This is a genomic window from Hymenobacter puniceus (assembly GCF_014333525.1).
Taxonomy (GTDB): domain Bacteria; phylum Bacteroidota; class Bacteroidia; order Cytophagales; family Hymenobacteraceae; genus Hymenobacter.
Genome location: NZ_JACSCX010000007.1, coordinates 1 through 57,671 on the forward strand (window position 1 = coordinate 1; position 57,671 = coordinate 57,671).

The 57,671-nt window shown below is 60.0% G+C and carries 50 protein-coding genes, 1 tRNA gene and 1 riboswitch (1 of these 52 running past the window's edge); of the genes, 23 read left to right on the forward strand and 28 right to left on the reverse strand.

Annotated elements, in window-relative coordinates:
• A partial coding sequence (locus H8B14_RS20910) for a hypothetical protein (protein ID WP_222840638.1) occupies positions 1-207 on the forward strand: 207 nt, incomplete at its 5' end.
• A gap of 221 nt (positions 208-428) precedes the next feature.
• Here the strand turns inward: H8B14_RS20910 and H8B14_RS17135 are convergent.
• The 3 genes from H8B14_RS17135 to fdhD are packed head-to-tail and all read right to left on the reverse strand — an operon-like array spanning position 429 to position 4,337.
• A complete protein-coding gene (locus H8B14_RS17135) occupies positions 429-3,014 on the reverse strand; it encodes an FdhF/YdeP family oxidoreductase (protein WP_187316893.1) in 2,586 nt (861 codons plus the stop codon).
• Between the two features lie 54 nt (positions 3,015-3,068).
• Positions 3,069-3,395, reverse strand: coding sequence for a DUF7009 family protein (locus H8B14_RS17140; RefSeq protein ID WP_187316894.1), 327 nt, complete (start codon positions 3,393-3,395; stop codon positions 3,069-3,071).
• Positions 3,396-3,452: 57 nt separating this feature from the next.
• Entirely contained in the window at positions 3,453-4,337 is an 885-nt protein-coding gene (gene fdhD, locus H8B14_RS17145; RefSeq protein ID WP_187316895.1) for a formate dehydrogenase accessory sulfurtransferase FdhD, read from the reverse strand.
• A gap of 358 nt (positions 4,338-4,695) precedes the next feature.
• Here fdhD and moeB point away from each other — a divergent pair, with 358 nt between their 5' ends.
• The 3 genes from moeB to H8B14_RS17160 all read left to right on the forward strand — a co-directional run bounded on the left by moeB (position 4,696) and on the right by H8B14_RS17160 (position 7,219).
• Positions 4,696-5,805, forward strand: a complete 1,110-nt coding sequence (moeB, locus tag H8B14_RS17150; protein ID WP_187316896.1) for a molybdopterin-synthase adenylyltransferase MoeB — start codon at positions 4,696-4,698, stop codon at positions 5,803-5,805.
• A 75-nt stretch (positions 5,806-5,880) separates the two neighbouring features.
• A complete protein-coding gene (locus H8B14_RS17155; RefSeq protein WP_187316897.1) occupies positions 5,881-6,108 on the forward strand; it encodes a hypothetical protein in 228 nt (75 codons plus the stop codon).
• Positions 6,056-7,219: a putative sulfate/molybdate transporter gene (locus tag H8B14_RS17160; protein ID WP_187316898.1), complete on the forward strand. Its 1,164-nt coding sequence runs from the start codon at positions 6,056-6,058 to the stop codon at positions 7,217-7,219. The genes H8B14_RS17155 and H8B14_RS17160 overlap by 53 nt, the downstream gene beginning before the upstream one ends.
• A gap of 131 nt (positions 7,220-7,350) precedes the next feature.
• On the opposite strand, the gene H8B14_RS17165 is transcribed toward H8B14_RS17160, so the two are convergent.
• On the reverse strand, positions 7,351-7,629 hold the full coding sequence (locus H8B14_RS17165; protein ID WP_187316899.1) for a DUF1294 domain-containing protein: 279 nt from the start codon (positions 7,627-7,629) through the stop codon (positions 7,351-7,353).
• 185 nt (positions 7,630-7,814) lie between these two features.
• Here H8B14_RS17165 and H8B14_RS17170 point away from each other — a divergent pair, with 185 nt between their 5' ends.
• The gene (locus H8B14_RS17170; RefSeq protein ID WP_187316900.1) at positions 7,815-8,615 is read left to right on the forward strand and encodes a hypothetical protein; all 801 of its coding nucleotides are present in this window, start codon (positions 7,815-7,817) and stop codon (positions 8,613-8,615) included.
• Between the two features lie 47 nt (positions 8,616-8,662).
• On the opposite strand, the gene moaA is transcribed toward H8B14_RS17170, so the two are convergent.
• A complete protein-coding gene (gene moaA / locus H8B14_RS17175; RefSeq protein ID WP_187316901.1) occupies positions 8,663-9,673 on the reverse strand; it encodes a GTP 3',8-cyclase MoaA in 1,011 nt (336 codons plus the stop codon).
• Between the two features lie 181 nt (positions 9,674-9,854).
• Between moaA and H8B14_RS17180 the strand changes: the two genes are divergently transcribed.
• Positions 9,855-10,097 (forward strand): MoaD/ThiS family protein, encoded by a 243-nt coding sequence (locus H8B14_RS17180; protein ID WP_187316902.1) that lies wholly within the window; start codon positions 9,855-9,857, stop codon positions 10,095-10,097.
• 211 nt (positions 10,098-10,308) lie between these two features.
• Positions 10,309-10,728: a molybdenum cofactor biosynthesis protein MoaE gene (locus H8B14_RS17185; RefSeq protein ID WP_187316903.1), complete on the forward strand. Its 420-nt coding sequence runs from the start codon at positions 10,309-10,311 to the stop codon at positions 10,726-10,728.
• 202 nt (positions 10,729-10,930) lie between these two features.
• Here H8B14_RS17185 and H8B14_RS20915 read toward each other — a convergent pair whose 3' ends face one another.
• Both H8B14_RS20915 and moaC read right to left on the reverse strand, forming a co-directional pair.
• Entirely contained in the window at positions 10,931-12,109 is a 1,179-nt protein-coding gene (locus H8B14_RS20915) for an NTP transferase domain-containing protein (RefSeq protein ID WP_222840639.1), read from the reverse strand.
• The gene (gene moaC, locus H8B14_RS17195; protein WP_187316904.1) at positions 12,099-12,587 is read right to left on the reverse strand and encodes a cyclic pyranopterin monophosphate synthase MoaC; all 489 of its coding nucleotides are present in this window, start codon (positions 12,585-12,587) and stop codon (positions 12,099-12,101) included. Before moaC ends, H8B14_RS20915 begins: the two co-directional genes overlap by 11 nt.
• 327 nt (positions 12,588-12,914) lie before the next feature.
• On the opposite strand from moaC, the gene H8B14_RS17200 reads away from it, so the two are divergent.
• Complete coding sequence (locus H8B14_RS17200; protein WP_187316905.1) at positions 12,915-13,955, forward strand: RtcB family protein; 1,041 nt, start codon at positions 12,915-12,917, stop codon at positions 13,953-13,955.
• A gap of 301 nt (positions 13,956-14,256) precedes the next feature.
• Positions 14,257-15,483 carry a molybdopterin molybdotransferase MoeA gene (locus tag H8B14_RS17205; protein WP_187316906.1) on the forward strand — a complete coding sequence of 409 codons (1,227 nt, stop codon included), beginning with the start codon at positions 14,257-14,259 and terminating at the stop codon, positions 15,481-15,483.
• 20 nt (positions 15,484-15,503) lie between these two features.
• On the opposite strand, the gene H8B14_RS17210 is transcribed toward H8B14_RS17205, so the two are convergent.
• The 10 genes from H8B14_RS17210 to metH form a co-directional block, all read right to left on the reverse strand.
• A complete protein-coding gene (locus H8B14_RS17210; protein ID WP_187316907.1) occupies positions 15,504-16,226 on the reverse strand; it encodes a tetratricopeptide repeat protein in 723 nt (240 codons plus the stop codon).
• 84 nt (positions 16,227-16,310) lie between these two features.
• Positions 16,311-16,727 carry a putative signal transducing protein gene (locus H8B14_RS17215; RefSeq protein WP_187316908.1) on the reverse strand — a complete coding sequence of 139 codons (417 nt, stop codon included), beginning with the start codon at positions 16,725-16,727 and terminating at the stop codon, positions 16,311-16,313.
• A 173-nt stretch (positions 16,728-16,900) separates the two neighbouring features.
• Positions 16,901-17,044: an MFS transporter small subunit gene (locus H8B14_RS17220; protein ID WP_187316909.1), complete on the reverse strand. Its 144-nt coding sequence runs from the start codon at positions 17,042-17,044 to the stop codon at positions 16,901-16,903.
• 35 nt (positions 17,045-17,079) lie between these two features.
• Positions 17,080-18,483: an OFA family MFS transporter gene (locus tag H8B14_RS17225; RefSeq protein ID WP_187316910.1), complete on the reverse strand. Its 1,404-nt coding sequence runs from the start codon at positions 18,481-18,483 to the stop codon at positions 17,080-17,082.
• A 201-nt stretch (positions 18,484-18,684) separates the two neighbouring features.
• Complete coding sequence (locus H8B14_RS17230) at positions 18,685-20,205, reverse strand: N-acetylmuramoyl-L-alanine amidase (RefSeq protein ID WP_187316911.1); 1,521 nt, start codon at positions 20,203-20,205, stop codon at positions 18,685-18,687.
• Between the two features lie 84 nt (positions 20,206-20,289).
• Positions 20,290-20,838 carry a hypothetical protein gene (locus tag H8B14_RS17235; protein ID WP_187316912.1) on the reverse strand — a complete coding sequence of 183 codons (549 nt, stop codon included), beginning with the start codon at positions 20,836-20,838 and terminating at the stop codon, positions 20,290-20,292.
• 185 nt (positions 20,839-21,023) lie between these two features.
• Positions 21,024-21,611: an energy transducer TonB gene (locus tag H8B14_RS17240; RefSeq protein WP_187316913.1), complete on the reverse strand. Its 588-nt coding sequence runs from the start codon at positions 21,609-21,611 to the stop codon at positions 21,024-21,026.
• 249 nt (positions 21,612-21,860) lie between these two features.
• The gene (locus H8B14_RS17245; protein ID WP_187316914.1) at positions 21,861-22,337 is read right to left on the reverse strand and encodes a tetratricopeptide repeat protein; all 477 of its coding nucleotides are present in this window, start codon (positions 22,335-22,337) and stop codon (positions 21,861-21,863) included.
• A 94-nt stretch (positions 22,338-22,431) separates the two neighbouring features.
• Positions 22,432-23,388 (reverse strand): methylenetetrahydrofolate reductase [NAD(P)H], encoded by a 957-nt coding sequence (metF, locus tag H8B14_RS17250; RefSeq protein ID WP_187316915.1) that lies wholly within the window; start codon positions 23,386-23,388, stop codon positions 22,432-22,434.
• A gap of 142 nt (positions 23,389-23,530) precedes the next feature.
• The gene (gene metH, locus H8B14_RS17255; protein ID WP_187316916.1) at positions 23,531-27,256 is read right to left on the reverse strand and encodes a methionine synthase; all 3,726 of its coding nucleotides are present in this window, start codon (positions 27,254-27,256) and stop codon (positions 23,531-23,533) included.
• Between the two features lie 73 nt (positions 27,257-27,329).
• Positions 27,330-27,443, reverse strand: a riboswitch (SAM riboswitch).
• Positions 27,444-27,624: 181 nt separating this feature from the next.
• Between metH and H8B14_RS17260 the strand changes: the two genes are divergently transcribed.
• The 4 genes from H8B14_RS17260 to H8B14_RS17275 all read left to right on the forward strand — a co-directional run bounded on the left by H8B14_RS17260 (position 27,625) and on the right by H8B14_RS17275 (position 35,368).
• Positions 27,625-28,770: an OmpA family protein gene (locus tag H8B14_RS17260; RefSeq protein WP_187316917.1), complete on the forward strand. Its 1,146-nt coding sequence runs from the start codon at positions 27,625-27,627 to the stop codon at positions 28,768-28,770.
• Between the two features lie 176 nt (positions 28,771-28,946).
• A complete protein-coding gene (locus H8B14_RS17265) occupies positions 28,947-31,478 on the forward strand; it encodes a DUF5686 and carboxypeptidase-like regulatory domain-containing protein (protein WP_187316918.1) in 2,532 nt (843 codons plus the stop codon).
• Positions 31,479-31,681: 203 nt separating this feature from the next.
• Entirely contained in the window at positions 31,682-31,954 is a 273-nt protein-coding gene (locus H8B14_RS17270) for a hypothetical protein (protein ID WP_187316919.1), read from the forward strand.
• Between the two features lie 192 nt (positions 31,955-32,146).
• Entirely contained in the window at positions 32,147-35,368 is a 3,222-nt protein-coding gene (locus H8B14_RS17275) for a cyclic nucleotide-binding domain-containing protein (protein ID WP_187316920.1), read from the forward strand.
• A gap of 211 nt (positions 35,369-35,579) precedes the next feature.
• Here H8B14_RS17275 and H8B14_RS17280 read toward each other — a convergent pair whose 3' ends face one another.
• The 6 genes from H8B14_RS17280 to H8B14_RS17305 form a co-directional block, all read right to left on the reverse strand.
• Complete coding sequence (locus H8B14_RS17280) at positions 35,580-36,626, reverse strand: adenylate/guanylate cyclase domain-containing protein (RefSeq protein WP_187316921.1); 1,047 nt, start codon at positions 36,624-36,626, stop codon at positions 35,580-35,582.
• A complete protein-coding gene (locus H8B14_RS17285) occupies positions 36,623-37,006 on the reverse strand; it encodes a response regulator (RefSeq protein WP_410054463.1) in 384 nt (127 codons plus the stop codon). The genes H8B14_RS17280 and H8B14_RS17285 overlap by 4 nt, the downstream gene beginning before the upstream one ends.
• Before the next feature lie 79 nt (positions 37,007-37,085).
• On the reverse strand, positions 37,086-39,272 hold the full coding sequence (locus H8B14_RS17290; protein ID WP_187316922.1) for a tetratricopeptide repeat protein: 2,187 nt from the start codon (positions 39,270-39,272) through the stop codon (positions 37,086-37,088).
• Positions 39,273-39,360: 88 nt separating this feature from the next.
• Positions 39,361-39,861 (reverse strand): hypothetical protein, encoded by a 501-nt coding sequence (locus tag H8B14_RS17295; protein ID WP_187316923.1) that lies wholly within the window; start codon positions 39,859-39,861, stop codon positions 39,361-39,363.
• Positions 39,862-39,923: 62 nt separating this feature from the next.
• Positions 39,924-40,355, reverse strand: coding sequence for a hypothetical protein (locus H8B14_RS17300; protein ID WP_187316924.1), 432 nt, complete (start codon positions 40,353-40,355; stop codon positions 39,924-39,926).
• A 93-nt stretch (positions 40,356-40,448) separates the two neighbouring features.
• Positions 40,449-40,859, reverse strand: coding sequence for a hypothetical protein (locus H8B14_RS17305; protein WP_187316925.1), 411 nt, complete (start codon positions 40,857-40,859; stop codon positions 40,449-40,451).
• Between the two features lie 722 nt (positions 40,860-41,581).
• Between H8B14_RS17305 and H8B14_RS17310 the strand changes: the two genes are divergently transcribed.
• Complete coding sequence (locus tag H8B14_RS17310) at positions 41,582-42,277, forward strand: TIGR04282 family arsenosugar biosynthesis glycosyltransferase (protein WP_187316926.1); 696 nt, start codon at positions 41,582-41,584, stop codon at positions 42,275-42,277.
• 102 nt (positions 42,278-42,379) lie between these two features.
• Positions 42,380-45,547 (forward strand): TonB-dependent receptor, encoded by a 3,168-nt coding sequence (locus H8B14_RS17315; protein WP_187316927.1) that lies wholly within the window; start codon positions 42,380-42,382, stop codon positions 45,545-45,547.
• 209 nt (positions 45,548-45,756) lie between these two features.
• Here H8B14_RS17315 and H8B14_RS17320 read toward each other — a convergent pair.
• Positions 45,757-45,829 (reverse strand) — tRNA-Met (locus H8B14_RS17320).
• A gap of 228 nt (positions 45,830-46,057) precedes the next feature.
• On the opposite strand from H8B14_RS17320, the gene H8B14_RS17325 reads away from it, so the two are divergent.
• Positions 46,058-47,209, forward strand: a complete 1,152-nt coding sequence (locus tag H8B14_RS17325) for an alpha/beta hydrolase (RefSeq protein WP_187316928.1) — start codon at positions 46,058-46,060, stop codon at positions 47,207-47,209.
• A 156-nt stretch (positions 47,210-47,365) separates the two neighbouring features.
• On the opposite strand, the gene H8B14_RS17330 is transcribed toward H8B14_RS17325, so the two are convergent.
• Positions 47,366-49,279: a BamA/TamA family outer membrane protein gene (locus H8B14_RS17330; RefSeq protein WP_187316929.1), complete on the reverse strand. Its 1,914-nt coding sequence runs from the start codon at positions 49,277-49,279 to the stop codon at positions 47,366-47,368.
• Positions 49,280-49,831: 552 nt separating this feature from the next.
• Here H8B14_RS17330 and H8B14_RS17335 point away from each other — a divergent pair.
• The 5 genes from H8B14_RS17335 to H8B14_RS17355 all read left to right on the forward strand — a co-directional run bounded on the left by H8B14_RS17335 (position 49,832) and on the right by H8B14_RS17355 (position 53,949).
• Complete coding sequence (locus H8B14_RS17335) at positions 49,832-50,170, forward strand: DUF4288 domain-containing protein (RefSeq protein WP_187316930.1); 339 nt, start codon at positions 49,832-49,834, stop codon at positions 50,168-50,170.
• A gap of 95 nt (positions 50,171-50,265) precedes the next feature.
• Positions 50,266-51,411 (forward strand): radical SAM family heme chaperone HemW, encoded by a 1,146-nt coding sequence (hemW, locus tag H8B14_RS17340; RefSeq protein WP_187316931.1) that lies wholly within the window; start codon positions 50,266-50,268, stop codon positions 51,409-51,411.
• A 303-nt stretch (positions 51,412-51,714) separates the two neighbouring features.
• Positions 51,715-52,227, forward strand: coding sequence for a hypothetical protein (locus tag H8B14_RS17345; RefSeq protein WP_187316932.1), 513 nt, complete (start codon positions 51,715-51,717; stop codon positions 52,225-52,227).
• Positions 52,228-52,337: 110 nt separating this feature from the next.
• Complete coding sequence (locus tag H8B14_RS17350) at positions 52,338-53,000, forward strand: alpha/beta fold hydrolase (protein WP_187316933.1); 663 nt, start codon at positions 52,338-52,340, stop codon at positions 52,998-53,000.
• Between the two features lie 178 nt (positions 53,001-53,178).
• On the forward strand, positions 53,179-53,949 hold the full coding sequence (locus H8B14_RS17355; protein ID WP_187316934.1) for a cyclase family protein: 771 nt from the start codon (positions 53,179-53,181) through the stop codon (positions 53,947-53,949).
• 178 nt (positions 53,950-54,127) lie between these two features.
• On the opposite strand, the gene rpmA is transcribed toward H8B14_RS17355, so the two are convergent.
• From rpmA to H8B14_RS17370, 3 genes are all read right to left on the reverse strand, one after another.
• On the reverse strand, positions 54,128-54,433 hold the full coding sequence (gene rpmA, locus H8B14_RS17360) for a 50S ribosomal protein L27 (protein ID WP_187316935.1): 306 nt from the start codon (positions 54,431-54,433) through the stop codon (positions 54,128-54,130).
• A 98-nt stretch (positions 54,434-54,531) separates the two neighbouring features.
• The gene (gene rplU, locus H8B14_RS17365; protein WP_044015375.1) at positions 54,532-54,837 is read right to left on the reverse strand and encodes a 50S ribosomal protein L21; all 306 of its coding nucleotides are present in this window, start codon (positions 54,835-54,837) and stop codon (positions 54,532-54,534) included.
• A complete protein-coding gene (locus H8B14_RS17370; protein ID WP_187317120.1) occupies positions 54,800-55,099 on the reverse strand; it encodes a hypothetical protein in 300 nt (99 codons plus the stop codon). The genes rplU and H8B14_RS17370 overlap by 38 nt, the downstream gene beginning before the upstream one ends.
• 208 nt (positions 55,100-55,307) lie before the next feature.
• Between H8B14_RS17370 and H8B14_RS17375 the strand changes: the two genes are divergently transcribed.
• On the forward strand, positions 55,308-56,270 hold the full coding sequence (locus H8B14_RS17375; RefSeq protein ID WP_187316936.1) for a ribonucleoside-diphosphate reductase small subunit: 963 nt from the start codon (positions 55,308-55,310) through the stop codon (positions 56,268-56,270).
• Between the two features lie 652 nt (positions 56,271-56,922).
• A protein-coding gene (locus H8B14_RS17380) for a ribonucleoside-diphosphate reductase subunit alpha (protein WP_187316937.1) crosses the window boundary here: on the forward strand, positions 56,923-57,671 show its start. The gene runs 1,633 nt beyond the window's last position; only the first 749 of its 2,382 coding nucleotides appear in the window; it begins with the start codon at positions 56,923-56,925; the stop codon falls past the right edge of the window.

Genomic DNA, 57,671 nt, shown 5'->3' on the forward strand with positions numbered 1-57,671 from the left:
CGGGCTGCAAAGGTAAGTGAACTTCCCCGGGATTTGCAACCGCAAAAAAACATTCTTTCAGCGCTGGCCGTAGGGCCTTTTCCCGTACCGCGTTTCGGATTGGGAGTGCAAAAGTACATACTCAGTTTTCCCTGTGCAAGCAGGTTGCAAAGAAAATACGTAGGACAATTAAGTGGCGCTTGGTACCGGATTTTAGCAGTGCGCTGAGGAGTAACTATTTGAGACCAAAGAAAAGTTCGCTCTGGCTCGAGAATTTCTGGTGGCGCCGGCGGATCAGTCATGTTTAAAATTAAAACACCTCTTTTTCCTACCTGATTGGCAGGGAAAAGAGGTGTTTGAACGGTTAGCCGTTTACGTTGACTGTTGCCTGGTAGAATGGGCCACCATATCCTTCGAAACCAGAGCTACTGACCTGCACCGAGGCTAGATCAGGCTGTGGTTTCTGCTGCCATACGCAGCTCTACGGGTGCCCCTACTGTTTTATGGGCCGGCACCACTGTTACGATGACGTACTTCGAGGTAGGCGTGTTGCTTACTTTGGCCACGCTTGAAATCGGTACCAGGGGGTTAGCCTCCGGGAAGTAGGCGGCCACATTGCCCTTCGGGATATCATAGGGTATGGCCAAGAACTTTTCCACTGTGCGCTGCTCGCCTTCAAAGTGGCTGGTGATGTCAATTAGATCTTGGGCCTTGAGGCCACGGTCGGTCATGTCCTGCTGGTTCATGAACAATACGCGCCGTTCGTTATGGATGCCCCGGTAACGGTCATGGTACTCGTATATAGTAGTGTTGAATTGGTCGTGGCTGCGTACGGTCATCAGCACCAGTTGGTCGGGTTGCAGGACATGCCGGGGCAGCTCCGTGGTGGTGAAATTGGCCTTGCCGTTTTTCGTGGTGAACTTCCGCTCACGGGGGCCGTTGGGCAGGTAGAACCCGCCGGGGCGACGCAGCTTTTCGTTGAAATTTTCGAATCCCGGAATCACGCGGCTGATATGGTCGCGGATGACGTCGTAGTTTTCCGTCATAGCCACCCAGTCGTTGATATTGGTTTTCTGGCCGAGCGTGGCAATGGCAACGCCACTGATAATGGCTACCTCGCTCATCATCTGCCCCGCTAACGGCACCAAGATTCCCTTATTCTGGCTAACAACCCCCATGGAGTTCTCGCAAGAGGTCATTTGCTGGCCTGAGCGTTGCATGTCGATGTCAGCGTGGGTGAAGCATGGCAGCAGCAAGCTGGTTTTGCCCGTGACTAGGTGGCCGCGGTTGAGCTTGGTGCCCACGAACACAGTCAAGTTTTGCTTGCGCATGCCGTCGGCAATCAGCTCGGTATCGGGGCCAGCGGCCAGCAGGTTGCCGCCGAGGCTGAAGTAGACCTTGATACGGCCATCAACCATGCCCTTGATGGTTTCCACTACGTCGAGGCCATCTTCGCGGGGGGCAGTGAAGGTGAATTCCTTTTCCAGGGCATCGATGAAGCCGGAGTGCACCCGCTCCCAGATGCCCATGGTCCGGTCGCCTTGCACGTTGGAGTGGCCACGGACGGGGCAGGTGCCGGCACCGGGCTTACCGATGGCACCTTTCATGAGCTGCAGATTCACGATTTCCTGGATGGTCTGCACGCCGTTGCGCTGCTGCGTGACGCCCATTGCCCAGCAGGTAATGATTTTCTGCTTGGTAGCTATAATGTTGGCGGCTTCCAGCAACTGGGCCCGCGAAACGCCGCTCTGCTCCTCGATGTCTTCCCAGGAAGTGTTGCGGATGTTCTGCTCGAAAGACTCGAAGCCCGTGGTGTGCTCGGCCACGAAGGCGCGGTCGACTACCTGACCTGGGTTGCGGTCTTCTGCCTCAAACAGGTGCTTCATGATGCCGCGCAGCAAAGCCATGTCGCCATTTACGCGCACCTGCAGATACAGGTCGGTGATTTGAGTACCGTCGCCCATGAGCGCGCCCAAGGCGCGCAGCGGGTTCATGAAATCCTGCGGATTCTTGAAAGCTACCAGTCCAGCTTCAATCAGCGGGTTGATGCTGATGATTTTGGCACCGTTGCGCTTGGCCTTTTGCAGCGCCGTGAGCATGCGCGGATGGTTGGTGCCCGGATTCTGGCCGATGATAAGAATGACCTCGGCTTCGTGGATGTCATTGAGCGTGACGGAGCCTTTGCCCAAGCCCAGTGTGGGGCTCAACGCCGAGCCGCTGCTCTCGTGGCACATGTTGGAGCAGTCGGGCAGGTTGTTGGTGCCAAACTGGCGCACAAACAACTGGAACAGGAAAGCCGGCTCGTTGGGCACTTTGCCTGAAGTGTAGAACGCAGCCTCATCAGGCGACTTCAGGGCATTAAGCTCATCGGCAATTATCTGGAACGCGGCAGGCCACTCGATGGGCGAGTAATGATTGTCGCCGGGGCGCTTCACCATTGGGTGCGTGAGGCGGCCGGCGTTGTTCTGGTCGCGGTCAGTCATGCGTGAGAGTTGAGCCAAACTGTGCTTAGCAAAAAACTCGGGACCGGCAGCTTTATCGTCGGCGTCGGAGGCAGTGGCTTTGGCGCCGTTTTCGCAGAACTCAGCCACGGAACGGTGCTCGTCGGGGTCGGGCCAGGCGCAGCTGGAGCAGTCGAAGCCATCCTTTTGGTTCATCCCCAGCAATGCCTTGGAGCCCCGGCCTACGCCGCCTTCGCTCCAACTGAACTGCATGGACTTAATAACGGCCGTAACGCCGGCAGCGACCTTGGCACGCTCTTCCAGCCGCAGGCCAGTTAGTGCCTCGGGGGGCTGTGCCAGAACAGGAAACAGGTACTTGGCGTTGGCCGTTTCGGGGGCGGGAATATGCTGCTGAGGCATGTCGGCGCTGGCTTCGTGGCTGGCTTTGGTGGGCTTGTCGGCGTTGGGAATCTCATAGTCGGCTACGGGCGCCTCGCCCTGGTCGGGCCGCTCACCGCTTTTAGGGGAGTTGCTGGCGGCCTGCTCGTGCTGTTTGCCAGCTTTGCTGGGGTCCGTGACGGGGGAATCTTCCATGAGTAGAAAAAATAGCGGTGGAAAGAGGAGTACGTGAAGAAAGGAACCGACAGCTTAGTGTTTACAGCCAAGGTCTTTTTCTACCAAAATATACAACACTTGGTTGTCAGTGACATTCAATGAGCCGCGCAAACTCACTTGGCTGGTAGAAGTCCAGGCATCAGCCAGATCAGCGGGCAGCAGCACCCGAATATGGCCGGCCTGGTGTTGCAGGGTGAGGGCCGAAGCATCGGCAGTGCGCTCCAAGCTGTAGCGCAATTGCTCACTGGCCAGCAACCCCAACGGCACTACGGTTTCGAGACGGCCATGCTGCGCAAAATCCACTATTTCGGGTGGGTCGAGGCGCAGGCGCAGGGTGTTGTCTTCGAGGCGGAGTTTCATGTAGTATCTGGTGATGGGAAGCAGGTATAATGGAGGAACGGCAATAACAGGAAGGAGTTATCCTGCCTCGTCACTAACTCCCACAATCCGCCATTCGTGGCAATAGATGTTGTAACGGCTCTGGCGCACAAAGCCACAAAGGGTCATGCCGAAATTGCGGGCTGCAGATACAGCCAGGGAACTGGGCGCTCCTACGGCAGCAAGTACCGGTATGCCAGCAACAGCCGCTTTTTGCACCAACTCGAACGAGGCCCGGCCGCTCACCAGCAGAATGGCGTTGTGCAGCGGCAGTAGCTCCTGAAACAGCGCCGCACCAATTACTTTATCGAGGGCGTTGTGGCGGCCGACATCCTCGCGCAGCAGCAGCAGGTCGCCTTCAGGCGAGAACAGGGCGGCCGCATGCAAGCCGCCGGTTTGCTCGAACAGCTCCTGCGCTGCACGTTGCCGCTCCGGCAACTGGTGAATAACAGCGGCGGCAACGTGGGGACCGTGCGCCGGCAGTACCGGACAGGCAGCGGCGTGTACTGCTTCGATGCTGGTTTTGCCGCATACTCCGCAACTGCTGCTGGTGTAAAAGTGACGCTCCAGCCGAGGAAGGTCGGGCAGAGCAGTAGGGGTTAGCTCAGCACGCACCACATTTTCGCGTTCTTCTTCCTTTTCCACATCAGGGCAATAGAGAATTCCCTGCAACTCCTGGCGGCTCCGAATAATGCCTTCGGTGAACAGGAAGCCCGCCGCCAGCTCGAAGTCGTGGCCGGGGGTGCGCATGGTGATGCTTAGGGTCCGGTGTTCCCGCTGTTCTGCAGGCCCGTAGCCCACCCGTATTTCCAGTGGCTCCTCAGCCGCCAGCACATCGGAGGCCTCTACGGCGGCGGTACCTTGCACGCGGTGCACGGTCACGTACTCGTAGCTGGTAGGCGGAAGGAAAACAGGAGTTGACACAGGCAGAGGAAAGGAGAAACCAGGTATCGGGTAGTGTAGGCAGGGCGCAGAAATGTGCTGACTACTTAACCTTATCGGTGGAAAGTAAGTTTGAGCTTGGTGAGGCCAGACGGTGTTTGCTACCCGCAAAACCGGAATTTTTAGTTTCTGCCCTTGCAGACTTCTTTATTGCCTTGCTGAAGATAAAAGGCCCGTTGCAGCCCGCGCAAGGCGAAACGATGTCCTCCCAGCTTAGCTGGTACTGTAGCAGTTAGCTACTATACGGCAAAATGCAGTGCTTGCTGTGTTTTGTTTGTAATTGACTTGCCTGACAGCCGTTGCTGTTTCTTGGCGCTGCATTTCTCTTTCTACCCTGTGCATGCTTACCTCCGAAGAACGCCAGATTTACCGTCGACACCTGCAGCTACCCGAAATTGGAGAAGCAGGCCAGCAGAAGCTGAAGGCCGCCCGTGTGCTGGTGGTGGGAGCCGGTGGCCTAGGCTGCCCCATTCTGCAGTACCTGGCCGCCGCCGGCGTAGGCACACTGGGCATCGTGGACGCCGACAAAGTGGACCGCAGCAACTTGCAGCGGCAGATTCTGTATGGCCCCGCCGACCTGGGCCAGCCCAAAGCCGCCACCGCCGCACAGGCCATCCACCGTCTCAACCCTCTGGTGAACACTGAGGTGTTTGGCTGCCGCCTGACCCTGGGCAACGTGCGCGAACTGGTTGGCAAGTTTGACGTGGTAATTGACGGCTCAGACAACTTTCCAACCCGCTACCTGCTCAACGATGCCTGCGTGAGCTTTGGCAAGCCCTTGGTTTCGGGGGCCATCTATAAGTTTGAGGGGCAGGTTTCGGTGTTCAACTACCAAGGTGGCCCCACCTACCGCTGTCTGTTTCCGCAGCCACCCTCCGCCGCCGAAGCCCCCAACTGCGACGCTACCGGCGTGCTGGGCGTGTTGCCTGGCTTGGTGGGCATGGCGCAGGCTACCGAGGCGCTAAAGGTGCTGCTACAGCTGGGGGAGGTGCTTAGTGGCCGGCTATGGCTGTTCGATGCCCTCACGTTCCAGACCCGCGCCCTCAAATTTGCGCGCCGCGCTGAGCAGGCCCTCATCAACCTCGATACCGCCAATACTGCTGACTATGCTGATTTATGCGGTCCGGGCATCACCAGCATTTCGGTAGCAGAGCTGCACGAGCAGTTGGCCTCGGCGCACCCGCCGTTTCTTCTGGATGTGCGCGAGCCTCACGAATATGCCGCCGGCCACCTGCCTGGTGCCACACTGATGCCCCTAAGCAGCCTGGAGCGCGGCGTGGCCACGTTGCCCAAGCATTATCCGGTGGTGGTGTACTGCCGCAGCGGTGCCCGCAGCACCCAGGCCGTAGAGCGCCTACAAAATAATTTTGGCCTTACCAACCTGCTAAATCTGGAAGGCGGTATACTGGCCTGGGAGGATGCAGAAATGAGCAAGGAAATAATGAAGTGAAATGTAAATAACGTCACGCAGAGCCAAGCCGGAGGCGAAATTGCAGCATCTCTACCTCTGCCTAATTGAAGGGCAATGCAACGAAGCGGTGAAGATGCTTTGGTCCCTGGCTTGATGCGCCACACGCTCAGCATGACGTTCCAACGCAATGGCCAAGGCCACACCAAACTGCGCCAGCTAACCACCGCCCGCAACGACAAGATGTGTACCCGCTTCTTTGCATTGCCTTATTCTCTCTCATCCGTTACTTATGCCGCTTACCGCTCCCGCCGCTGTCCGCCCACGCCTTCGTTTCGACCGTAACGAGCTGGCCGGGGCGTTGGCAGGATTGGGTACCGATTTGCCATTGCTTATCGGTGTTATAGCTGCTTCGGGCATCAACAGCGCAGGCGTACTCATTATGTTTGGGCTGATGCAGATTTTCTCGGGCGTATGGTATGGCATGCCGATGCCCGTGCAGCCGCTGAAGGCCTTTGCGGCCCTAGTTATTGCTCAGAAGATTCCGGGACGCGTGATATCCGGGGGTGGGCTGGCTATTGGCGTGAGTATGCTGGTGCTGTCGGTTTCAGGGCTGATTGATGCGGTGGCGCGGCTGGTGCCCAAGCCTGTTATCCGAGGTATTCAGTTTGGGCTGGCGCTGCAGTTGGCCACGCTGGCGCTCAAGGAATATGTGCCCGCCGCCGGCCTGCCGGGCTACGCGCTGGCCACGGCCGCATTTGTGCTGACGGTGTTGCTGCTGGGCAACCGGCGCTGGCCAGCCGCGCTGGTAGTACTGGCTCTGGGGGTGGCATATGGCCTGCTGTTTCAACTGGACTATGCTACCGCCACCCGCGCTATCGGGCTGCAGCTGCCCTCTTGGCACGTACCGCAGGCGGCGGATGTGCTGACAGGCGCAGTGCTGCTGGCACTGCCCCAGATTCCGCTGTCGTTGGGCAACTCGGTGCTGGCAACCCGGCAGGTGGTGGAAGACTATTTTCCGGAGCGCCGCCTCACGGTGCGGCAAATCAGCTTCACCTACGGCCTCATGAACCTCTTGAACCCATTTCTGGGCGGCTTTCCGGTCTGCCACGGCTCGGGCGGTATGGTGGGGCATTACACGTTTGGCGGGCGCACAGGCGGCTCGGTGGTGCTCTACGGCACGCTGTTCGTGGTGCTGGGTTTGTTCTTCAGCCAAGGTTTTCAGCAACTGGTCCAGATTTTCCCGCTGCCCATTCTGGGCGTGCTGCTGCTGTTTGAGGCCCTGACACTGGCCACCCTGCTGCGCGACATCAGCGACTCGCGGGCTGCGCTGCTGCTAGCAGTGCTGGTAGGCTTGCTGTGCAGTGGGCTGCCGTATGGATACTTGGTAGGTTTGGTAGTAGGCACAGCGTTGCACTATGCCATGCAGCGCGGCTGGGTGGGGCTGGGCAAGTAGCGGCAGACGGCACCACATGGCAGGCTGCTTTATACTTTGACAGAAAGTCAATCGGTTTACGGTCGTATAACCGCTATGCCCATTGCTTACCGTAGGTATAGCCCGATTGTCGGCATGCCGCCTTGGACCGGTTAGAATGAAGCCTGCAAATGGGGCCACATGAAATAGAACACTGCCCCCTGCAGTAGCGTCAGCGCCAAGGTGATGCCCCAAAAAGCAGATTTGCGGTTTTTGTGGTGTAGCAGCAGAATTGCTGCCCACGCGCCAGGTGCCGCGCCCGGCAGCGTGGCGAAGTGCAGTGTTTTTTCGGGAATGCGCCGCTGGTTGTTCTGGGCTTTCTGTTTATCGAGGGCAAAAAGCAGAAAGCACAGCAGGTTGAACAATAGCAGGCAGATTAGGAATACGGTCATTGTGCGGGAGGCGGGCTACCGGAGGTGTGGCAGACGAAAAGTGTAGCAGCGGAGCCGCGAGTTATGCAGTCAGGTTCAGCCCCAGTATTAGCAACAGTTTCGTCGTGGGTCAAGGATACGAGAGTTGTGTATAACAAGCAGAGGGTTTTCTACCTTCGTGAGTAGATGAGATTATACACTTTACTATGCTTCAGAAGCTACTAACCGGATCTACATGCGTATTCATTTGGGCGTTGCTGTTAGGGGCACAACCTGCTCTGGCGCAAAAGCCACTGCTGTACTTACACTTGGCTAAACCGGGTGGCCCGCTGCTGGTCAGCATTGTAAAGGACTCTGCCTCGGTACTGGACCCTTTGCGTCAGAAGTTACAAGCTAACGGCTATCAAGTAGTCACAAATCCGGACACCCTGCGGAAATCACTAGGGCACTCTCCGAACCGGCCTTTTCTCTATGCAGATGTAGTATGCTTTCAAATTGCGGGGTCCAATCCGACGGTGATATTTGCCGTTCGTGATACCCTGAATAAGCCGTGGTTTACTGCCAGCGAAGTCGTACGCATGTTTGTAAGCCCGCAAAAGGCGTACGGCAGCGCGGCTGAATACTTAGCGAAAAAACTACCCATTGCTTTTACCCCTCGGTTCGGCCACGCGGCAGCCACCAATCAGGGGCCACAGTTCATGTCGTACGACAACTTTCAGTTTATCAACTACCTGGAGCCCGCCTTACTGATGTCTCCGCTTCGGCAGCAGCTGAAAAAAGGAGACACCGTAAAACTCACGATACATGTTGATGAGTTGGGTGTAGCTACACTACAAAATGCCGAAAGTCAGGTACCGCTCGACGCAGCTATCCGGCGGGCGCTAGATCAAGCCGTGCAGGACACGCCGCCTTGGGGCCCGGCTCTGATAAACGGGCGCCGGACCGCCTCCGACTTTCAACTAACTGTTGGACGTGGCAATAAGCTTAAACCGGTGCAGGAACCGTAATAGCCTTGCTGTGCTGATGAAGCCACATGCTAGGCCCCGCAAACAACCTACCCCCCAATCGTGCTCATCGACTCGAAGCTGAGCTGGTGCAACGGGCGCTGGCTCTCGGCCTCAAAGCCATTGGCGGCGCGGTTGCGGAACGCCGATTTTAGGGCCTCGACAATCTGCTCATCAGAGGAGCCGCCGCGCAGCAACGCCCGGATATCGAGCACGCCTTGGTCGTAGAGGCAGGTTTTGAGGCCACCCTCGGCGGTGAGGCGGATGCGGTTGCAGGTGCCGCAGAAGGTGCGCGAATAGGCGGCAATGATGCCCAAACGGCCCTGATGACCAGCTACAGTGTAGTGCGAGGCCGTATCGCCGGAGCGGGTGGCCACAGGCGTCAGCTCGCCCAGGTTCAGTGCCAGGTGCTCCCGGATGCGGTGATGATTCCAGGGCAGTGAGGCCGCATCGTGGCTGCCGCCGTTGAAGGGCATTTCCTCGATAAAGCGCACATCTACGGGCAGGTCGCGGGTCAACTCGGCCAGCGGCAGCAAGTCTTGCGTGTTCTGCCCGTCCATCACCACGGCATTGATTTTCACCCGAATACCGGCCGCCAGCAGTGCGTAGAACGTGTCGAGTACACGGGGCAGCTCGTCGCGGCGGGTGATACTGGCGAACCGGGCGCGGTCCAAGGTGTCAAGGCTCAGGTTCACGGCTTTCACACCTATGCGGGCCAGCTCGGGCACGTGGGGCGCGGTGAGCACGCCGTTGGTGGTCATGGTCAACTCCTCGATGCCCGGAATCTGGCTGAGACGATCCATAAACGGCACTAAGTCGCGGCGTACGAAAGGCTCCCCGCCGGTCAGACGCACTTTGCGTACGCCCAGCCCGGCCATGACAGCCACCAGCCGCTCCATTTCCTCGTAGGTCAGCAATTCCTGCTTAGGCAGATATTTGATGCCTTCTTCGGGCATGCAGTAGAAGCAGCGCAGGTTGCACCGGTCCGTGACGGCCAGCCGCAGGTATTCCAGCGGGCGGCCATGGTTATCAAACAGAACGGAAGGTACGGGAGCAGACATACTCGGCAAGGAAAAACAACGCTGCGCACGGCAGCAGCAAAACAAACAACGTAAACTAGTCTTTTCCGTTCGGGAAAAGGCCGCCCGGCACTGGCCTAACTGGCTTTTCTTTGCCCGGTGCAAACTTTACCACCCGCATCGGACCCAGCCACGGGCTTCATATAGCACTACTAGATAACCAATGAACCTGAAAATTGCTTTGTTTGGCATTGCCCGCGAAATAGTAGGACACTCTACGCTGGAAGTAACGGCTCCGGAGGGTCAGTCGGCCCAGGGCCTGCTTCATGATCTGCACGCCCGCTACCCCGAGCTGGCCCGCCTCACCAGTCTCGCCGTAGCCGTCAACAACGAGTACGCCGCCGATGATACGCCGCTCCAGGAACGCGACGAAATAGCCCTGATTCCGCCGGTAAGCGGCGGGTAAAATCAGAACGTCATTCCGAACTTGCGAAGAATGACGCGTGCTGACGCTGTGAGAGTATTTTAACGAAGCGGAAGAGTTGCTTCGGCAAGCTGCCGCCAGATGAAGCATGATTGTTCCTTCCTAACAACGTCAGCACGCAAGATTCCTCGCTCCGTTCGGAATGACGTTCTGTTTTACTTTTCACCACTCTCTTCATCACTTACCCCTTCCCTTGATTCACATCGACCTCACCGACCAACCCATTGACGTAACGGCTGCTTTGCGTAGCGTGGAGTCCGATGGAGCCGGGGCTATCAACACGTTCATCGGCACGGTCCGCAACAAGAGCACCGGCCGCCCCGTGGTGCGCCTCGAATACGAAGCCTACGACAGCATGGCCCTGCACCAGCTCCGCAAAGTAGCCGAGCAAGCCGCCGAGCAGTGGCCAATGGTGGAAAACATAACCGTAATCCACCGCAAAGGCACTCTCCACATCGGCGACGTGGCCGTGGTGGTAGCCGTATCCACGCCGCACCGCGCCGAGAGCTTCGCCGCCTGCCAGTACATCATCGACACCCTGAAACAGGTGGTCACCATCTGGAAAAAGGAGTTCTATGAGGACGGCGACGTGTGGGTAGCGGCGCACCCGTAACGATTACTGAAATCATTGGCTTTCAGGTAAAAGCTAGAACGTCATGCTGAGCTTGCCGAAGTATCTCTACCGCAGTGCTATTCTATTTGATTAGCACTGTGGTAGAGATACTTCGGCAAGCTCAGCATGACGTTCTGTTTTGCGCTTCAACTTCAGCACGCGGGCTTCCTCGCAGGCTCGGAATGACGTTCTTTCTTCCGCGTTACTCCAGTTCCTGCCGCACCTGCTCGGCTTCCTCGGGCGTGTTCACGTTGCGCAGCTCCTGGGGGGCGGGGGCGGGCAGCACGGCTACGTCGGAGTTGATGAGGGTTTTGCGGGGGCAGCTGTAGCCTAGGCTCAGGAAGCGCAGCAGCTGCGGGTAGCTGGCCGGCTCCCAGATGGTGATCAGCGGCTCGGGCCACTCGTTCTCGGGGCTTTGGAAAGCCGTGGCGAGGCGGGCCGGCTGGCGGTGCTGCACGAGGTGGGCCAGAGTGGTTTCAGAGAGGAACGGCAGGTCACAGGCCACCACCAGCCAGGCGGCGTTGGGGTCGAGACGCATCGCCGAAAGGATACCACTGAGCGGGCCGAGGTCGGCAAACGTATCGGGCAGGGGGCGCAGGCCGGCGTATTCCAGCTCCACTATCTGGTCGGGGCGGCAGGAAACGTGTACGTCCTGGCAGAAAGGTGCCAGCAGCTCGGCGGCGTAGGCGCGCTGCTCCTGGCCGTGGTAGGTGAGCTTGCCCTTATCCTGCCCCATGCGCTGGCTGCGGCCGCCAGCCAGCACGAGGCCCCGCAACGGCGGCGCAGCAGCTTGCCACTCCTCTTGAATCAGCTGGGTAATGGCGGCGGTATCATGCAAAGGCAGGATGGGCACGTTGGCCTCGGCCAGATGGGCGCGCAGGTAGGCGGGCACCTCCGTCACACCTTCAGGCAAAAGCAGGGCGCGCACGTCGGTAAGGCGGTCCAGCTTCTTCTCCACGGGCTTGGCGGGGTCGAGAATGACGAGTTGCCGGGCGGCGCGGAAGTGGTTGCCGTTCACGAGCACCAGGTTTTGGTGCAGCAGCAGCTCGGGCTGGCTGAACCGGTCGAGGGGCCGCTTCACATCGAGCCTGGTGAAGGTGATTTTGTCGGTCAGCTCGGCCGCAGCGCCGGCCTGCAGGATGGCATCCTGACCGCCGCTGCCACCCTGGGCCGCATCGTCGCCAGCGGCGTGGTCGGCATCTACGTAGGCCACGCGCAGGGTATCGGACAGCAGCGGCACCAGCCGGGCCGCCAGCTCCTTGATGCGGCCACAGGGCGCACCCAGAATAGCCAGCTCGTGCCGGCCAAACTCGCCCATAATGGGGCGGGTCAGGTGGGCGTGCTTGGTGCGGGGTTTCTCGGAGGGGGCGTTATCCGGCATGATGAAAGTCCTGTTTGCCGCCGGTTTTGCTGACGAGGCGGGTTTCCTGAATGAGAATGTCGTGCGAGAGGGCCTTGCACATGTCGTAGATAGTGAGGGCCGCCACCGAAGCACCGGTCAGGGCCTCCATTTCCACCCCGGTTTTGCCGGTTACGGTGGCCGTGCACTCAATCAGCACGGCGTCAGGGCCGTCCACTTCAATGGTTACCTGGCAGTTATCCAGGCCCAGCGGGTGGCACAGCGGAATCAGCTCGGAGGTGCGCTTGGCCCCCATGATGCCGGCTAGAATAGCCGTCTGGAACACGGGTCCTTTGCGGGTCGGCAGGTCGCCTTCCTTCACCAGCGCCATGATTTCGGGGCCGAGGACCACCCGGCTGCGGGCCCGCGCTACACGACGGGTGGGTTGTTTGGCGCCCACGTCCACCATGGCGGGCTGGCCGGCGTCGTTGAGGTGGGTGAGTTTAGCGGAGTCAGACATACGGGGCACAAGCTTCAGCTTGTGAGTGAGGAAAGTGGAGAGTAAGGCCTGTACGAAGGTACCGCCCGGAAAGTAGCGCGAACTTTGCAGTTCGCGTCCCCGCGCCGTTCGGGCGGCTGTCGTTCCGGGGCGCGGACTACAAAGTTCGCGCTACTGCGCGCTGTTCCGGCAGTCGGTGCCGCGCTGGTTATCTAACCAGCGCGGCTACCGGATTAATTTTTTCAGCATCTTTGCAACGGTCTATGCTGAGACCCTGAAGATTGCGCGCCCACTATGCGGCTGCTCCCCGAGGCGCGCCCCGCTTATTCATTTCGTAAAGAAGACTCCGTGAAAACAGTCTATTTCACGGATTGTAGCGCCGTGGAGCAGAACGCGCTACAGTCCCTGCTCGCCTTCGAGCACCAACCCACCATCGGCCGGATTGCCGTATTCCCCGATATTCATTACTGCTCCGAGCGGTCCATCCCGGTAGGGGTGGCCTTCCAGACCACCGACGTTTTCTACCCGCTGGTGACTGGCAAGGACATGGGCTGTGGAGTGGCCTACCTGCGCATTCCCCGGGCGCAGGTGCTGCGCCCGTTCGATAAAGCCCGCCACTACCGGGCCCTGGAGCGGGAGGTGCACCGCATGACCGACGAGGGCTTGGGCGGCGGCAACCACTTCCTGTCGCTGGAAGAATCGGCCGAGTACCTGTACGTCATCGTGCACACCGGGAGCCGCAACCTAGGCGTGTACATGCACCAGGAAAACGTCCGGCTGCTTCAAGTGCACAACCCCGGTCAGGAATGGCTGCCGCTTGACGTGGCCACCCTGGCGTACCAGCAGGAGTACGAGCGGGTGCTCACGTACGCGGCCAGCCGGCGGCAGGAGTTTCTGGCCAAAACCTACGACTTCCTGCGCCGCAACCAGTACGTGACCGGGGGCACTCCCGTAGTGGCCGACAGCTGCCACAACCTGCTCGAATTTACACCCCAGGGCGTGATTCACCGCAAAGGCAGCACCCAACTGCCGGCCAGTGGCGAGGTGGTCATTCCGCTATCAATGAGCCGGGGCTCCCTCATCGTGCGGGTCAACCCCTGGCACGCTGCCGCCGAAGCCGCCCTCTGGAGCTGCGCCCACGGCGCGGGTCGGCAGTTGAGCCGCACCGATACGCTCAAATTCTGGCACTCGCTCAAAAAGGCAGAAAAGGACGCGTATCGGCAGCGCTTCCCAGAACTGCTCAACCGCCAGGGCGACTTCGACAGCAGCATACTGCAAGAGTTCGACTTCGCCTACAAAGACTCCGACGCGCTGCTGGCCACCCAGCCCCACCTCATCCGCTGCGACGAAACAACGCCCCTCGTAACCGTGAAATTCACCGGCGTGTAGCCAACCTGGTTGTAGCGTAAACTTTGCAGTTCGCGCCCCCGCGCCGTTCGGGCGGCTGTCTTTCGGGGGGGCGAACTACAAGGTCCGCGCTACAACCGGGTTGCCTGCACGAGGTTACCGGCGTATATATAGACGCGACCCTTCGCGTCTCGTCGTTGCTGATGTTGTTTAATCTGCGCAATACCGGCCGGCCAACGACGAGACGCGAAGGGTCGCGTCTCCACATCCGCCATTCCTAACAACCAGCCCATTTTCCCGTTGAGAAACGGCGCAAGCTACAGCTTGTTCTACCTTCGTGCCTATGATTTCCGTTGCTGAAGCCACCCGCCTCGTTGCCGCCACCATCCGCCCGCTGGGCGTGGAGCATCTTTCCCTGAGCCTCGCCGCCGGCCGCATGCTGCGCGAAGATTTGCGCGCCGACCGGGATTTTCCGCCCTTCAACCGGGTAGCTATGGATGGCATGGCCGTGCAGTTTGCAGCTTTAGCGGCGGGCCAGACGGAATTCCGCATCGACAGCACGCAGTTTGCCGGCCAGTTGCCACAGCCACTTTGCGAGGCCACGGCAGCTGTGGAAATCATGACCGGGGCCATGCTGCCGCCTGGCGTCGATACCGTGATTCGCTACGAGGACCTCACGTTCCGCACCGATGCGGCGGGACAGCGCTGGGCCACCGTGCAGACGCTGCCGCCCCGGGCCGGCCACAATGTGCACCCCCAGGCCGCCGACCGCCGCCAGGGTGACTTGCTGGTGCCCGCCGGTACGCGCCTGGAGCCGGCTGAAGTAGCAGTGGCCGCCACCGTGGGCGCGGCCACCGTAGCTGTATCGCGCCGCCCCCAGGTGGCCGTGGTGAGCACCGGCGACGAGTTGGTGCCCATCACTGAGCAGCCCCAGGCCCACCAGATCCGCCGCTCCAACGCCCTGATGCTACAAGCCGCCGCCGAAGCCGCCGGAGCCCGCACCGAAATCTTCCACTTCGATGACGACCCCGCCGCGCTGCGCCAGGGTTTGCCCGCGTTGCTGGCCGGATTCGATGCGGTGGTGCTCAGTGGGGGCGTGTCGATGGGCAAGGCCGATTTTCTGCCGGGAGTGCTGCGGGAGTTGGGCGTGGAGCAGGTGTTTCATGAGGTGAAGCAGCGGCCGGGCAAGCCGTTCTGGTTCGGGCAGCAGCCCGGCGGGGCGGTGGTGTTTGCGCTGCCCGGCAACCCGGTGTCCACGTTCGTGAACTTCTACCGCTATGCCCGGCCCTGGCTGCTGGCTGTGCAGCAGCCCGTCGGCACCTCGGCCGCCGGAGCCGGGCCCATGCCCGCCGTCCTCACCCACCCCATCGACTTCAAGCCGCCCATGACGCACTTTCTGCTGGTGAGCCTGGAGGCCGGCCCCGACGGCTGCCTGCTGGCCACCCCCGAGCGGGCCGGCGGCTCCGGCGACATGGCCAGCCTACTCACCTCCAGTGGCTTCCTGGAGCTACCGCCGGAACAGGAGCACTTCCCTGCGGGCACGGTGCTGCCAGTGTGGCGGTTTCGGTAGAGGACAGAATGGAGCATAAATCAGCGGCATACTTGCTTCTGAAACTCTGCCACCTGTGTCATGCCCAAATCCAGGCACCTCTGCAGGTCGGCGCAACAACCTACCAAATCCTGAAGCTGGTATTTGGCCGCTGCCCTATTCTCGTAGGCGGTAGCGTAATTGGGGTCCAGTTTGATGGCTTGATCATAGGCCTGAACTGCTTGTTCGAAATGGCCTTGCATTATGTGGGCCTTGCCAATCCCGTAGAAGCTTGTTTTGGCAGAAGGCGAAACCTGAACAGCCTGCTCAAATTCGGTTAGCGCTGCCGGATAATTGCGCTCCTGCAGGTAACTGTAACCAATATGTTCATAGGCCCGCACATCAGTCGAATCAGCCTGCTTCATCCTTCCGAAGTAGACCCGCGCCTTCGCAAACTGGCGCAGGCTATTGTGTATCACACCCAGATTCCATAGTGCATTGTAGTCCTCTGGCGTAAACTGCGCTGGATTGATGTCCAAAACCAACTGCGAATCCTTTCGGGACCCTTCATAATCCTGCTGCTGATATTTGGCTTTGCTTCGCAGCACCAACGCTCGTTCCTGCCGAGGCTGTTGCTTCAGCACAGCATCGAAATGCTGGATGGCGGCAGCAGTGTTTCCATCGTCTAGCGCCTTCTCACCCAAGGCGAAATCATCTGCAGTGCTTTGCGCCTGACAGGCTTGGGTCAGCAATAGAATACAGAACCAGAATAGCGTACGTTTCATGGCTCCAAAGATGCGAGGCTCGCGCAGGAAACGGATGCACGTTGGCGCAGTAATATTACTTCCAAGGAAGACCAGCTGACCTCTTCACCTCTCAAAATCCAGCCCGCAGTGAAAGCAGTGGCATTGGGGCTTCTCGGGGGCCAGCAACCACAGGCGCAGCTTCACGAACAGGCTATCGGAAGGCTCGGGCTGCTGGCGGCACACTACGTCGGGGTGGTGGCAGCGGGGACAGCGGCTGACGTTGCTGGCGTCGTCGTCGGAGTCAGCTAAGGCGTGCATGGTGGGGTGGCTGGCGTCCAGCAGTTCCTGCGCGGCGGCCAGATCGGGCTGGCGCACGTGCAGGCGCACGCCACCGGATATGGGACCGTAAGGGCGGTTTTCGTTGCTCAGGAAGCTCGGGATACCTGCAGCATCCAACTGGTTTTTAGCCAGATGTGCCGAAATGCTATTGGCGAAAGAGGCCAGGAGCACGATGGGCTGATCGGAGGGCTCGTCGAACATGCAGCGGGGCGTTTCTGGAGTATTGAGTATCCGGTATTAAGTACTGCGTATTCAGCTACAATCGACAGCAGAATAGCTCATCCTTAGTGCTCGATACTCAACACTCCGAAAAACAAAAGAAGCACCCCGCGGGGTGCTTCTTTTGTTTTTCGGCTACTTTATTTCGGGCGGTGCTACTTGAACAGAGCCAGGGCCTTAATGAAGGTCTGGGAAACGCCCCAGGCCAGCGGCACACCCACAAACAGCCAGGCAATAACCAGCGCACCAGTGGAGCTGGGCGTGGTATCGGCGGTGGAATTCTGCGTTCTTGGTTCCATATCGAATCAAATTCAGGAAGTGAGAGATGCAGCGGCTAGGCCACTGCTTTTTTGGCGGCATCCTTCTCGAAATACCGCTCCGCTACGGGCTTCACCAGGAGGTTGGCAATCAAACCAACTACCAGCAGCACCGCCATGGTGTAGAATACCGACTGATACGCCGCTGCACCCACCAGACCTTTATCTTTGGCGTTGCCATGCAGGTAGTTTACAATCACGGGGCCAAGTACGCCGGCTGTACTCCAGGCCGTGAGCAAGCGCCCGTGGATGGCGCCTACCTGCAGCTTGCCGAACAGGTCGGAGAGGTAGGCCGGAATGGTAGCGAAACCACCGCCATACATGGTCAGAATCACGCAGGATACCACCACAAATAGCGTGAGCTGAGCACCGGCGCCCAGCGTCGGAATCAGGGCATACAGCAGGATACCCAGGCCGAAGTAGATGGCGTAGGTGGTTTTGCGGCCCAGCTTATCGGAAGCCGACGACCAGAAGAACCGGCCCAGCAGGTTGAACAAGCTCAGCAGACCCACAAAGCCCGCCGCCGCCGCCGCCGTTACGCCGCGTCCGGCACCCATGGCACCATCAGAAAACGACTCCTGAATGAGTGGCGAAGCTGTTTCGAGCACGCCGATACCGGCCGTTACGTTCATGCACAGCACCACCCACAGCAGCCAGAACTGCGGCGTCTTGATGGCATTGTCAGCCGTAACGTTGCCGGTGGTGATGAGGGCGTTATTATCAGTTGAAGGCGTGTAGCCTGCGGGTTTCCAGTCGTCGGCGGGCACCCGGATACTCCAGACGCCAAACTGCATGAACAGCAAATAAATCAGACCCATGGCCAGGAACGTGGCGGCCACGCCCAGCGTGCCGGTTCCGGCTGCTTTAAAATGGTCCATGAGCATAACAGCCAGCGGCGACCCTATCATGGCGCCGCCACCAAAACCCATGATGGCCATACCCGTTGCCACGCCTTTGCGGTCCGGAAACCACTTGATGAGCGTGCTTACCGGCGAGATATAGCCAATGCCCAGTCCGATGCCGCCCACGAAACCGTAGCCGAAATACACCAGCCAGATATTGTGCAGATGTACGCCCAGCGCGGCAATAAAGAAGCCACCGCCAAAGCATAGCGCTGACGCCATCATGGCCTTGCGTGGGCCTACCCGTTCCAGCCACTTGCCAAAAATAGCGGCCGAAAGGCCCAGCAGCACAATAGCAATGGAGAAGATGACCCCCAGTTGCCCGGGCGTCCAGTCGGTGGGAGCTGGCGCGTCGGGGTTGCCACTGATAAGCGCGCCCAACGGCTTTTTGAATACGCTGAAGGCATAGGCTTGCCCAATGGCCAAGTGAACGGCCAGCGCGGCTGGCGGCACCAGCCAACGGTTGTAGCCGGGGCCAGCTACGGTGCGGCTACGGTCCAGTAAGGAATCTTCTGCCATGAGAGTTGATGGGTTTGGTGGTTTTGGTGGTGAGAGGAACAGAAATGCCAATAGCACGACCGAAGCCGTGGCTGATTTTTAGGAAGATATCGGCTTTGTACGCCGATTTCAGGCAAAAGCCGAACTATTTTTTGCTAAAAAGCTATAGGTCCGACCGTAACCGCAACGTCTTCCTTCTGACAGGGCCACACGATACCGCCGCTACTCTTGCTCGGCCGGCTGGTGGTGCAGCCAGCCGCGCAGCCCTTTGGCGCGCGACGCCTGCAGAAAATCATGTACTCCGTCGGCCATAGCCTGCGCCATTTGGCGCTGGGCGGCGGGGTCAGTCAGCACTTTTTCGTCTTCCGGGTTAGATAAAAAAGCTGTTTCTACCAGCGCGTTGGGATACTCAGTGGGGCCATTCAAGCCGAAATTGAAATTACCAACCAAGCCCCACCCCGGCAGGCCAGTCTGCTCCTGCATGCGCTGGTAGAGCGCCGCCGCCAGCGGCCGAAACGCCACGTAGCGGTAGAAGGCCGCCGTGCCCCGCGCCGCCGCACTCCCCGCCGAATTGACGTGGATGCTGACCAGTAGCGCGGGCCGGCGCTGGCGCAGCAGCAGTACCCTGTCGCCGTTGTCCACGGTCCGGTCGTCGGTGCGGGTCATGAGCACGCGGGCACCTCGGCGCTCCAACTCCTGGCGCAACTGCTGAGCAATGGCCAGGGTCAGATCTTTTTCGCGGATGCTGGCCGGAGTGGCCGCGCCAGTGTTGGTTCCGCCATGGCCGGCATCGATGGCTACAAGCAGCCCTTTAAGATGCAGTTTGGCGGGTGGGCGCGCCACCTGCACCACCAACGTGTTACGCACGTAACGCACATGGTAGCCCCAACTTTGGCGATGGCGCAGTGGCAGCACCATCCGGAATACATCGGGCTGCGGCTGCTCATAGTAGATGTCGCCCAGTTCTTGCAGGCCGGCGCGCTGCGTTATCCAGTTGGTGTTGGAAGTGGCCCCAAATACATCCACGACCAGCCGGGCAGGGTTTTGCAGCAGTTGCGTGCGGTATGGCAGGCGCTGGCTGAGCGGCAGGCGCACATAGTCGTAGAGTGAGTCGCCCTGCACGCTCCACGAGCCGGTGAGCGAAGCCGGCACGAAGCCGCCCAGCGGCAGCAGCCGCACCACTTCGGCGGGCACCCACGCCTGCTGCCCGGCGGCCAGCCGTACACGGTATTGGCCTGCAGCCTGCCCCACTACATGCAGTACCACCAGCGAATCGAGGTAGCCGAACTTAGCACCACCCAGCCGGTCTTCGCCCAAGCCGTAGTTCAGGTAAGCCAGCCCACCCCTGGTAACAGCCAACTGCGGCTGATTGGGGTTAAGGATGCGCACCGGCGCAATCGTAGCCAGCGAGTCGTGGCGCCCATCAGGCAGGCGCAGGTGCAGCCACAGCGGCCGGCCGTTGGGGCCGCCCAGCGTATCGGCAGCCGTGACGGTGTAGCTACCCTGGTAGATGCCGCGCTGCCCGCTGGCCTGCTCTGCTGGCAGCTCCGGTAGCGGCTGGCCGTTCAGGAACGTGGCTTGCCCTCCAGCCTCTCCTGTAAGGCGCACCTGTAGTTGGTCGCCGGGACTTAGCCATAGTATGCCACCGGGCACCGTTTCTGCTGTTTTTATCAAACGCTGGGCAGCCACCGGGCCGGCATTCCCTAGGAAGCACAGGACCAGCAGCCAGACAGTAGCATTCATTGCAGGCGCTCTTTGCATAAGACAACTCACATAAAAAGAGAGCTCCACCACCAGGCAGAGCTCTCCAATGCAGGGAAAACAGGGCTACTCCTCGCGCACGGCTTCGCGCAGGTCTTTCACGTCGCGGCTGGTTTCCATAGCCGTAAATTCGGTTTGCAGGGCCCGGATGTGCAGCTCGTCGCGGCCTTTTATATCAAGGCGGATCTTACGAAACTGGGCATTGAGGCGGCGGCTGATAAGCGTGGCATAGTCCCAGTCGCGCTGGGTCCAGGTGCTGCGGCGGGCCCGCACCTGCTGCATAAACTGCGTGAAGGCCGGCTCAATAGTGGCTGCAGTAAGTTGCTCGATATCGGCGTAAGTACCCAGCAGCTCGTTGGCGAAGGCACCGGCTGCCTGGTCGCTGACTGGTTGGCGCGTGCGGGCGCGCGATACCGAATCGAAGCGGGCGGCACGGCGGCCGACTACGCGCAACTTGGCAGCAGCGCGTTCGGCCAGCGTATCAAGGTTGCGGACTTCATCACGCACTACTTCCTGCCGCTCACGCGGGGTGGTGTCGCAGGACGTAAGCAATAAGGCAGCTCCGGTGGCTACGCCGGTGGCCGCCAGCAGACGGAAGGTGGAGGACAGGTTCATGCACGAAATGTACGTAACCTGCCGCCTTTGAGGTTAGGCAGTCTTTGAGGTGCCTGGGACGCGGCGAGCCGAATGTGCGGCAAGACGCCGCCGGGAGCAGCTCACCCAACCGGCAAGCCTGCTGCCTAACGCTGAGGTGAGCTACTCCGGCGCCGCGTTTTGCAAGGCGTGCTTTTCGCTCAGGCTCAGCGCTGCTGCAGTCGGAACGTGAATGGCAGCTCATACACAACCGGCACGGCACGGCCAGCTAGGCGAGCCGGAATCCACTGGGGCGGAATAGTGCGGCACAGGCGCAGGGCTTCTTCGTCGCAGCCGCCTCCAATGCCCATCATCACCTTGTGGCCGGAAGTGCGCCCCAGTGTATCGATAGCAAAAGACACCAGTACTTTGCCCTGAATATTTTTGTTCTGGGCCTGCATCGGATAATTGAGCTTGGCCATGTAGGCCGCCAGGGCCGCCTCGCCGCCCACAAACAGCGGTGGCTGCTGCACGCGGGTGCGGGTCCACTGGCCGGGGCTCACTTCGGCTTCGTACGGAATATCCTCGATAGGACGATAAAACAACAGCTTGTTGGCAGTGTGGTCGTAGCGCTGCACCAGCACCTGGCGGCCGTCGCGGGTCAAGCTGAAGTATTCCCAGACGCCTACTTTGCGGCCTTTGTCCATCTCGCCACTTTCCAGCTCGCTTTTTCGGAGGCGTTGCGCCGAAGCACCGGGACATAGCAATAGCAGCAACAGGGCGCAAAGCGCCGCTAAGGAGTAAAGTTGTTTCATACGGGTGGGAAGAGGAAGTCGCGGCGAGCCCCGGGGGGAATGGAGCAGAACGCCGCTAGAGCAAAAATTTAGTGGTAAAGTTCAATACTTCATCTACCTCCTCTTCTTCGCGCAGCACTTCGTTTTAGTGCGCACAGGCCCCGGAATAGCCTGATTAGCCTTCAAAACCGATTATCTGCCAGGCAAAGGCAAGAAGTTAGATTCCGGAAATATACAAGTGTTATAGCAGATACACAAGATGTTGCATACTCAGTTTTCCAAGCCGTCCAGTTGGTCGCGCAGGTCGCGAATCTGGCCCTGCAGGCCCGGATGGTGCGGGCATACTTTCTCTAGCCGCCGCAGCAGCCGCAACGCGCCGGCTGTGTCGCCGAGCATGCGGTGCATGGTGGCCCAGCCGGCCAACGCGCCGAAATGACGCGGCTCCAGCCGAAGTGTTTCCTGCACGTCGTGGATGGAGGCCCGATATTCACCGCGCAGATAATAGGCTGTGGCACGCTTATTCCAGCCTTCGGCGTACGTGGGCCGCTCGTGCACCAGCACATCGAACTCGGCAATGGCACGCGTATAGTCGCCGGCCGCCATAGCCCGCATGCCTACCTCTAGGTGCTTGTCGAGCCGGTGGTCGTGGGTGGTGAGCCATTGCTGCCAGATGCCGTTTTGCAGCGCTTCTATCTCCGTGGGCGCCGTGGCCTCACGTAGCCGCGCAAACAGGTCGTCAAGGTTCATAGGCGTTATTCGTTGCTTGTTTTTCGTGGTTTGTGATGGTCGTGTAGCACGCTGCCGTTTACGAACAACAAAAAACAAACAACGAAAAACCCGCCTAAAACAACGCCGACGCCACCCGGCGGATGCTCTCCGACTTACCCATGCTGTAGTAGTGCAGGCAGGGCACACCGTGGGCCATCAGCTCCTGGCTCTGGTTGATGCACCATTCAATCCCGATTTCGCGGGCCGCTGCGTTGTCGGGGGCTAAGTGCACGGCGTCGGCCAGTTCCTCCGGGATATTGAGGTAGAAAGCCCGGGGCAGCATCGTGAGCTGGCTTTTGGTAGTCAGCGGCTTAAGGCCCGGAATGATGGGCACCGTGATACCAGCCTCACGGCAGCGCTTTTCGAAGCTGAAAAACTGCTCGTTGTCGAAGAACATCTGCGTTACGATGTAGTCGGCGCCACGGTCTACTTTGTGCTTGAGGTAGCGTAAATCGGCCCCGTAGTTCGGCGACTCGAAGTGCTTCTCGGGGTAGCCGGCCGTCCCAATGCAGAAGTCAGTGGCCCAGGTATCATCTTGTTTTTCATCCAGATAGCCACCCTTGTTGAGGTCCGACACTTGCCCGATCAGGTCGCAGGCGTAGGCGTGGCCGTCGGGGTCGGGCTTGAAGCTGCCTTCGGATTTGATCGGGTCGCCGCGCAGGGCCAGCACGTTGTCGATGCCCAGGAAGTGCAGGTCGATGAGGGCATTTTCGGTTTCCTCCTTCGAGAAGCCGCCGCAGATCAGGTGGGGCACAGTGTCCACGTCGAAGCGGTTTTTGATGGCCGCGCAGATGCCCACGGTACCGGGCCGCTTGCGCACGGTTTTCTTTTCCAGCAGGCCGTTGGGATGCTGGCGATACACGTACTCCTCGCGGTGGTAGGTTACATCAATAAACGGCGGCTTGAACTCCATCAGCGGCTCGATGTTGGAGAACAGGTTCTGGATATTCTCGCCCTTTTTGGGTGGTAGCACCTCAAAGGAAAACAGCGTTTTGCCGTTGGCGCGGGTCAGGTGTTCGGTTACTTTCATCAGAAGCGCCAACTGGCAGATGGCGAGGCGTTGGATGTAGCGCGAAGCTTTTGCTTCGCGTTTCGTTGATAAGAACGGATGCCGTGGCCGCGTGACAACACTATCAGCAACGGTACGCGAAGCAAAGGCTTCGCGCTACTGGCTACCCTGCCGTTACGGCCACCGCAGCCGGCTCGTAGTTCAGGTTCGGCATCAGCCAGCGCTCCAGCTCCGGCAGAGGCATGTGTTTGCGCTGGGCCATGTCGGCTACCTGGTCCTGGCCGATGCGGCCGAGACCGAAGTAGCGGCTGTCGGGGTGGGCGTAGTAGAGGCCGCTCACGGAAGAGGCGGGGTACATGGCAAGGTTTTCGGTGAGGCGGATGCCGGTGGCGGTTTCGGCGTCGAGCAGGTTGAACAGGGTGATTTTCTCGGTGTGGTCGGGGCAGCCGGGGTAGCCGGGGGCGGGGCGCACGCCTTTGTACTTCTCCTGAATCAGATCCTCATTCGACAGGTTTTCGGCCGGGTCGTAGCCCCAGAATTCCTCCCGCACGCGCTGGTGCAGGCGCTCGGCAAAGGCCTCGGCGAGGCGGTCGGCCAAAGCCTTCATCAGGATGCTGCTGTAGTCGTCGTGCTCGGCCTCGAACCGCTCCAGGTGCTTTTCAATGCCGATACCGGCCGTGACGGCAAAGCCGCCGATGTAGTCCTGGCGGCCGGTTTCCAGCGGGGCCACGAAGTCGGAGAAGGCCAGATTGGGCACGCCTTCGGCCTTTTCGCTCTGCTGGCGCAGGGTGAAAAACTCGGTGGCTACTGCCTGACGGGTATCGTCGGTGAACACCTGCACCGTGTCGTGGCCGACGGTGTTGGCGGGCCAGAAACCGATGACGGCGCGGGCCGTGAGCAGCTTCTCGTCGATGATCTGGCGCAGCATTTTCTGGGCGTCGTTGAAGAGCTGAGTGGCGGCCTCGCCCACGTTCGGGTCTTCCAGAATGCGCGGGTAGCGGCCCTTCAGCTCCCAGGTCTGGAAGAACGGCGTCCAGTCGATGTACTCGGCCAGCTCGGCCAAGTCATAGTCTTCCAGGGCTTTGGTACCGAGGAAGGTCGGCTTCACGATGGGCGTAGTTTTCCAGTCGGCCTTGAACCCGTTTTCGCGGGCGGCCTCAATGGTCAGGTAGTTTTTCTCGCGCTGGCGGCCGGCGTAGTCCTCGCGCAGCTGGCGGTACTCCTCGCGCACGGTGCGGGCGTACTCCGCGTCGGCCGAGCCGAGCAGGGCGGCGGCCACGCCCACCGAGCGGGAGGCGTCGTTGACGTGCACGATGGGGCCGCTGTAGTTAGGCGCGATTTTCACGGCGGCGTGCAGGCGGGACGTGGTGGCACCGCCGATGAGCAGCGGGGTTTTCAGGCCGCGCTTTTCCATCTCCTGGGCCACGTACACCATCTCATCCAGGCTCGGCGTAATCAGGCCGCTGAGGCCGATAACGTCCACCTGCTGCTTCTGGGCTTCGTCGAGGATGCGCTCCAGCGGCACCATCACGCCCAGGTCCACGATGTCGAAGTTGTTGCAGGCCAGCACCACGCCCACGATGTTCTTGCCGATGTCGTGCACGTCGCCTTTCACCGTGGCCAGCAGAATTTTGCCGGCCGTCTGCCGGTCGCCGCTCTGCTTATCGGCCAGCAGGTAGGGCTCCAGGTAGGCCACCGCCTTCTTCATCACCCGGGCCGATTTCACCACCTGGGGCAGGAACATCTTGCCGGCCCCGAACAGGTCGCCCACCACGTTCATGCCGGCCATCAGCGGGCCTTCAATCACCTCCAGCGGCCGGTTTACCAGCTGCCGCACTTCCTCAGTGTCCTGGTCGATGAACTCGGTAATGCCTTTCACTAAGGCGTGCTGCAAACGTTCCTTCACCGGCAGACTGCGCCAGGCATCGGCCACCACTTCCACTTTGTCCTTCTGCTTCACCGTGTCGGCGAAATCCACGAGGCGCTCGGTGGCGTCGGGGCGGCGGTTGAGCAGCACGTCTTCCACCAGCTCCAGCAAATCCTGGGGCACCTCGTCGTACACGGCCAGCTGGCTGGGGTTCACGATGCCCATGTCCAGACCGGCACGGATGGCGTGGTAGAGGAAGGCCGAGTGCATGGCCTCGCGCACCACATCGTTGCCGCGGAAGGAGAAGCTGATGTTGCTGACGCCGCCGCTGGTGAGGGCCCCGGGCAGGTTGGCTTTGATCCAGCGGACGGCCTCGATGAAGTCCAGCGCGTAGTTGCGGTGTTCCTCCATGCCGGTGCCCACCGTCAGGATGTTGGGGTCGAAGATGATGTCCTCGGCCGGGAACCCGACTTCGTTCACCAGGATGTCGTAGCTGCGGCGGCAGATTTCGATGCGCTTCTCGTAGTTGTCGGCCTGGCCGTTTTCGTCGAAGGCCATGACCACCACGGCCGCGCCGTACTGGCGCACGGTGCGGGCCCGCTGCCGGAACACGTCCTCGCCTTCTTTCAGGGAAATGGAGTTGACGATGCTCTTGCCCTGCACGCACTTCAGGCCGGCTTCCAGCACGCTCCACTTCGAGGAGTCAATCATGACGGGCACCCGCGAAATCTCGGGCTCCGAGGCAATCAGGTTCAGGAACGTGGTCATGGCCTGCTCCGAGTCGAGCATGCCTTCGTCCATGTTCACGTCGATGACCTGGGCGCCGCCTTCCACCTGGTCGCGGGCCACCTGTAAGGCCTGCTCGTAGTTACCGGTCCGGATGAGGCGGGCAAAAGCGCGGCTGCCGGTGACGTTGCACCGCTCGCCCACGTTCACGAACAGGCTGTCGGGGTACACCCCGAACGGTTCCAGACCGCTCAGGCGGGTGGCTTTGGGTACCTCGGGCAGGGTGCGCGGTGCGTACTTTTCGGCCAGGCGGGCCAGCTCGCCGATGTGCTGAGGCGTGGTGCCGCAACAGCCGCCCACCACCGTCACGAGGCCGTCGGCCAGGTAGCCTTCCACCACGCCCGCAAATTCCTGCGCCGACTCATCATAACCACCGAAGGCGTTGGGCAAACCGGCGTTGGGGTAGGCCGAAATGTGTACGTCGGCAATGCGGCTCAATTCCTTGATGTACACCTTGAGTTGGTCGGCCCCGAGGGCGCAGTTCAGGCCCACGCTCAGCAGCGGCAAATGGCGGATGGAGTTCCAGAAGGCCTCCACCGTCTGCCCGCTCAGGGTGCGGCCCGAGGCGTCGGTAATCGTGCCCGAAATCATGACGGGCACCACTTTGCCGCCTTCATCGAAGAACTTCTGCACCGCGTAGAGGGCGGCTTTGGCATTAAGTGTATCGAAGATGGTTTCGATGAGCAGCGCGTCGGAGCCGCCGTCCACGAGGCCGCGCACCTGCTCCAGGTAGGCGGTGGCCAGTTCATCGAAGGTTACGGCCCGGAAGCCGGGGCGGTTCACGTCGGGCGAGAGGCTGGCAGTGCGGTTGGTGGGCCCCACGGCCCCGGCCACGAAGCGCGGCTTGTCGGGCGTCAGGGCCGTAAAGGCGTCGGCTGACTCCCGCGCCAGTCGCGCCGACTCGTAGTTCAGCTCATATACAATGTGCTCCAGCGCGTAGTCGGCCTGGGCGATGGTGGTGCCACTGAAGGTGTTGGTTTCCACCATGTCGGCCCCGGCGGCGAAGTACTCGTCGTGAATGCCCCGGATGATGTCGGGGCGGGTGAGGCTGAGCAGGTCGTTGTTGCCGCGCAGGGGCTTGGGGTGGTCGGCGAAGCGCGTGCCGCGGAAATCCTCCTCCGTGAGCGTGTGGCGCTGGATCATGGTGCCCATGGCGCCGTCGAGAATCAGCACGCGCTGACGCAGGATATCGTGGAGGGGGGACGTGGTGGCGGAGGCGGTGAGGACGGTCGGCATATCGGCTCTTCTAAGGAAAATCAGCAGCAAAAAGTGCCTATCCAGAAAGAGCCGGGCGCGAAGGCCGGTTCCGTACTTATCTTCTTCCAGCGCCCGCAAAGGCCCTGAAAAGGGAGTTAGCACCTTGTTTTATTTCAGGTTGCTAAGACGTCATCGGGCCCAATCCCTCGGTCTTTCTGGATAAGTAACACGGCGAAGATACAACCGGAATTGCCGAAATTCAATTCCCGGGACTCAGTGGTTGGCGGCGGCAGCTTCTTGTAGCTAACCGCAGACCAGGGCGGACTGTTGGCCGCCAAGGCCATACTAAGCCACTTTTTTCCGGCGTTGGTTTGCTGTTATTTGTTTCTCTCCTACTCTGCTGGCTTATGCATCCCCGTCTTTGGCTGCTCTTGTTGATGCTGACTATCAGCCGGCTGGGCTGGAGCCAGCCCATGCCCGCCACCGCCGGCACCGGCCTGCAAGGCGCCTACTACAACGGCCGCAACTTCGGAAACCTCGCCTTCACCCGCCTCGACCAGACCATCGACTTCAACTGGACGCTGGAACGCAACCGCGCCGGGCAGGTGACCGGGCATTTTGTGCCGCCGGGCGAAGGGCTGGCGGGCGAGGAATTTTCGGTGCGCTGGACGGGTCACCTCTATGCGCCGGTGTCGGGGCTGTACACGTTTCAGGTTTCCACCGACGACGGGATGCGGGTGTGGGTGGGCGGCAAACGCATCATCAACTCCTGGCGCAACCAGCCCGTGACGACCGTAACGGCGCAGCTGCAGCTGGAAGGCGGCCGCTACTACCCGCTGCGCGTGGAGTACTACCAGGCGGGGTTCGATACGCGCGCTTTGCTGGCTTGGCAGCTGCCCAACTCGACTATTGAGCCCGAAGCCATTCCGGCCCGCTACCTCTATTCCGCTTTGCCGGCCTCAGCCAGGCCAGTGCCGGTGGCAGCCACGCCGCCATCGGCGCCACCCGCCCGCCCGCAAACAGCTGGCCTGCCACCGGGCGTAACTAGCACGCCCGTCAAATCGGCTCTGGTGATTGGGCGGCGGCCGACCTCTGCCGTTACGCCGCGCACCGCCAAACCCGCGCAACGCCCCCGGCCTACGCCGGCCCCAACTCCGCAGCCACGGCCCGCACCACCCGACTCGGTGCTGCCCGATCTGGCCAGCTTGAGCCGGGGGGCAGCCATAACGCTGCCCAGCCTGTACTTCACCCAGAGCACGGCCGCGCTGCTGCCCACTTCCCGACCCACGCTCAACGCCCTGGCCCGCCGCCTGCGCGAGCAGCCCAGTTTACGCCTGGAAATAGCCGGCCACACCGACAACATCGGCGACGCCCAAATGAATTTGCTCCTCTCCGAGCAGCGGGCCCGCGTGGTGCGGCAGTATCTGGTGCAGCAGGGCATCGACTCGGTGCGGCTGGCGGCGCGGGGCTACGGCGGCACGCGCCCCATTGCCGACAACCGCGACCCGCGGCAACGCCCCCGCAACCGCCGCGTGGAGGTGGTCGTGCAGTAAAGAACCTTGGCCTAACAATTTGACAACCTGATTACAATGCGTCTCTGTATAAGGAATAGGGAACGTAGGACGCAGTTTTTCGCTTGGGCCTTCTGAGCTGCGTGCCAGGGCTACCCGAAAGCCGTATCTTACGCCTCGCCGTCTGTCATTTATCTGATTCTAGCTGCCGATTGCCCTTGTTGCTTTTTTACCGCTACCACTTCCTGCTGTTACTCTTGCTGCTAGCTGGCGCCTGCCCAACCCAGGCCCAGCAGTTGCTGCTGACCGGCCGCATTACGGAAGCGGCAACGGGTAAGCCGGTGCCATTTGCATCAGTGTTCGTGCCCGGTACTACGGCCGGCGCCACCGCCGACGAAAACGGCCGATACTCCCTCAGCACCGCCCCAGCCGATACGGTAGTGGCCTCGGCTATGGGTTTTGCGGCCCTCAAAAAGCCCATCCGGCGGCAGGTCGCACGCCAAACCATTGATTTTGTGCTGGGAGCCGGAGCCGTGAGCTTGGGCGAAGTGGTGGTGCGGCCCCGCGAGAATCCGGCCTACGCTATCATGCGGCGCGTGCAGCAGCAGAAGGACCGCAACAACAAGGCCCGCCTCGATGCCTTCGAATTCGACTCTTACAACCGCACCGAAATCAGCCTCAACAACTTACCCGCGCAGGTAAGCAACCGCAAGGTGCTGCGCCAGATGACGGCCGTAGCCGACAGCCTGGGCTTGGAGCGCGGCGCCGACGGCAAGCCGGTAGTGCCCATCTTCGCCACCGAAATCGACTCGCGCTACTACGTGCTGCGCCAGCCGCTACGCCGCCGCGAGGAAATCCGGCATAGCCGCATGCGTGGCATGGCCCCCCGGGAAGGCTCAGTAATTTCGCAGGTAACGGGCTCCTCATTTCAGGACTGGGACTTCTACCGCAACTGGCAGCAGATCATGGGCAAGGACTTCGTGTCGCCGATTGCTGAGGGCTGGAAGTTCTCCTACGAGTATGAGCTGCAGGACTCGGTTTTCATTGGCAAAGACTACTGCTACCAGCTGGCCGTGACGCCGCGCCGCGCCCAGGATCTGGCCTTCACGGGCACCATCTGGATTACCACCGACAGCTACGCGCTACGCCGTATCGACGTGTATGTCAGCCCCGAAGCCAACCTCAACTTCATCGACCAGATCAGGGTGAAGCAGGATTTGACGCCCACCACGGCCGGCCCGTGGCTGCCGCTGCAGACGCGGGTGGTGGTGGGCATCCGGCCCAGCAAGCAAAGCACCGGCGTAGTGGCGCGCTTCGTCACCATCAACTCCAACTTCGAAGCCCAGAAAGAGCACCCGCTGGCCTTCTACGACCGGCCGCTGGAAACCCTGGCGGTGCCAGTGGGCCCTGCCAGCAAGGAGCCCGACAACTTTTTTGAGCTTAACCGCCCCGATACACTGAGCGTGCAGGAAGCGCGGACCCTAATGGTGCTGGATTCGGTGCGCAAGCTGCCGGCCGTGCGCTCGTTGCTGGAAGTGGCCGATGTGGTAGTGAACGGCTACTACCGGGTGGGCAAGTTCGATGTGGGGCCAGTGCTGGCTACCATCGGCTACAACAATATTGAGGGGCTACGGCCGCGCATCGGGTTCCGAACTACGCCCGAAATCAGCCGCGACTGGACGGTGCGGGCCTACCTGGCGTATGGCCTGCGCGACGGCCGCTTCAAGTACGGTGCCCGCGCCACCCACGTCCTCGACCGGCGTTCCTGGACCACCCTGGGCTTCGAGTACCGCCACGACCTCGACCAAGTGGCGCTGCTCGACAACGACTACGCACTGGAAAACCCATTGTTTGAGGCCTCGGCCCGCCTCGGCAACATCGACAACGGCCGGCCCGTGCTCCGCGACCTGTCGGCGCTGTCGGCGCAGTCGGATCTGTTTCGGGGCTTCACCCAGAAGGTCACGTTCCGGCACCAGCAGTTCCGGCCGCTCTACCGCTTTGCCTACTACACCGGCGACGTGCGCGTGGGCGCCCCCACCGACGACCAGTTCAGCTTGTCGGAGATTGTGCTGGAGTCGCGCTACGCTCCCGATGAGGTGCTGGTGCAGAATGAGAACCAGAACCGCCGCACCTCTTTCGGTCTCAAGCGCCTGCCCATCACCACACTGCGCTACACGCTGGGCCTCAATCGTTTCCTGGGCGGCGACTTCCGCTACCACAAGTTCAATTTGCTGGTGGCGCAGAGTGTGCGCCTGGGCCAGCTGGGGCGCTCCAACTACACGCTCGATGCCGGCTATATCCCGAGCACAGTACCATATCCGGTGCTCAAAACTCACCTCGGCAACCAGTCGCCGTTCTACAACGCCGGGGCCTACAACCTGATGCGCTTTTTTGAGTTCGTGAGCGACCGGTACGTAGCGCTGCGCCTCGACCACCATTTTGAGGGCTTTCTGCTGAACTCGGTGCCGGCACTCAAGCAGCTGAACTGGCGCCTGGTGGCCACCGGCAACGTGCTCTACGGCAGCGTAGCCCGTGCCAACGACGCCATTATACCGCAGCTCGACCCCGACAGCGGCGAGCCACTGCCCCGCTTTCAGCCACTGGGCCGTCTGCCTTACACCGAAGTCGGCTACGGCGTAGAAAACATCTTCCGGGTGGCGCGCGTTGATTTCCTGCACCGCCTCACGTACCGCGACTCGCCGGGAGCCCGTAACTTTGGGGTGAAATTTAGTTTGCAGTTTAGTTTGTGATGAGGGAAACAGTGAACCATGACAGGTAATAGGTAACAGAAAAATAATTTTTCCGGCCGGCATACCTATTATTCCGCCACCACCTAACTTACCTCTCCCCATTTGCTTCATCACCCCATCACCGAAAATCACCTCCTGCAACCCCGGAGCCACTTTGCGGCTCTCCAATGAATCAAATCTTCCCGCTTTTTGTAAAAGAGCTTATGGCATACGAAGTAGATAACCTGACCCTGGCCGAAGCCACCCGGCACGCTCCCTTCGTCGATTACGCCCGGTGCGTAGACGACAGCCAACGCCCCTACAATCACGTAGGCGACTGGCCTGCGGAAGGCGAACTGTACCCAGTGCGCGTAGTTGATTCGCGCACTGAAGGCATGCCGCTTATCCATGTGCTGGGCTTTCAGGGCGAAGCCCCGTTTTACAACGCTTTTGCCCCACACCGCTTTGAAGTGATTCTGACAGTGTGGCTGAACTAAGCTTTTTCCGACTTTTTACCTCCGCAAACTTCCCCGACCGGCACGAAGCCAGTCGGGGAAGTTTGCGTTAGGCCCCTTTGCTCCGGCCCGCCACGGCCAGCCAGCGCATCAGCGGATTCAGTAAGCCATGCATGTTTTTACACTTAATTAATAATATATTATACAAAATATCGAAACACTACTTCTACTCCGATGAATGTAGCGCAGTACTGGCACCGGCTGCTTGGCATCCGCACTCCGGAGGCTAGCACCGTTTGGTTGTTTTTTCTGCACCACTTCCTGCTGGGCGCGGGCACCATGCTGGTCTACGTCACGGCCACGGTGGTACTGCTGGAAAGCCACCCCGACCAAAGCCTGCCACTTTCCTACCTGGTGGCCGCGCTGGCCTTGATTATGGTGGGAAGCGGCTATGCCTGGCTGGAGCATCGGCTGTCGTTGCGAAATTTAGCGGCGTGGGTATTGCTGGCGGTACTACTGCTCACGGGCGGCGTGGCAGCGTTGCTATTGCTGGGCCACTCTCTAGCAGCTGTGCTGGCTTTGGTGGTGGGCTACCGTTTGGTGTATCTGCTTACTAATCTGGAATTTTGGGGTTTGTCAGCGTTGGTGTTCAATGTGCGGCAAAGCAAGCGGCTGTTTAGCCTCATCAGTGCCGGCGACCTGCCAGCCAAAGCCCTGGGCGCTATTCTGGCTACAACTGTGTATGCACACGCCCACCTGGCTTTTCTATTGGCCACGGCCCTGGTGCTTTATGGTGGCACCTTTTTCACGCTGCGCGCCATTCTCAGGCAGCACCCGCTGCACGCCCGCCATATTCCGGTGCGGCCGCCACTGGCCTCGCAAACCCGGTGGCTGCCCGGCGGTAGCGCGCTGGTGCGGTCGATGGGCCTGGCCATCCTGACGCTGGCCGCCGTGGTGGCCGGTATTGAATACCTGTTTTTTGTGGACGTCAAGCAGCGCTACCATCATCACAACGACCTAATTACGTTTATCGGGCAGGTACTGGCTATTACGTATCTGCTGGCTACGCTGTTCAAAGCACTGGTTTCTAGGCCGATGCTGGAACGATTGGGGGCACGCCGGGCGCTGGTGGTGCTGCCGCTCTGCCTGCTGCTGGCCCTGGGGCTGTTTGTGCCACTGCAGGTGCTGGGCCTTACCGAAAACCGCGTGCTGCTGTACTGCTGCAGCCTGTATCTGCTGGTAGAGGTGCTGCGCCGCACCGTGTTCGACCCTATTTTTCTGGTGCTGCTGCAGCCTCTAAGCGCCGTGCAGCGGCTGCAAGGCCACACCACGCTCAAAGGACTGTACGAGCCGCTGGGCATGGCGCTGGCCGGCGCCCTGTTCCTGGGCCTGCCGTTGCTGGGGCTGCGCACCGTCTGGGGGCATCTGGTGTGGATGGGGCTGCTACTGGCGGCGGCGGTGGGGCTGCTCTACCGTGCCTACCAGCACTATCTGGCCGAGTTGCACGAGGCGTTGGAGCTGCGCTTCGTTGACCACCGGGAGCTGGCGTTGCCGGCTACAGCCCGTGGCCTGATGCTGCACAGCCTCGGCAGCCCGCGGCCAGCCGAAGTGCTGCCCGCTCTGCAGTGGCTGCAGATTCATTTTCCGGAGGCACTGGCCGAAGCGGCCCCTACCCTGCTGCACTACCCCAACGACCAGGTACGCCGCCAGGCCCTGCTGCTGCTACCGCCCAACCAGCTGCCGCCGGCCCTGCTGCACCAGCTCGCCACCTCCGACCCCGCTCCGCACCTGCGCCAGGCAGCTGCCCAGCGCCTTGGGTCTCATCCGGACATGGAGCTGGCAACCCTGGAATCCTTGCTTAAGCTCAGCGACATAGCCGCCTGCACAGGCGCTTTGCACGGACGGTTAGCCACCAAGCCGGACTGCCAAGTGGCTCAGGAAAGCTTAGCCCGGTTGCTGGCCTTGCCTTCCACTGCGGCCCAGCAGGCGGCGCTGAGCCTTAGCCACTACCTGCCGGTTGCGCAGCAGGCAACGCTGCTTCGGCAGGCGCTGCACCACACCAACCCCGCCGTAGTGCAGGCCGGGCTGCAAGCCATACGGCAGACCCCGCCCGCCGTACATGCCTCCCTCGACCTGGCACCGGCGGTGCTCCGGCTGCTCCCGCACGCTGCCTTTCGGGCTCTGGCGGCGGCTTGCCTTGTGCAGCTCGCCGAGGCAGCCCTGCCCCATCTGCGCCACGCCCTCCGGCCACCGGTGCTGCTTTCACCGGCTGTACTGCAACTACCCGCCATTATTGGCCGCATCGGAAGTCCGGAAAGCCGGCAGCTGCTGCTAGAGCTGGTGCAGCGGCCCGCAATTCCGCTGCGGGCCGCTGCTCTGCGCGCGCTACGCAATTTCCATCCGCACCCCGCCGACCGGCCTATTTTCAAGCAGCTGCTGCGCGAGGAAATCAACCTGGCGCACCGCCTGCTGTGTGGGCTACGTACCGCGCCCGATGGCCCGCTGGCTTCCAGTCTCAACTATGAACTCGACAGCCTGCACCAACGCGTGTTTGGCCTGCTGGTGCAGCTCTACGAAACCGTAACGGTGGTGCAAGCGCAGCGCAATTTGGCGCAGGCCAGCACCGAACGGCGGGCCAATGCGCTGGAATTGCTTGACAATGTGCTGCCGCATAGCCTGTATCTGGCGCTGCAGGCCGTGCTGGATGACTACCTGCCCGCTGCCGAAAAGGCCCGCCTCCTCGACGACCTGCTGGGCCCTGTGCCTGGTACCGAAGCGCTGAGCGCCTTTCTGGTGCGCCAGGGCGAAACCGTGTTTTCCAGCTGGACGCTGAGCGTGGCCCTGCGCCAGTGGCAGCCCACAGCCCACGACCTGCGCTGGCTGTTGCCGTATCTGCACTCCCGCCAGCCGCTGCTGCACGAAAGCGCCCTACTGGCCCTGCACCACCTGCGAACCACCGGGCCCACTCATTTTCAACAACTTGCAACCGCTCACCCGTCCCTTACCACCTACCTCATGCATACGCCCGCAAGCACGATATCCATTATCGAGCAGGTACTGCTGCTCAAAAGCACCGCTTTGTTTGCCGAAACGCCCGAAAATGTGCTGACCAGCATTGTCGCTATTCTGCAGGAAGTCAGCTACACCGATGGGCAGGTGATTTTCTCGAAGGGCGAGCTGGGCTCCTGCCTGTTTGTGGTGTATGCCGGTGAGGTAGATATTCTGGACGGCCCCCGGCAGCTAGCCCGCTTCGGCAAGGGCGAGTGTTTTGGCGAGCTGGCTCTGTTTGATGCCGAGCCGCGCTCCGCTTCAGCCGTGGCAGCCGGGCCTGCGCGCCTGCTCCGGCTGGATCAGGAAGACTTCTACGAGCTGATGGAAGAGCGGGGCGAGGTGCTGCGCAATGTAGTGCGGGTGCTCTGCCAGCGTCTTCGTCGCCAGAATGAAATGGTAGGGTGAACTGGTGGAAGAATGCGCTGAGGCGATGCGGGAAGAACGTCATTCCGAGCTGAGCGAGGAATTTCGCCAGCGGGCTGATTCGCCCAAACTATATCACCTGAGAAACTTCGTCTGCTCCCCCTCTCGCCTGTTCGGTGAGGGGGCTGGGGGTGAGGCGCGCGTCAGGACGCGAGATGCTTCGGCTGCGCCTCCGCACGACGTTCTTCACTCGTCATTCCAGCACCTCGTAGAGAAGCACTGGCTCGGCTTTGTTTTTAAAACGCATCTCCCCTACGGTCTGGCACCGAAATGACTCCTGGATGCGCGCGTGAAGATCCGCGGTAATCAGAATCTGGTGGCGCTGGGCGGCATCCTGCAGGCGCTGGCCCAGGTTCACCACGTCCCCGATAACCGTGTAGTCGAGGCGGCGCAACGTGGCCGAGCCAATGTTGCCGGACACCATTTCGCCGGAGCTGATGCCAATGGACACCGCGGGCTCGTAGTCCAGTCCTTCGGGCAGCAGGCGCGGGATGCTTTGCACGAGGTTGCGCACGGCCAGGGAGGCATCAATGGCGCGGTCGAGGTGGTAGTCGCCACGAAATACAGCCATTACGGCGTCGCCCATAAATTTATCTACATAGCCGCCCTGCAGGATAATCTCCTTCACCATCTGGTCGAAGTAGGTGTTGAGCATGGCTACCACTTCTTCCGCCGGCATCTTTTCGGCCAGCATAGTAAAGCCGCAGATGTCAATGAAAACCACCGTGGCCTGGATGGTTTCGCTGGCCAGCAGCCGGTTGCTGAACTCGGGCCGGGCCATGAATTTGAGCACTGTTTCGTCCACGTACAGGCGCAGCACCTTGTTTTCTTCCATCAGGTGCAAGGCCGCGCGCAGCTCATTTACCTGCGCAATGGTTTTTTCGATGGTGAGTTCCAGGTCAGTGAAATCCACGGGCTTGCACACGAAATCGAAGGCTCCACGGTTCATGGCGGTGCGGATATTGGCCATGTCGCCGTAAGCGGATACCATCACGGTTTTCACCACGGGGTTGGTTTCGCGCAGGCGCGTGAGCAGCGTCAGGCCATCCATCACGGGCATGTTGATGTCGGCCAGCACCACATCGGTGTCGGGGTGAGCAGCCAGCACAGTTAGAGCTTCTTCACCGTTGCCGGCAAACACAAACTCGTACGCTTCCTCCCGAATCTTGCGCCGGAAGCGTTGCCGGATCAGCAGCTGCAGGTCGGCCTCATCATCAACTACCAGAATCTTGGTTTTCATGCCGCCGGCTCTAAGCGAAGCTTATGTTTGAGGGCCGCAAAATCCACGGGCTTGGCCAGCAGATCTTCGGCCCCGTCGTAGCGGGCCTGCTGCCGGCTGGCATCGTCGGCGTTGGCCGTCAGCATCAGCACGCGGGTGGCGGGCAGCTCATGGCTGGCCCGGATACGCCGCAGCAGCTCCAGCCCGCTCATACCGGGCATATTGATATCGGAAAGCACCACCACCGGCTCGGTGGGGTGCTGATGCAGATACGCCAGCGCATCTTCTCCTGAAAACACGAACGTAAACAGGTGCTCTCCGCTACGAATCTCGTGGCGAAAACGCAGCTCAAACAACGGCTTTATGTCGGTTTCGTCGTCGACTACCAATATGTTCATCATAGCAGTCTTTAGGTGTGAAGGTAGAGCGCGGCTACTTTAGAAGCGCAATTTACATAGACTTAATAAATATATTTTATAACTATTTCGCCCAATTAGAGCTGTTATGGAGTGGCAGCCGCACCACAAACTCGGCAAATTCTCCTTCTTGGGTGTTCACCGTGAGCGTACCGCCGTGTACCTGCGTCACTATGTCGTAGCTCAGCGACAAGCCCAGCCCGGTGCCTGCTCCGGGGGGCTTGGTGGTGAAAAAGGGCTGAAACACTTTATCGATTATATCGGAAGAAATGCCCAGACCATTGTCGTGGATTCTTATTTCGGCCTCATTTAGGTAGCGGCATGTATAGACTTTTACCTGGGGCTGGTAGCTGCTACCGACGTGTTGCTGCTTTTCGGTTACTGCGTAAAAAGCGTTGGTGAACAGGTTGAGCAACACCCGGCTCAGGTCCTGGGGTACTACCTCCACAGTGCCCATGCCCGGGTCGAGATGCGTAGTGATAAGGGCATTGAAGCTTTTGTTTTTTGCCCGCAGCCCGTGGTAGCTCAAGCGCAGATATTCCTCTACCAGGGCATTGAGGTCGGTGGGGCGGCGCTGGCCCGTGCTGGCCCGCGAGTGTTCCAGCATGCCCTTCACAATGCTGTCGGCGCGGTGGCCGTGGGTTGCTATCTTCTGCTGCATGCCGTCCAGATCCTGCAGGAGGGCGCTTATAGTAGCGCGGCGGGCAGGCGGCAGTGGTTCCGTATCCAGCTCCTGCCGCAGTTCGGCCAGCAGTTCGCCGCTCAACTCCGCAAAGTTGTTGACGAAGTTGAGCGGATTCTGAATTTCATGGGCCACGCCGGCCGTCAGCTCACCCAGGCTGGCCATTTTTTCGCGCTGCACCAGTTGGCGCTGGGCGGCCTGCAGCTGGTGCAGCGTACGGTCGAGGTTGTCGCGCTGCCGGGCAATCTGCTCGTTGTGCTCGTTGAGCTGGCGGTTGGTGCGCTGCTTGAGCACCACGTTGCGCCACAGCAGCGCCGCCACCACCAGCAAGCCGCCCAGCCCGGCCAGCAAGGCATACAGTTGCTGGCGCTGGCGGGCACTTTTCTGCGCCTGCAGCTGGCGTGTTTTGGTGAGCAGCGCTATCTGCTGCTGCTTTTTATCCAGCTCAAAACCGTAGCGCAGCGCACTGGTCTGCCGCTGCACTTCCTCCCCCGACAGCGTGTCTTTGTAGGCCACATGCAGCCCCAGGTACTTGAAAGCCCGCGCCGAGTCGCCGCGGGCGGAGTAGGCGCGGGCCAGTACCTCGCTGGCGTTGCGGATGTTTTCGTTGTTGCGGTGTTGCTGGCTGAGCTGCAGGCCGTGCCGGGCCAGCGCAATGGCACTATCCGGCTGGTTGAGGGCCAGGTATACGCGCGCCAGAATCAGCTCGGCGGCGGGCAAACTGAACACGTCGTTGCCGGTACGGGCGAGCTGGCGGGCACGCTGGCCATGCTGCAAAGCCAGGGCCTGGCGCCCTTGTTCCTCATAGAGCTCGGCTACGTCAATCTCATCAATGGCTTCACTCTTGCTGTCACCGAGTTTGCGGTTGAGGGCAATGGCGCGCTGGTAGCTGGCCAGTGCCGGTTGGTAGCGGTGCTGCTGCTGGTAGGAGTTGCCGAGTACATTCAATGCCGAAGCGACGGCGCGCTCATCCCCAATCTGGTCGGCGTCGCGCAGGGCCAGCTGCAGCACCAGCACGGCGCTGCGGTAGTCGCCGAGCTGGTTGTAGATGTTGCCCAGCGTCACGCGCAGCCGCACCTGGGCCTGTTGGTCGTGCACCTGCTCGGCCAGGTGCAGGCCCTTCAGCGCGGCCTGCATGGCGGGTACCGGGCTGCCCTGCACCATGTATATCAGGCTGAGCTGCATATACACGTTGCTAAGGCCGGCGCGGTCGGCACGGCGCGTAAATAAGGCCTTGGCCTGCTGCGTGTACCGCAAGGCCGGGTTGTAGTCGGCCTGGCGGCGGTAGAGCGTGCCGAGGCGCAGCAGGGCCAGGCCCTCGCCTACGGGGTCGGCGATGCGGCGGGCCAGCGCCAAAGCCTGCTTGGTGAGTGTAATGGCCTCAGCGGGCTGCAGCTTGCTTACTTCCACAGCCAACGCCTGCAGCCGGCGCACCCGGGTGGTATCGGCCTGCGGGTGGCTGGCTACCAGGCGCCGCAGGCTGTCGAGGGCGCGCGTCTGGCTGGTTGCAGCCGGCCCAGTCAGCAGTCCGGCAGCCAGCAGCAAAACCAGTCGATGACAGCGCAGCATAAGCAACAGGAACAGTACAGTGGCAGCATAACCGGCTGGTGGCGCCTGCGCGCAGGCACCAGGCCGCTTTGGGGTCAGAAACCAGAGGCTAGCCGGCTGCCCACGGCAGCAGCGCACCCGCGCCGCCCAGCACCAGTAGCTTGCTGATCCATTCTCTCTTACCCGGGTAATCCGGATTGATGGTGACACCCGTTCGGTAGCCATACACATCCACTACACTACCCAGCCGGGGGTTGGTATGCAGGTCCGATGGATCAGGCTGCATCGGTTCTTTGGTGGTGCCCGGCAGCTGACCGGCTTGTTTCAGCTGCGCAAAGTCGTTGTCTACTGCATCAGAACCCCAATAGATGGCCGGGCTATACTGCAGGGCCGGCGAGTTAGCCTTCACGCCTGTCACCCGCAACTCGGTCTGGTAGGTGGTTTCAACCGGGTCGATGTTGGCCGTAAACACCTTGAATACTGCCAGGTTCCTTTTTTCCACGTCCGGCTTTTCCCGGTCCAGCAGCTTACCGTAGTGCGCCACTGCCCTGTCGAAATCCTCTTCCTTCACGCGGTAATCGACGATACATCTGCGGGGCTTGTGTAACATGATCAGTGCGTAAGAGTGAACTCGAAAAGGGGTTTAAAAAGACAGTCCGGCAAAATGACAGACTATGGAAAGTCGGGGTTGATGATGAACCCGGTGCGGTTGCCGAAAGCATCCTGCACCCCGGCCTCCCGCTCCGCAAAGCTTCGGCGCCGAAGTTGATTGCCGACCGGCACACCGGCTTCAGGTTGCGGCAGCTCAGGCGTTGCTTCCTGCTGCGGAAGCCACGTATCGGCGTCCTTGGCTTCTGTACCCCAGAACACCAGCGGCACATTGTCGGCAGGAGAGGCATCTTCGGGCACACAGGTCAGGCACAGCTCGCACTGAAAGTACTCGTCATCATTGGGCACTTTAAACACCTCAATCAGCAGCTGGTCTTCGGGGAGCGGGTCGGGCACCTTTTGCAGAAACAGGCCGGCGTAGTGGTGCACTGCCTGCGCGAAGCTTTTCTTCGGTATCCGGTATTCTATCAGTACTCTGCGGGACGTGCTGCTCATAACGGCGGACGGGAATCTTCGGTGGCTGAAAAACTTCCTGTAGCAAGCGGCCTCCTGCGGCTACATCCCGCGCCCGGCGCTGCTCTTCCTGCTTTAAGTGGTGGCGAGGGGCGGGTAGTCGGGGTTGGTAAAGCCAAACCGGTTACCGTATTCGTCTATTATGCTGCCGCGCTTACTGGTTTCACCATGGCCGGCAGGCGGCTCGTCGTTGGGGTTGGGTGCCCGGCCGCCCAGCAGGTCGGTGTAGGCTGCCGCCGCAGGTTCCTCGGTAAGCCAATACACCACTGGGCCAGTCACGGCGCTGCCCTCAGCCATGCCCCGAACGCTCACAAAAAACCACTTGCCGCTCTTGTTGTCTGTTTCCAGCACGATCAGGTCCGGGTAAGTTTCAGGCCGGCGCTTCACCCCAAACAGGGTTTCGTAGTACACAGCCGCTTGTTCCAGTTCCGCTTGCTTCACCCGAAACTCAATGGCACACTTGGTGATGTCATACTTGCTTGGCATGATGCAGAGGTATTAGATTAATATAGAATTGAATATACATTATATTATCTATATAATAAAAGTTTATCTTATTTGAAGTCAAACAGAACAGCTGGTTGCTGAGCTACTATTCGCTGCGCGCTATCCTACGTACTTCCTTTTCCTCTCTGAGTCTTGAGCATTGGGCCTGACACAGAAGCAAATGATGCTGCATTTTTCGGAGCAGATAGCTTGCTGATGGCAGTGTAGCCACCCACACAGTTATGCACCCAGCCAACTGACTATTGCACCTGCTACCAAAGGCAATGTTGCTGAGAAGCTGACGACAGTTATAAAGTTCAAACATGCCCAGGTACACAGGCATCCAGTCTCCGGTGAAGCGGCGAAGCACGGTCCCGTGCCTGCCGGTCCGGCAAAAATCAACGAAGTGAAACCACCACGAGCCTAGCTAAAACAACACTGGGCCAACATAGTGGAAAGAGAAACCTGGGCACGAATACGAATTAGCCGCAATACCTTACTTTTCGATGGCAGCTTGAAGCCGCCAGCGCCCACGCCACGCTGGATGTATCAGCCGCCTGCTCAGAACTATTTTGCCAGCCTTGCCTAATCCGGGCCGCTTTCCATTTCGTAAGCTGTACAGGCTGTAAGTTAACCACGCCAGTGTGGTGGCTGCTTCTGTTGTATTCCAGGCAGGTGCAGGTTGTTTGCCTGCATTCGGCCGTACTGTTCATTTTCTGCCCTTGTCCACCACCGCCCTCGTTGCCATCCTGCTGTTCACCCGCTCAGCGGGGGAAGAGGGTGCGCGCAAGCGTTTTCTAAGTGAGGGCACTCCGGCCGACAACGCGGCGGTGGCGGCCCACCTGATCAGCCACACCGCTGCCACGGCCCACCGGGCCGGCGTGGATGTGGTGTGCGTGGATTCCAGCCAGCAGGTAGGCACCACCTTCGACCAGCGGCTGGCCGCGGCCATGCGCGCCACCTTTGCCCGCGGCTACGAGCACCTGCTGGTTATCGGCAACGACTGCCCGCAGCTAACCAGCATTTTGCTACGGCAGGCAGTGAAGGCCGTGCTGGCTACGGGAGCCGTGCTGGGCCCTGCTACTGATGGGGGCGTGTATTTGCTCGGGCTTTCGCGCACCTTGTTTGAGCAGGGCGCCGGCCAGAAACTGCCCTGGCAAACCCTGCATCTGATGGCCGCTTTGCGCCGGCAGCTACGGCAGCTGGGCACCGTGGTGCACCAGCTACCCGCTCTGGCCGACGTGGATGATGAAGCCAGCCTAGCCCGGGTGCTCCGGCAGCCGCTAACCTGGCAGCTGCACCGCCGCCTGCACCAGCTGCGCACCGCCCGGCGGCATCGTCCGGGTCCGCTCAGCTTGGTACCGCGCCGGCAGCCTGCGCTGTCGGCCCGACTTCATCGGGGGCCGCCTGCCCACTGAAACGTCCACAATCTGCCCGCTCAACAGTCCGGACAGCTCCTTGCGGGCTGCTTCCGGGTGTGCGGGTTTTTGCCGATGCGTTCAGCTTTCTTTCCCTTTCCAATGAGGCAGGCTCTATTCCTATTCACTATACTCTTCCTGATTTTTCTGACCTTGCCGCAGGCAGTGGCCCAGCTGACCACCAGCTCGTTTGAGGGGCAGGTGCGCGACAAAGCCGGCGCGGCCATTCCGGGCGCCACCGTGGTGCTGATGCACGTACCCACCGGTACCCGCAGCGGCACCCAGACCGACGCCAGCGGCAAGTTTCTGCTCAACAACCTGAAGCCGGGCGGCCCCTACACGGTGCAGGCAAGCGTTGTGGGCTACCGCGCCCAAAGCCAGGACAACCTGTTTCTAAGTTTGGGCAAGGTGGCCCGCCAAACCTTCACGCTGCTGGAAGTTGCCACCGAACTGGGCGAAGCCGTTGTCATTGGCAGCCAAAGTGACCCATTCACGGCCGACAAAAACGGGCAGGCCTACCACCTCAGCCAGCAGGCCATCCAGAACGTGCCCACGCTCAACCGCAGCCTCGGCGACCTGACCAAGCTGATGCCGCAGGGCAACAAAAACTCATTTGGCGGGGCCAACTACCGCTTCAACAACTTGAGCATTGACGGCATGGCCACCAACGACGTGCTGGGGTTTCAGGAGCCGGCCAGCGGTGCGGCAGGCACCGTGGCGTCGGGCACGCCGGGGGCCCTGGCCGGCACCCAGCCCATTTCCATTGATGCCATCGAGGAAATCACCGTTGTGCTGTCGCCGTTCAACGTCACGCTCGGCAACTTCACCGGCGCCAACATCAACGCCGTGACCAAGAGCGGCACCAACCAGCTCCGGGGCAGCGTGTACGGCTTTGCCCGCAATCAGTTTATCACCGGCAAGAGCGTGGACAACCTGCGCACGCCCATCTCCAGCTACTACGACGTGCAATCCGGCGTCAGCGTTGGCGGACCGATTATTAAGAACAAGCTGTTTTTCTTCGGCAACTACGAAAGCCAGCGCCGCGAGGAGCCGGTGCTGTACGCACCCGGCGCCCCCGATGCCAACGTGCCCCGCGAGGTGGCCGCGCAAATCAGCAACCACCTGATAACCCGCTATGGCTACGACCCCGGCACTTTCAGCGACGCCACCATCAAGCGCCACAGCGACAAATTTCTGCTGCGCCTGGACTACAACCTCTCGGAAAAGCACCGCCTCGTGCTGCGCGACAACTACGTCACGGGCTTTGCCGACAACCTGGAACGCTCCCCTACGGTGCTCAACTTCGGCAACCAGGGCTTCCGGCACAACAGCCGCACCAATAGCCTGGTGACCGAGCTGAAAAGCACGTTCAGCAGCCAGATTTCCAACCAGCTGATTGTGGGGTTGAACACAGTGTCGGAAAACCGCAGCTACGCCGGCCGCATCTTCCCGCACCTGGAAATCAACTACAACACCGCCACGTCCATTTTCGCGGGCACCTACCGCGAGGCGGCCGTGTACGGCTCCGATTTGAGCACCACGCAGTTCACCGACAACCTGACGCTGTTCAAGAACCGGCACACCATTACGCTGGGCACCACCAACGAGCTGAATAGCATTCAGTACCGCTTCCTGACAGCCTTCAATGGGCGCTGGCAATACTCCTCGGTGGATGCCTTCCTGCAGGACCGCCCCAACCGGGTGCGCGGCGTGTACAACACCGAAAACAACGACCCCGACTTCAACAAACGCCTGCCGTCGGCCGACTTTCGGGTGCTACTGCTAAGTGTCTATGGCCAGGACGACTACCGCGTTTCAAACCGCCTGAACGTGCAGCTGGGTTTGCGCCTGGATATGCAAGTGCACCCTGACAAGATTCCGGCGAACCCGGCCGTATCTAGAAACCCGGAGTTTGCCCAATACCAGAACAAGTTTGGCGGCGTGCCGCAGGTGAATCCCCGTCTGAGCTTCAACTACCAGCTCAACGAGGCCAACACGCTGCAGCTGCGCGGCGGCTCGGGCTTGTTTACGGGGCGCATTCCGTTTGTGTGGTACGCCTACTCGCACTACGTATCCGGCAACCGCTACAACAACATCGACTACCGTCCCACGGGTGCCCTGCCCATCACCGAGGACCTCTCGGCGCTACAGGCGGTGCAGCCCGGCATTGCCGAAATCAACCTCATCGACAACGACTTTAAGCTGCCCCGCGACTGGAAATCCACGCTGGCTTTTGACGCCAAGCTGCCCTACGATTTCACGTTTACGGTGGAAGGGCTCTACGCCAAGGTGATATCCGGCATGCTGTTTCAGTCCATCAATTTCAAGGACAACAAAGCCAACTTCATCGGCGCTGACACCCGCCCGTATTTCGCCACCACCGGCAACGCTGCCAAGATAGACCCGGCATTTACCAACGTCTTTGCCATGTCGAATACCCGGCTGGGCTACAACTACAACGCCACCGTTTCGCTCAGCAAACGTATTGAAAGCAAGATCGATGCCTATGCCGGCTACAGCTACGGCCAAAGCAAGGACATTGTGAATGGCGTGCGCGTGTCGCCGGCCGCCAACTACGAGTGGAACCAGGCACTGGTGGCCAACACCCCGGAACTAGCGTACTCCAACTTCGATTTGCGCCACAAGTTCATCGGCAACGTCAACTACCACACTTTGGTGAAGCAGCGCTTTGGGTTGTCGGCCAGCCTCGTTTACATTGCCCGCTCGGGCAGCCCGTTTTCGTTTGTGTATGAGGGCGACGTAAACCGCGACGGCTCAGCCAAAAACGACCTGCTCTACATCCCGCGCGACGCCTCCGAAATCCGGCTGGCGCCCATCACCAATGCGCAGGGCGCGGTGCTGGTATCGGCAGTGCAGCAATACGAGCAGCTGGCGCAATACCTAGCCAACGACGAGTACCTATCTGGCCGCCGCGGTAGCTATGCCGAGCGCAACGGCGCCCGCACCCCTTGGACTCAGCAGCTCGATTTGCGCCTCACAGCCAAGCTACCGGTCACGAAAGCGGGCACGCAGCGCCTGGAAGTATCGTTCGACTTCATCAACCTCGGCAACCTGCTGAACCGCGACTGGGGCCTGCAGTACTTCGTGCCCAACATCAACAACTCGGGCTACGCTCTGCTAGACTTCGTGCGGATCGAGAACCAGCAGCCAGTGTATCAGTTCAAGAACCCGGCTGGCACGCCTTGGCAGACTGACCCCATCAACTCGCGCTGGCAGGGCCAGTTGGGGCTGCGCTATTCGTTCAACTAAGCTGCGTTTGCTAATACTGGAACGTCGTGCTGAGCTTCATGCAGAGATGCTTCAACAAACTCAGCATGGCGTTTTCGTTGGCTTGCAAAGCCGCTTCAGCATAGTCGCAAGCCAGACTATTGGCTGAGTCCAAGCAATGGCTTAATCACCAAATCCGAGAATAAATGAAGAAGGCCGTTCCCCTGATTGGGAAACGGCCTTCTTTTAGGTAGCGGGGACTGGACTCGAACCAGTGACCTTTGGGTTATGAGCCCAACGAGCTACCAACTGCTCCACCCCGCACTGTTTGGTGATACAAATGTAAGAGGCTTTTCGGAAAATGCCACCGCAAGACTCACAAATACCGATTGGCAGGCGGTTGCGCCCTGATTGTCAGCTACAAAGTTTTTCCACCTACGAGGGCATCACTGGCCTGCTGTACACAATTACGGGGTTTGACCACCTAAGCCCGTGGTCTGTCGTAAAGCCCGTCACTGTTTTATTCTACCCAACCACAGCCAACTTCTACTCATGGACCACACTTCCATCACGCGCAACACCTTCGCCGCCTCCCTGTTACTGGCCGGCCTTGGCCTGACTTCCTGCAATAGCACCCAGACCACCGACTCGGCTACGACCACCGCCACCTCCGACTCTACCATGACTGCCGCCGCCGATACTGCCGGGGCTGGCTCAATGGCGGTGACGCCTACCGGCCCGGCTCCGGCCTGGGCTACCGGCATCAAGCCCGAAATGCAGGCTGTTATCGAAACGCTCGGCACCTTAGGTGGCAAGCCTATTGAAACCCTGACGGCCCAAGAGGCGCGCCAACAGCCCACCCCTACTGATGCGGTAATGAAGCTGATGCGCGATAAGAACATTCCCGCGCCGCCCGTCACGGCCGACACCATGAGCCGCATGGTGATGCCCGGCGTGAAAGTGCGCATCTACACGCCCAAGGGTGCTACCGGCCCGCTGCCCGTAGTGGTGTACTACCACGGTGGCGGCTGGGTGATTGCCAACCTTGATACCTACGACGGCTCGGTGCGTGGGCTGGTGGAGAAAACCGGTGCCATCTTCGTGTCGGTGGCGTACCGCCAAGCTCCCGAAAACAAGTTTCCGACGGCCCACAACGACTCGTTTGCCGCCTACCAATGGGTGCTGAAAAATGCCGCCTCGTTTAATGGTGACCCCAAGAAAGTAGCCGTGGTAGGCGAAAGCGCCGGCGGCAACCTGGCTGCCTCCGTAAGCATGATGGCCCGCGACAAAAAGGTGATGCTGCCGCTGCATCAGGTGCTGGTGTACCCGATTGCCGGCTACGACATGAATACGCCGTCGTATCAGAAAAACGCCGAGGCCAAGCCCCTGAACAAGCCGATGATGGCTTGGTTCTTCAAAAACTACCTGCGAAGCGCTACCGATGGCAAAAGCCCAATGATTTCGTTGGTTAATGCCAACCTGAAAGGCCTGCCCGCCACCACCGTCATCACCGCCAGCCTCGACCCACTGATGAGCGACGGCAGCATACTGGCCGACAAGCTGAAAGCGGCCGGCGTAGCCACCAAATACCAGAACTTCGAGGGCGTAACGCACGAATTCTTCGGCATGGCAGCCGTAGTGCCCCAGGCTAAAGAGGCCCAGGACGTAGCCGCTGCCGAGCTGAAAAGCGCTTTGATGAAGTAGCGGAACCAGCATAGCAAACGCCTGTCATCCTGAGCTTGCGAAGTATCTTATCACGTCAGAATAGTAATCGTAACAACGACACGTTTTGGCGTAATATGATTCTTCGCAAGCTCAGGATGACAGGCGTTTTTGTGCGCGATTCTGTGCCCACCAGCATCAGAACCGGCTGGTAATACCGAAGTGGATTTTGCCGGCGCCCAGCGCTAGTTTCTGCTGCCGGTCGCGGCCGAGGGCGTAGACGAACTGAAACTGGCCGGCCCCGGTGCGGAAGCTCAGGCCGGCGCCCAGCCCGGTGGGTGCGTCGTCGTTGGAGGCCGTCAGAATGTCGAGGCGCAGGTAGCCCTGGTCGACGAAGGCGAAGACGTAGGCGTCGGGCCCGGTGAACTGGCGGTATTCCAGCGTGCCCACGGCGTACTGGCTGGCGTAGAAGTTCAGCTCGTTGAAGCCGCGCAGCGTGGCGAGGCCGCCCAGCCGGAACAGGTCGTTCAGGAACAGCCGGCGGTTGAACAGCGCCTCGCCGCGCACCCGTGCCAGCAGCACTCCGCCCCGCCCGATGCGGTTGTAGCGCTCCAGCCGGGTACTCACGCTCACCTGCGTGGTGCGCAGCGGCAAACCCATATACAGCTCCTCTTTCAACTCAGCGTTGCGGCTGATAATCTTGCTGCCCACGGAAGCCTGCCCGCTGGCCAGCACCCCAGTACGCGGGAAAAACGGGTCATCGAGCGTGGTCCAGACGTAGTCGAGGCCGTAGGAAGTGAAGCGGGAATCGATGTTCTGGGGCAGGGCCGTGGCCAGACTATCCACGAGCAGCAGGCGCGAGCTGCGCCACTCCGTGAAGAAGCCGACGCGCCCAGCCCGCGCCGTGGGGTAGGTCACCTGCAGGCGCGGGCGCAGCGTCTGGAAGGCATTGACGGGGTCGGTTTGGCGGTACAGGTTGAAGTTGCCGTCGAGCTCCAGCGGCGTGCCGAAAAACGTGGGGTGGCTGTACTGAGCGTCGAGCTGCTGCGAGTTGGCATCTACCTTACGCCACTGCAGCCCCAGGCCTTTGCCGCCGCCCTTGAGGTTGCGCAGCGCAATCGTGACGTCGCCGGTGAGCTGCACGCGCTTCTGGCCGAGCGTGGGCGTGGGGTTGGGCAGCACGCCTACAATGGCGTCGAACTGGTTGGCGGTGCGGTCTTCGAGCAGCAGATACACCCGCGCCCGACCCTGCGCAAACCGCACTTCGGGCTCGGCCTTGAGCTGCAGATAGGGTAGCTGCCGCAGCCGCCGCGCCGCTTCCTGCACCCGTTCCTGGCTGTAGGGCTGGTTCGGGAAAATCTGCAGGTACTTGGTCAGGAAGCGTTTTTTGGTTTTGGTATTGCCCACAATCTGCAGCGAGTCGAACACGATGGCCGGGCCACGCTCCAGCACCACGCGCCCCTCGATATCGGCACCGCGCAGCTGCACCGAGTCAAGGCGCACGATGGCGAACGGGAAGCCCTGGTTTTCGGCTTCGGTAAGGATACGCTGCTGCAGCCGGCTCCACTCCTGCGGCTGAAACGGCTGCTCGCGGTACAGCTTTTCGCGGTAGCCGGCACGCGTGAGCAGGCCGTCGCCGAGGTTGCCGTTGCGCAGCCGCGCCCACCGAAACTGCTCGCCGATGTAGAGCTGCACCCGCACCGTGTCGCGGCGCCAGCGCATGGCGTCGGCCGAGGCCGTGAGGTAGCTCTGGCCCTGCAGCGCCAGCACCAGCTCGCGCACCTCGCGCAGTACAGCCAGCGAATCGGGCAGCACCAGCTTGGTACGGTAGCGGCGCAGCACGGCGCGGTCGGCGGCTTCGGCTTCCAGCACCAGCACGCGGGGCTTGCGCACCGGCAGCGCAGCCCGTTGCGGCCGGGCAGTCCGGCTGCTGTCAGGGCGGCTGGCCTGAGTGGTATCGGGGCGCAGGGCGCGGCTGGTATCCGACGACATGGCCGGCATAGCCTGCGGCGGCAGGCTGAGGTTGAGCGGCGTGGTTTGGGCCCACGCGGCGCTCGGGCTGCCCGTCAGCAGCCAGCACCAACCCAGAAAAAGCAGTAAGCGGGCAGCCATCGTGGCAAGTAAACGCAAAACTGGGGCTTTCGTGCGTTATGGGTGAACGGCTATAATGGAATTTGGTATAAATTGACTTTCACAGCTACGTATCAACAGTGCTGTCCCATTTCTATATCTTGTAGGCTATTCAGTAGCAGCAATTGAGTATTTGAGGAGGGCCTATAGAACGGCGTAACATAGACAGCCATGGGGTATAAAAGTGTTTGTATAGAATGCAGATTAGCATGGAATAGACCTTTGGACCCTGGCTCTGCTAGGCTTTACCCGTGTTCAAGATGCGGTAAACCAATGACGCTTTTATCTCACAGATTCAGGCCTCCCAGAAAGACAGATGACCAAGGATGGAAAACAGTTACATACCTCATAAAGAGTGGATTCCCTAATGACCACGTTTATCAGAAAATAGAAACTCCTAACGGAGTACCGAATTATCATACCTATGCAGAATACCCTGATAATATCAGGGACGCTAAAGAATTTGTAGAGAGGTACAAAGACCAAGCACGAAAATGAGTAATTCGGCAACTGCCCCTCCAAACTTTCTTTGATATGGCAGCCAAAGAATGGTACGGCGCACGCACCGTATACCGGCTAGATAGATACTCATCCGAATCCGATTCAGCCTATCTGTATGAGGAAAGAATTGTGGTAGTAAAAGCAGCTTCTTTCGATGATGCAATTGCACAAGCAGAAAAGGAAGCTTCAACTTACGCTACTGGAAAACCGGGAATTGCCTATTTAGGCTTTGTAAACGTGTTCAGGATTGTTGATGACAGCATTACTAACAATACAGAAGTGTATTCCTTGGTAAGAGAAAGTACGCTGCTTTCGAAAGAATACCTCGATAGATTCTTCGATACGGGTTCTGAGAGGACAAAAAGCGTTTAGTATCTGAACTGGGGCAAGTGTCGCCCTACTCTCCCCGCCGTATCTTTGCCCTCCCGTAGCGCCCGCCCCATTTCCGCGCCGCCCGCTACCCGCTAATGCCCGGACTGTACCTCCACATCCCCTTCTGTAAGCAGGCCTGCCACTACTGCGACTTCCACTTCAGCACCAGCATGGCCTTGAAGAGCCGGCTCGTGGAAGCCATAACGCAAGAGCTGGCCTTACGTGCCGACTACTTGGGCCCGCAGGCCACGCTGGACACCATCTACTTCGGCGGCGGCACGCCTTCTTTGCTCACTCAGTCCGAGCTAGAGCAGCTGTTTGAGGCCATCCACCGGCATTTCCAGGTGGCCGAAGATATGGAAGTCACCCTCGAAGCCAACCCCGACGACCTGACGCCGCAGAAGGTGCGCGAGCTGGCGGCCTCGCCCATCAACCGGCTCAGCATCGGGCTGCAGAGCTTCCACGAGCCGCACTTACGGCTGATGAACCGGGCGCACTCGGCCACCGAGTCGGGCGCGGCGGTACGGCTGGCGCAAGACGCGGGCTTTGAGAACATTTCGGTGGACCTCATTTACGGGGTGCCCGCCGACAGCCACGCCATCTGGGAGCAGGATATGGCGGCGGCCTTCGCGCTGGGCGTGCCGCACTTGTCCTGCTACGCCCTCACCGTGGAGCCCGACACCGTGTTTGGCCGGCGCCAGCAGAAAGGCACGTTCCGCCCGCCACCCGACGATTTCGTGGCCCGGCAGTTTGAGCTGCTGCTCCAGGAAATGGCCCGCCACGGCTACCAGCAGTACGAAATCAGCAACTTCTGCCAGCCCGGCCGCGAGTCCAGGCACAACTCGGCGTACTGGCGCGGTGTGCCTTATTTGGGGCTGGGTCCGAGCGCGCACTCCTTTAACGGCCACAGCCGCCAGTACACTCTCGCCAACAACCCACAGTACGTGGCCGCCGTGCTGGAGCGTCAGGAGGTGCCGGCCACCATCGAAGTTCTTTCGCCGCTGGACCGCGCCAACGAGTACCTGATGACCAGTTTGCGCACAACCCAGGGCACCGACCTGCGCCACCTGCGCGACACCCTCGGCGTGGATTTACTCATCCAGCAAGCCGCCTACTTGCAGGAGTTGCAAGCCACCCGCCTCGCCACCCTCGACGACGCCGGCACCCTCCGCCTTACCGATCAGGGCAAGCTCTTGGCCGACCACATCACGCTGACTTTGTTCCAGAGCCCAACAGAGTAGGTAAGACAATGTATGGCCAGTCACATGAAGTGAATATGAACGTCATGCTGAGCTAGTCGAAGCATCTCTCCCGCTTCGTTTACACGGCCACAACGAAGCGGGAGAGATGCTTCGACAAGCTCAGCATGACGTTTCAGCGTTTCATACGCACCCTGGTTGCAAGCGCCAACTCCGCAGCCGCCGCAAAATTCTTACTTTCCTAGTGCACTAATGCTCTGTCACTTCGCAGCCGGCCGCATTCCACTGGCGGCTCCCGCTACGCTTTGCCTTGGAGGAATTGAAAAATCCGCGTAATCTTCAAGTATGAGAAGACTGATTGATGCCCTGGCCGACGACACGGACTTTTTCATCGAACAGGTGCAGATTACGGCCATCGTGTTCGACAACTCCGATGACGTAACTATCTGGGCTACCACCTTTTTCGACCAGGAGCCCCACTTTTTTCATCTGGGCCTACAGTTCCAGCAGCTCGATCTGCTGCTGCGCCTGGCCGGGGAGCGGGCCGATACGCTGCAGGAAGACGTAGCCGATGCGCTGGCCACCGTCACGGAGTGGCCCTGCCTGCTGGAGTACACCTCCGAAGCCGAGCCACCAGTGCCGCTGCCCAACGTGGCCCTTAAACTCTCCTGCACCTACCCCGCCGACGGCCCCTTCGAGGACGACGAATCCGACGAAGACGAGGCTGATGGCGCCGACGACACGTTCAACATCAGCATTGACCCCGACGCTGACGAGGCCGATTCGTCGGAATACGAAGCCAGCATGCCCCACAACATCTTCTATCTGGAAGACGTGTTTCTGCGCGTAGAGCCTTAAAGGCAATTAAAAATTGAGAGTTGAAAATCAAGGATGACGCAAACCCATTCCTTACAAAACCACAGGCCGGCCCCAATCTGCCACCCAATTCTTAATTCTTAATTGAATCCATGTTCTACATGATACCGGGCTTGGGAGCTGATGAGCGGGTTTTCCGAAACCTACAGCCATTGCTGCACGGCCCTAGTCAGGTGTTGCAGTGGCTGCTGCCGGAACCCGCGGAGCTGCTGCCGCAGTACGCGGCGCGCATGGCCGCAGCCATACCAGAAGGGCAGCCGTGTTTGCTGGTGGGCGTGTCGTTTGGGGGCGTGGTGGCGCTGGAAATCTGCCGCATCCGGCCGCTGGCGCGCGCCATCCTGATTAGCAGCGTGCCCGATGCCAGCTGCTTGCCACCGTTGCTGCGCCTGATTCGGGGCAGCGGCGCCTACCGGCTGTTTCCGCCACAGTGGCTGAAGCTGTTTCCGCGGGCCGGGCAATGGTATTTCGGGGTGCAGAACGGCGAGGAGTACCAGCTGTTTCATCAGATTCTGCAGGATATGGAGCCGCGCTACACGCGCTGGGCCATCCATCGGCTGCTGCACTGGGACAGCACCAGCGCCGGCCGCAGCATCCAGATTCTGGGCACCCACGACCGGGTGTTTCCGCCTGGCCCCACGCCCGTCGACTACCTCATTCCCGGCGGCGGCCACTTCATGGTCGTCAGCCACGCCCCCCAGATTGCCGAGATTCTGAATAAGCTGTTGGTGGAAGAAACGGCACTCCTGTCATCCTGAGCTTGCCAAGGGCCTTACCACGATAGAGCGATTGGCACCAGAACAGCTCTGCGTCCTCTGCGCAAAACTCCGCGCCTTCTGCGGGAACCGATAAAAGAACATCAGCGCGTGTCAAGGTTCTTCGCACTGCTAAGACAAAGGCAGCACCTCAACTCATCAAAAATCAGCACATCAAGAAATGCTCGCCACCTATCCGCACCACGGCCGCACCTATTCCTTCAACCCAGTCGCGCCACTGGACATTTCTCTGCCACTAACTCCCGGCGAAAACCAAGTGAACTGCTTCTGGGCGGAGCCGGTGCAGTTTGACGTGATTCGGGTAGGTGATTTTGTGGGCAGCGTGGCGCTGGGCGGCAGCACCAATTACACGCGCGTACACCTCACGCCCCACGGCAACGGCACCCACACCGAATGCTACGGCCATATTTCGCCCGACCCTGCTGCTACGCTCAACCGCTGTTTGCGCCGCTTTCTGTTCGTGGCCCGGCTGGTATCGGTGCAGCCCCGCTCGCAACCCAACGGCGACGAAGTGGTCATGCTGGAAGATGTGCGCCGGGAGCTGGAAGGCGGGCCCGAAGCTAACGCCCGCCCCGAAGCCGTGATACTGCGCACCTTGCCCAACCACCGCGCCAAGCGCACCCGCCACTACTCCGGCACCAACCCTACTTACCTGGAGCCTGCGCTGGCCCATTACCTCGCCGAGCAGCACATCGAGCACCTGCTGCTGGACTTGCCCAGCGTAGACCGTGAGGAAGATGGCGGCGAGCTGCTGGCCCACCACGCCTTCTGGCAGTACCCCCACGCCACGCGCACTCACGCCACCATCACCGAGCTCATTTTCGTGCCTGATGAAGTAGAGGATGGCTTATTCCTGCTCAGTTTGCAGCCTACCAGCCTGGAGCTGGATGCCAGCCCGAGCAAGCCGGTACTGTACGCATTAGGCAGCTAAGTCATTCGTCATCCTGAGCTTGCGAAGTATCTTATCACGTCAGAACAGTAATCATTCACGGGTAGCATAACCGTAATAAGGTCCTTCGCACGCTCAGGATGACAACGTAGCACCTACAACGCACAAAGGGACAGCCCGTGAGAGCCGTCCCTTTTGCTTAAGCAACGTGGCGCGCGTGTTACTCGGCAGCCGAGGCGTTAGCCGAAGTGTGCACGTCAGCAGCATCTACTGCAGCTGGAACTACCGATACAAACGAACGGTCTTTGCGGCCCTTGCGGAACTGTACCGTGCCGTCGATCATAGCGAACAGCGTGTGGTCCTTGCCGATACCCACGTTCTGGCCGGGGTGGTGCTTGGTGCCGCGCTGACGCACGATGATGTTGCCGGAAATGATAGACTGACCACCGAAGATCTTCACGCCCAAGCGCTTGGATTCTGATTCGCGGCCGTTGTTGGAGCTACCTACGCCTTTCTTGTGTGCCATGGTATTATTTGGTTGTTCGTTGTTGGTTGTCAGTTGTTAGTAATTATTCAGCCCGCACAAAATGCCTGACAACTGACAACTACCAACTTACAACTCAACTAGCCGATGCTGTTGATCATTACTTTGGTGAACTGCTGACGGTGACCGTTCAGCTTCTTATAGCCCTTGCGGCGCTTCTTCTTGAATACAAGCACCTTGTCACCTTTTACGTGCGCCAGGATGGTGCCCGTTACGGCCACGTCCAGCAGCGGCGAGCCGATGGTGATAGTTCCGTCGTTATCGGTGAGCATGGCTTTGCCCAGCTCTACACTGTCGCCGACGTTGCCAGCCAAACGGTGGGCGTATACAAATTTATTGGCTTCGACCTTAGTCTGCTTCCCGGCTATGTTGACAATTGCGTACATCGGCGTCTTCGCGGTTTCTGAAAAATGGAAGGCAAAAGTACAAGTACCGTTTTACAAATCCAAACCCTAACTCATTAAACATCATTACTCCACCGCACAGACCACGGAGCAGCCCTTTCCCAAGGAACGCGCCAGCGGGTACGCGAATAGCCTTTTTGTGGAAAACCCGGATTGTCCACACAGAAAATGTGGACAACTTTTCCAATATCGGGTCTTTCGGGTTGCTTTCCGCCATTTTTCGGGAAAATAGCGGCGTATTCATACTCCGCAGGTAGCAAAAAGTTAACACGAAAAAAATACCGAAAGGTCGCCGACCAACCCGGTCGGTGGGGGTATATTTGGTGCCTGAACCTTCCGCTGACCACGGCCAACCTCCACGAACATTCTGGTGCGCCGCTGGTTTCTGAGCCTCCCAGGCTTGCATCCGCCGGTGGGGCGCACAGATCCTTTCACTCGTATTGCCTTCAGTTATGGAACCGTTGCTCACTGAGAATCCCAACCGCTTTGTCCTCTTCCCTATCCAGCACAACGATGTGTGGCAGATGTACAAGAAAGCGGAAGCCTCGTTCTGGACGGCCGAGGAAATCGACCTTTCGCAGGACCAGAAAGACTGGGAAGCCCTCAACGATGGAGAGCGGCACTTCATCAGCCATGTGCTGGCTTTCTTCGCCGCCTCCGACGGCATCGTGAACGAAAACCTGGCCGTTAACTTCATGCAGGAAGTACAGATGGCCGAGGCCCGCTGCTTCTACGGCTTTCAGGTGATGATGGAAAACATCCACTCGGAAACGTATTCGCTGCTGATTGACACCTACATCAAGGACCCCAAGCAGAAAGACCACCTCTTCAACGCGCTGGAAACCGTGCCGTGCGTGAAGAAGAAGGGCGACTGGGCCATCAAGTGGATCAACTCTGAGAATTTCACCGAGCGCCTGATTGCCTTTGCGGCCGTGGAAGGCATTTTCTTCTCGGGCTCGTTCTGTAGCATCTTCTGGCTGAAAAAGCGTGGCCTGATGCCGGGCCTCACGTTCTCCAACGAGCTGATTTCGCGCGACGAAGGCCTGCACTGCGACTTCGCCTGCCTGCTCTACAAAGACCACCTGCAGAACAAGCTGCCGGAAGCCCGCGTGCACGAAATCATCAAGGATGCCGTGCAGATTGAGCAGGAGTTTGTGACTGATGCGCTGCCCGTGAACCTGATTGGCATGAACGCCAAGAGCATGAGCCAGTACATCGAGTTTGTGGCCGACCGCCTCCTGGAGTCTCTGGGCTACAGCAAGGTCTACGGCGCCAGCAACCCGTTCGACTTCATGGAAATGATTTCGCTGCAGGGCAAAACCAACTTCTTCGAGAAGCGCGTGGCCGAGTACCAGAAGGCCGGCGTGATGAGCGAGCGGACCGAAAACGCCTTCTCGCTGGACGAAGACTTTTAGGCAGCTGCTGATGGACGTAGTGGTGGCTCAAGCCAACGAGGCGATTAATGAATTTGTGTCGCCTTTTGGGCTTAATCATGCTAAACTGGAGACTATCCGTGCAAAGTATGGCTTGGCTACCCTTTCCCTGGTGGGTGAAGTGTACCGATCTGCTATGGATTTTCCGGTGAACTGGTCTACTACAACGCTTGAGGAAGCCATTATCTGTGTGAGGCAGAATTTAGAGCAGAAGTATCCGTTTCTCACTCAGGACAGCACATGCTGTTTGGAAAACTGCTTCGCATACAGTTGGAAATAGCTTACTTGATTTTGGGCAATACATGACAGGAGCCTGCGGCATAACCGCAGGCTTTTGCTTTTCAGCCGTTTCTAACAATTCTCCGCAATTCGCCAACCCCAAATTTCAGGTGCCGACTGGGCTATATAGCTGCTCCCGAATCAGGAAAAAGGCCCTGAACAGCACCGTTTTACGCTTATGTGGAAAACTTCTGAAAAGAAGGTTTGTCCTACAGCCCAGATAGAAATATCTTCCGCTATCAATGGATACCGCGCCGTTACGAGCGGGCCTCCTTCGAGCTGATTCCAACTTGCCGCCTCCCATTGGAGCGGCTGTGCTCATACCCCAACACTCCCCACATCAACTGCTACGCTTATGTTGGTACTCAAACGCGACGGCCGCCGCGAATCCGTGAAGTTCGATAAGGTTACGGCCCGCATCGAGAAGCTCTGCTACGGTCTCAACCAGAACTTCATTTCCCCGATTGAAGTAGCCAAGAAGGTTATCGACGGCATCTACGACGGCGTGACCACTGTGGAGCTGGACAATCTGGCCGCCGAAACCGCCGCCTCGCTCACCACCAAGCACCCCGACTACGCCATCCTGGCCGCCCGCATTGCCGTGAGCAACCTGCACAAGGTCACCAGTAAGTCGTTCAGCAGCACCATGAAGCGGCTGCACACCTACGAGGACCCCAAGACCGGCGAAAACGCCTCCCTCATTGCCCAGGACGTGTGGGAAATCGTGCACGCCAACGCCGCTACCCTCGACTCGGCCATTATCTACGACCGGGACTACAACTACGACTACTTCGGCTTCAAGACGCTGGAGCGCAGCTACCTGCTCCGCCTCGACGGTAAGGTGGTGGAGCGGCCCCAGCACATGATTATGCGCGTGGCCGTAGGCATTCACAAAGAGGACATTGCCGCCGCCATCGAGACGTATAATCTGATGAGCGAGCGGTGGTTCACGCATGCCACGCCTACGCTGTTCAACGCCGGCACGCCCAAGCCCCAGCTCAGCAGCTGCTTCCTGCTCACGATGAAGGACGACTCCATTGAGGGCATTTATGACACGCTGAAGAACTGCGCCCTGATTTCGCAGAGCGCCGGCGGCATTGGCCT

Coding starts and splice junctions, on each gene's coding strand:
- H8B14_RS17375 (WP_187316936.1), top strand. CDS start 55,308: ATGGAACCGTTGCTCACTGAGAATCCCAACCGCTTTGTCCTCTTCCCT.
- H8B14_RS17300 (WP_187316924.1), bottom strand. CDS start 40,355: ATGAGCAGCACGTCCCGCAGAGTACTGATAGAATACCGGATACCGAAG.
- H8B14_RS17225 (WP_187316910.1), bottom strand. CDS start 18,483: ATGGCAGAAGATTCCTTACTGGACCGTAGCCGCACCGTAGCTGGCCCC.
- H8B14_RS17235 (WP_187316912.1), bottom strand. CDS start 20,838: ATGAACCTGTCCTCCACCTTCCGTCTGCTGGCGGCCACCGGCGTAGCC.
- H8B14_RS17160 (WP_187316898.1), top strand. CDS start 6,056: ATGCCGCTTACCGCTCCCGCCGCTGTCCGCCCACGCCTTCGTTTCGAC.
- hemW (WP_187316931.1), top strand. CDS start 50,266: ATGCCCGGACTGTACCTCCACATCCCCTTCTGTAAGCAGGCCTGCCAC.
- H8B14_RS17165 (WP_187316899.1), bottom strand. CDS start 7,629: ATGACCGTATTCCTAATCTGCCTGCTATTGTTCAACCTGCTGTGCTTT.
- H8B14_RS17220 (WP_187316909.1), bottom strand. CDS start 17,044: ATGGAACCAAGAACGCAGAATTCCACCGCCGATACCACGCCCAGCTCC.
- H8B14_RS17315 (WP_187316927.1), top strand. CDS start 42,380: ATGAGGCAGGCTCTATTCCTATTCACTATACTCTTCCTGATTTTTCTG.
- H8B14_RS17260 (WP_187316917.1), top strand. CDS start 27,625: ATGCATCCCCGTCTTTGGCTGCTCTTGTTGATGCTGACTATCAGCCGG.
- H8B14_RS17155 (WP_187316897.1), top strand. CDS start 5,881: ATGCAACGAAGCGGTGAAGATGCTTTGGTCCCTGGCTTGATGCGCCAC.
- H8B14_RS17270 (WP_187316919.1), top strand. CDS start 31,682: ATGGCATACGAAGTAGATAACCTGACCCTGGCCGAAGCCACCCGGCAC.
- H8B14_RS17245 (WP_187316914.1), bottom strand. CDS start 22,337: ATGAACCTTGACGACCTGTTTGCGCGGCTACGTGAGGCCACGGCGCCC.
- H8B14_RS17230 (WP_187316911.1), bottom strand. CDS start 20,205: ATGAATGCTACTGTCTGGCTGCTGGTCCTGTGCTTCCTAGGGAATGCC.
- metH (WP_187316916.1), bottom strand. CDS start 27,256: ATGCCGACCGTCCTCACCGCCTCCGCCACCACGTCCCCCCTCCACGAT.
- H8B14_RS17215 (WP_187316908.1), bottom strand. CDS start 16,727: ATGTTCGACGAGCCCTCCGATCAGCCCATCGTGCTCCTGGCCTCTTTC.
- moeB (WP_187316896.1), top strand. CDS start 4,696: ATGCTTACCTCCGAAGAACGCCAGATTTACCGTCGACACCTGCAGCTA.
- H8B14_RS17140 (WP_187316894.1), bottom strand. CDS start 3,395: ATGAAACTCCGCCTCGAAGACAACACCCTGCGCCTGCGCCTCGACCCA.
- H8B14_RS17210 (WP_187316907.1), bottom strand. CDS start 16,226: ATGAAACGTACGCTATTCTGGTTCTGTATTCTATTGCTGACCCAAGCC.
- H8B14_RS17350 (WP_187316933.1), top strand. CDS start 52,338: ATGTTCTACATGATACCGGGCTTGGGAGCTGATGAGCGGGTTTTCCGA.
- moaA (WP_187316901.1), bottom strand. CDS start 9,673: ATGTCTGCTCCCGTACCTTCCGTTCTGTTTGATAACCATGGCCGCCCG.
- H8B14_RS17240 (WP_187316913.1), bottom strand. CDS start 21,611: ATGAAACAACTTTACTCCTTAGCGGCGCTTTGCGCCCTGTTGCTGCTA.
- H8B14_RS17370 (WP_187317120.1), bottom strand. CDS start 55,099: ATGAATACGCCGCTATTTTCCCGAAAAATGGCGGAAAGCAACCCGAAA.
- H8B14_RS17345 (WP_187316932.1), top strand. CDS start 51,715: ATGAGAAGACTGATTGATGCCCTGGCCGACGACACGGACTTTTTCATC.
- H8B14_RS17205 (WP_187316906.1), top strand. CDS start 14,257: ATGATTTCCGTTGCTGAAGCCACCCGCCTCGTTGCCGCCACCATCCGC.
- H8B14_RS17325 (WP_187316928.1), top strand. CDS start 46,058: ATGGACCACACTTCCATCACGCGCAACACCTTCGCCGCCTCCCTGTTA.
- H8B14_RS20915 (WP_222840639.1), bottom strand. CDS start 12,109: ATGCCGGATAACGCCCCCTCCGAGAAACCCCGCACCAAGCACGCCCAC.
- metF (WP_187316915.1), bottom strand. CDS start 23,388: ATGAAAGTAACCGAACACCTGACCCGCGCCAACGGCAAAACGCTGTTT.
- rpmA (WP_187316935.1), bottom strand. CDS start 54,433: ATGGCACACAAGAAAGGCGTAGGTAGCTCCAACAACGGCCGCGAATCA.
- H8B14_RS17295 (WP_187316923.1), bottom strand. CDS start 39,861: ATGTTACACAAGCCCCGCAGATGTATCGTCGATTACCGCGTGAAGGAA.
- H8B14_RS17335 (WP_187316930.1), top strand. CDS start 49,832: ATGGCAGCCAAAGAATGGTACGGCGCACGCACCGTATACCGGCTAGAT.
- H8B14_RS17275 (WP_187316920.1), top strand. CDS start 32,147: ATGAATGTAGCGCAGTACTGGCACCGGCTGCTTGGCATCCGCACTCCG.
- rplU (WP_044015375.1), bottom strand. CDS start 54,837: ATGTACGCAATTGTCAACATAGCCGGGAAGCAGACTAAGGTCGAAGCC.
- H8B14_RS17330 (WP_187316929.1), bottom strand. CDS start 49,279: ATGGCTGCCCGCTTACTGCTTTTTCTGGGTTGGTGCTGGCTGCTGACG.
- H8B14_RS17305 (WP_187316925.1), bottom strand. CDS start 40,859: ATGCCAAGCAAGTATGACATCACCAAGTGTGCCATTGAGTTTCGGGTG.
- H8B14_RS17170 (WP_187316900.1), top strand. CDS start 7,815: ATGCTTCAGAAGCTACTAACCGGATCTACATGCGTATTCATTTGGGCG.
- H8B14_RS17285 (WP_410054463.1), bottom strand. CDS start 37,006: ATGATGAACATATTGGTAGTCGACGACGAAACCGACATAAAGCCGTTG.
- H8B14_RS17135 (WP_187316893.1), bottom strand. CDS start 3,014: ATGGAAGATTCCCCCGTCACGGACCCCAGCAAAGCTGGCAAACAGCAC.
- H8B14_RS17290 (WP_187316922.1), bottom strand. CDS start 39,272: ATGCTGCGCTGTCATCGACTGGTTTTGCTGCTGGCTGCCGGACTGCTG.
- moaC (WP_187316904.1), bottom strand. CDS start 12,587: ATGTCTGACTCCGCTAAACTCACCCACCTCAACGACGCCGGCCAGCCC.
- H8B14_RS17355 (WP_187316934.1), top strand. CDS start 53,179: ATGCTCGCCACCTATCCGCACCACGGCCGCACCTATTCCTTCAACCCA.
- H8B14_RS17180 (WP_187316902.1), top strand. CDS start 9,855: ATGAACCTGAAAATTGCTTTGTTTGGCATTGCCCGCGAAATAGTAGGA.
- H8B14_RS17280 (WP_187316921.1), bottom strand. CDS start 36,626: ATGAAAACCAAGATTCTGGTAGTTGATGATGAGGCCGACCTGCAGCTG.